Origin of the sequence: Ureibacillus chungkukjangi (genome assembly GCF_044795995.1) — a bacterium.
GTDB classification, from domain to species: domain Bacteria; phylum Bacillota; class Bacilli; order Bacillales_A; family Planococcaceae; genus Ureibacillus; species Ureibacillus chungkukjangi.
The window spans coordinates 3,301,643-3,359,313 of record NZ_CP085009.1 but is presented as its reverse complement, the minus strand read 5'-3'; the positions used below and the strand labels follow the sequence as shown (position 1 = coordinate 3,359,313).

At 36.9% G+C, this 57,671-nt stretch carries 53 protein-coding genes and 2 riboswitches (2 of these 55 running past the window's edge); of the genes, 35 read left to right on the top strand and 18 right to left on the bottom strand.

Annotated features, from left to right (window positions below; all coding sequences use genetic code 11):
* On the top strand, positions 1 to 887 hold the 3' portion of the coding sequence (locus LG296_RS16700; protein ID WP_107935287.1) for a PLP-dependent aminotransferase family protein. 307 nt of this gene lie to the left of the window's left edge; the window shows 887 of its 1,194 coding nt (coding positions 308-1,194); the start codon falls outside the window, past its left edge; the stop codon is at positions 885 to 887.
* Positions 888 to 1,045: 158 nt separating this feature from the next.
* Here LG296_RS16700 and dapA read toward each other — a convergent pair whose 3' ends face one another.
* Positions 1,046 to 1,930 (bottom strand): 4-hydroxy-tetrahydrodipicolinate synthase, encoded by an 885-nt coding sequence (gene dapA / locus LG296_RS16695; protein WP_107935286.1) that lies wholly within the window; start codon positions 1,928 to 1,930, stop codon positions 1,046 to 1,048.
* Positions 1,931 to 2,130: 200 nt separating this feature from the next.
* Positions 2,131 to 2,311: riboswitch (Lysine riboswitch) on the bottom strand.
* A gap of 293 nt (positions 2,312 to 2,604) precedes the next feature.
* Between dapA and LG296_RS16690 the strand changes: the two genes are divergently transcribed.
* Together LG296_RS16690 and LG296_RS16685 are read left to right on the top strand one after the other, a co-directional pair.
* Positions 2,605 to 2,811 carry an alpha/beta-type small acid-soluble spore protein gene (locus tag LG296_RS16690; protein ID WP_107935285.1) on the top strand — a complete coding sequence of 69 codons (207 nt, stop codon included), beginning with the start codon at positions 2,605 to 2,607 and terminating at the stop codon, positions 2,809 to 2,811.
* A 216-nt stretch (positions 2,812 to 3,027) separates the two neighbouring features.
* Positions 3,028 to 5,370, top strand: a complete 2,343-nt coding sequence (locus tag LG296_RS16685) for a bifunctional 2',3'-cyclic-nucleotide 2'-phosphodiesterase/3'-nucleotidase (RefSeq protein WP_107935284.1) — start codon at positions 3,028 to 3,030, stop codon at positions 5,368 to 5,370.
* 56 nt (positions 5,371 to 5,426) lie between these two features.
* Here the strand turns inward: LG296_RS16685 and LG296_RS16680 are convergent, their stop codons facing one another.
* A complete protein-coding gene (locus tag LG296_RS16680) occupies positions 5,427 to 5,762 on the bottom strand; it encodes a hypothetical protein (protein ID WP_107935283.1) in 336 nt (111 codons plus the stop codon).
* 108 nt (positions 5,763 to 5,870) lie between these two features.
* Positions 5,871 to 6,152 (bottom strand): hypothetical protein, encoded by a 282-nt coding sequence (locus LG296_RS16675; protein ID WP_107935282.1) that lies wholly within the window; start codon positions 6,150 to 6,152, stop codon positions 5,871 to 5,873.
* Positions 6,153 to 6,299: 147 nt separating this feature from the next.
* Here LG296_RS16675 and LG296_RS16670 point away from each other — a divergent pair, with 147 nt between their 5' ends.
* The 3 genes from LG296_RS16670 (at position 6,300) to LG296_RS16660 (ending at position 11,255) form a co-directional block, all read left to right on the top strand.
* Positions 6,300 to 7,475 (top strand): DHH family phosphoesterase, encoded by a 1,176-nt coding sequence (locus LG296_RS16670; RefSeq protein ID WP_107935281.1) that lies wholly within the window; start codon positions 6,300 to 6,302, stop codon positions 7,473 to 7,475.
* 192 nt (positions 7,476 to 7,667) lie between these two features.
* Entirely contained in the window at positions 7,668 to 10,073 is a 2,406-nt protein-coding gene (locus LG296_RS16665; protein WP_181418050.1) for an EAL domain-containing protein, read from the top strand.
* Positions 10,074 to 10,196: 123 nt separating this feature from the next.
* Positions 10,197 to 11,255, top strand: coding sequence for an LLM class flavin-dependent oxidoreductase (locus tag LG296_RS16660; RefSeq protein WP_107935279.1), 1,059 nt, complete (start codon positions 10,197 to 10,199; stop codon positions 11,253 to 11,255).
* 63 nt (positions 11,256 to 11,318) lie between these two features.
* Here the strand turns inward: LG296_RS16660 and LG296_RS16655 are convergent, their stop codons facing one another.
* Positions 11,319 to 11,975, bottom strand: coding sequence for a hypothetical protein (locus LG296_RS16655; RefSeq protein ID WP_107935278.1), 657 nt, complete (start codon positions 11,973 to 11,975; stop codon positions 11,319 to 11,321).
* A 198-nt stretch (positions 11,976 to 12,173) separates the two neighbouring features.
* Between LG296_RS16655 and LG296_RS16650 the strand changes: the two genes are divergently transcribed.
* Together LG296_RS16650 and LG296_RS16645 are read left to right on the top strand one after the other, a co-directional pair.
* Positions 12,174 to 12,944 (top strand): DUF4097 family beta strand repeat-containing protein, encoded by a 771-nt coding sequence (locus tag LG296_RS16650; RefSeq protein ID WP_107935277.1) that lies wholly within the window; start codon positions 12,174 to 12,176, stop codon positions 12,942 to 12,944.
* A 33-nt stretch (positions 12,945 to 12,977) separates the two neighbouring features.
* A complete protein-coding gene (locus LG296_RS16645; protein ID WP_107935276.1) occupies positions 12,978 to 13,517 on the top strand; it encodes a GNAT family N-acetyltransferase in 540 nt (179 codons plus the stop codon).
* A gap of 52 nt (positions 13,518 to 13,569) precedes the next feature.
* Here the strand turns inward: LG296_RS16645 and LG296_RS16640 are convergent, their stop codons facing one another.
* Entirely contained in the window at positions 13,570 to 13,746 is a 177-nt protein-coding gene (locus LG296_RS16640) for a DUF1540 domain-containing protein (protein WP_107935275.1), read from the bottom strand.
* A 226-nt stretch (positions 13,747 to 13,972) separates the two neighbouring features.
* Here LG296_RS16640 and LG296_RS16635 point away from each other — a divergent pair, with 226 nt between their 5' ends.
* Together LG296_RS16635 and LG296_RS16630 are read left to right on the top strand one after the other, a co-directional pair.
* Positions 13,973 to 16,339, top strand: a complete 2,367-nt coding sequence (locus LG296_RS16635; RefSeq protein WP_107935274.1) for a polyprenyl synthetase family protein — start codon at positions 13,973 to 13,975, stop codon at positions 16,337 to 16,339.
* 142 nt (positions 16,340 to 16,481) lie between these two features.
* On the top strand, positions 16,482 to 17,867 hold the full coding sequence (locus LG296_RS16630) for an aspartate ammonia-lyase (RefSeq protein WP_107935273.1): 1,386 nt from the start codon (positions 16,482 to 16,484) through the stop codon (positions 17,865 to 17,867).
* Positions 17,868 to 18,181: 314 nt separating this feature from the next.
* On the opposite strand, the gene LG296_RS16625 is transcribed toward LG296_RS16630, so the two are convergent.
* From LG296_RS16625 to LG296_RS16610, 4 genes are all read right to left on the bottom strand, one after another.
* Positions 18,182 to 19,099 (bottom strand): DMT family transporter, encoded by a 918-nt coding sequence (locus tag LG296_RS16625; protein ID WP_328588996.1) that lies wholly within the window; start codon positions 19,097 to 19,099, stop codon positions 18,182 to 18,184.
* 122 nt (positions 19,100 to 19,221) lie between these two features.
* Positions 19,222 to 19,791, bottom strand: a complete 570-nt coding sequence (locus tag LG296_RS16620) for a manganese catalase family protein (protein ID WP_107935271.1) — start codon at positions 19,789 to 19,791, stop codon at positions 19,222 to 19,224.
* Positions 19,792 to 20,083: 292 nt separating this feature from the next.
* Entirely contained in the window at positions 20,084 to 20,347 is a 264-nt protein-coding gene (locus tag LG296_RS16615) for a spore coat protein CotJB (protein ID WP_107935270.1), read from the bottom strand.
* Positions 20,340 to 20,564: a spore coat associated protein CotJA gene (locus LG296_RS16610; protein WP_107935269.1), complete on the bottom strand. Its 225-nt coding sequence runs from the start codon at positions 20,562 to 20,564 to the stop codon at positions 20,340 to 20,342. The genes LG296_RS16615 and LG296_RS16610 overlap by 8 nt, the downstream gene beginning before the upstream one ends.
* A gap of 335 nt (positions 20,565 to 20,899) precedes the next feature.
* Here LG296_RS16610 and LG296_RS16605 point away from each other — a divergent pair, with 335 nt between their 5' ends.
* The 3 genes from LG296_RS16605 (at position 20,900) to LG296_RS16595 (ending at position 25,720) form a co-directional block, all read left to right on the top strand.
* The gene (locus LG296_RS16605; protein WP_282433276.1) at positions 20,900 to 22,810 is read left to right on the top strand and encodes a PrkA family serine protein kinase; all 1,911 of its coding nucleotides are present in this window, start codon (positions 20,900 to 20,902) and stop codon (positions 22,808 to 22,810) included.
* Between the two features lie 238 nt (positions 22,811 to 23,048).
* Positions 23,049 to 24,218, top strand: a complete 1,170-nt coding sequence (gene yhbH, locus LG296_RS16600; protein ID WP_107935268.1) for a sporulation protein YhbH — start codon at positions 23,049 to 23,051, stop codon at positions 24,216 to 24,218.
* 101 nt (positions 24,219 to 24,319) lie between these two features.
* Positions 24,320 to 25,720 carry a SpoVR family protein gene (locus tag LG296_RS16595; RefSeq protein ID WP_282433275.1) on the top strand — a complete coding sequence of 467 codons (1,401 nt, stop codon included), beginning with the start codon at positions 24,320 to 24,322 and terminating at the stop codon, positions 25,718 to 25,720.
* Positions 25,721 to 25,799: 79 nt separating this feature from the next.
* On the opposite strand, the gene LG296_RS16590 is transcribed toward LG296_RS16595, so the two are convergent.
* A complete protein-coding gene (locus LG296_RS16590; protein ID WP_107935266.1) occupies positions 25,800 to 27,422 on the bottom strand; it encodes a catalase in 1,623 nt (540 codons plus the stop codon).
* 211 nt (positions 27,423 to 27,633) lie between these two features.
* Here LG296_RS16590 and LG296_RS16585 point away from each other — a divergent pair, with 211 nt between their 5' ends.
* On the top strand, positions 27,634 to 28,458 hold the full coding sequence (locus LG296_RS16585; protein ID WP_107935265.1) for a manganese catalase family protein: 825 nt from the start codon (positions 27,634 to 27,636) through the stop codon (positions 28,456 to 28,458).
* A gap of 56 nt (positions 28,459 to 28,514) precedes the next feature.
* Here the strand turns inward: LG296_RS16585 and LG296_RS16580 are convergent, their stop codons facing one another.
* Positions 28,515 to 30,203: a ribonuclease J gene (locus LG296_RS16580; RefSeq protein WP_404427232.1), complete on the bottom strand. Its 1,689-nt coding sequence runs from the start codon at positions 30,201 to 30,203 to the stop codon at positions 28,515 to 28,517.
* 256 nt (positions 30,204 to 30,459) lie between these two features.
* Here LG296_RS16580 and LG296_RS16575 point away from each other — a divergent pair, with 256 nt between their 5' ends.
* The 3 genes from LG296_RS16575 (at position 30,460) to LG296_RS16565 (ending at position 32,973) form a co-directional block, all read left to right on the top strand.
* Positions 30,460 to 31,155, top strand: coding sequence for a hypothetical protein (locus LG296_RS16575; protein WP_107935263.1), 696 nt, complete (start codon positions 30,460 to 30,462; stop codon positions 31,153 to 31,155).
* A gap of 99 nt (positions 31,156 to 31,254) precedes the next feature.
* Positions 31,255 to 31,965: an MBL fold metallo-hydrolase gene (locus tag LG296_RS16570; protein WP_107935262.1), complete on the top strand. Its 711-nt coding sequence runs from the start codon at positions 31,255 to 31,257 to the stop codon at positions 31,963 to 31,965.
* A 126-nt stretch (positions 31,966 to 32,091) separates the two neighbouring features.
* Complete coding sequence (locus LG296_RS16565; RefSeq protein ID WP_107935261.1) at positions 32,092 to 32,973, top strand: DMT family transporter; 882 nt, start codon at positions 32,092 to 32,094, stop codon at positions 32,971 to 32,973.
* Between the two features lie 46 nt (positions 32,974 to 33,019).
* Here the strand turns inward: LG296_RS16565 and LG296_RS16560 are convergent, their stop codons facing one another.
* The 4 genes from LG296_RS16560 to LG296_RS16545 form a co-directional block, all read right to left on the bottom strand.
* Entirely contained in the window at positions 33,020 to 33,337 is a 318-nt protein-coding gene (locus LG296_RS16560; RefSeq protein WP_404427995.1) for a YitT family protein, read from the bottom strand.
* A 70-nt stretch (positions 33,338 to 33,407) separates the two neighbouring features.
* A protein-coding gene (locus LG296_RS16555; RefSeq protein WP_235867716.1) for an IS3 family transposase occupies positions 33,408 to 34,738 on the bottom strand; the annotation gives its coding sequence in 2 pieces (ribosomal slippage) (positions 33,408 to 34,357 and positions 34,357 to 34,738; 1,332 coding nt in all).
* A gap of 65 nt (positions 34,739 to 34,803) precedes the next feature.
* Positions 34,804 to 35,061 (bottom strand): YitT family protein, encoded by a 258-nt coding sequence (locus LG296_RS16550; RefSeq protein WP_404427231.1) that lies wholly within the window; start codon positions 35,059 to 35,061, stop codon positions 34,804 to 34,806.
* 184 nt (positions 35,062 to 35,245) lie between these two features.
* Positions 35,246 to 35,839, bottom strand: coding sequence for a metallophosphoesterase (locus LG296_RS16545; protein ID WP_107935259.1), 594 nt, complete (start codon positions 35,837 to 35,839; stop codon positions 35,246 to 35,248).
* A gap of 191 nt (positions 35,840 to 36,030) precedes the next feature.
* Between LG296_RS16545 and LG296_RS16540 the strand changes: the two genes are divergently transcribed.
* The 14 genes from LG296_RS16540 (at position 36,031) to LG296_RS16475 (ending at position 53,049) form a co-directional block, all read left to right on the top strand.
* Complete coding sequence (locus LG296_RS16540; RefSeq protein WP_107935258.1) at positions 36,031 to 36,513, top strand: gamma-type small acid-soluble spore protein; 483 nt, start codon at positions 36,031 to 36,033, stop codon at positions 36,511 to 36,513.
* A 102-nt stretch (positions 36,514 to 36,615) separates the two neighbouring features.
* Positions 36,616 to 36,807, top strand: coding sequence for a gamma-type small acid-soluble spore protein (locus LG296_RS16535; protein ID WP_107935257.1), 192 nt, complete (start codon positions 36,616 to 36,618; stop codon positions 36,805 to 36,807).
* Positions 36,808 to 36,924: 117 nt separating this feature from the next.
* The gene (locus LG296_RS16530; protein ID WP_107935256.1) at positions 36,925 to 37,920 is read left to right on the top strand and encodes a glutathione S-transferase family protein; all 996 of its coding nucleotides are present in this window, start codon (positions 36,925 to 36,927) and stop codon (positions 37,918 to 37,920) included.
* Between the two features lie 28 nt (positions 37,921 to 37,948).
* Positions 37,949 to 38,452: a GNAT family N-acetyltransferase gene (locus LG296_RS16525; protein ID WP_107935255.1), complete on the top strand. Its 504-nt coding sequence runs from the start codon at positions 37,949 to 37,951 to the stop codon at positions 38,450 to 38,452.
* An 80-nt stretch (positions 38,453 to 38,532) separates the two neighbouring features.
* Entirely contained in the window at positions 38,533 to 38,775 is a 243-nt protein-coding gene (locus tag LG296_RS16520; RefSeq protein WP_107935254.1) for a hypothetical protein, read from the top strand.
* 318 nt (positions 38,776 to 39,093) lie between these two features.
* On the top strand, positions 39,094 to 40,242 hold the full coding sequence (locus LG296_RS16515; RefSeq protein WP_107935253.1) for an acyl-CoA dehydrogenase family protein: 1,149 nt from the start codon (positions 39,094 to 39,096) through the stop codon (positions 40,240 to 40,242).
* A gap of 67 nt (positions 40,243 to 40,309) precedes the next feature.
* A complete protein-coding gene (locus tag LG296_RS16510) occupies positions 40,310 to 41,806 on the top strand; it encodes a class I adenylate-forming enzyme family protein (protein ID WP_404427230.1) in 1,497 nt (498 codons plus the stop codon).
* Between the two features lie 17 nt (positions 41,807 to 41,823).
* Positions 41,824 to 43,005, top strand: a complete 1,182-nt coding sequence (locus LG296_RS16505; RefSeq protein ID WP_107935251.1) for an acetyl-CoA C-acetyltransferase — start codon at positions 41,824 to 41,826, stop codon at positions 43,003 to 43,005.
* 398 nt (positions 43,006 to 43,403) lie between these two features.
* On the top strand, positions 43,404 to 44,624 hold the full coding sequence (locus tag LG296_RS16500; protein WP_107935250.1) for an ATP-grasp domain-containing protein: 1,221 nt from the start codon (positions 43,404 to 43,406) through the stop codon (positions 44,622 to 44,624).
* Positions 44,621 to 45,331 (top strand): aspartate/glutamate racemase family protein, encoded by a 711-nt coding sequence (locus tag LG296_RS16495; protein ID WP_107935249.1) that lies wholly within the window; start codon positions 44,621 to 44,623, stop codon positions 45,329 to 45,331. Before LG296_RS16500 ends, LG296_RS16495 begins: the two co-directional genes overlap by 4 nt.
* Before the next feature lie 941 nt (positions 45,332 to 46,272).
* A complete protein-coding gene (locus LG296_RS16490; RefSeq protein ID WP_107935248.1) occupies positions 46,273 to 47,421 on the top strand; it encodes a DEAD/DEAH box helicase in 1,149 nt (382 codons plus the stop codon).
* Position 47,422: 1 nt separating this feature from the next.
* The gene (locus LG296_RS16485) at positions 47,423 to 48,652 is read left to right on the top strand and encodes an aminopeptidase (RefSeq protein WP_107935247.1); all 1,230 of its coding nucleotides are present in this window, start codon (positions 47,423 to 47,425) and stop codon (positions 48,650 to 48,652) included.
* A 150-nt stretch (positions 48,653 to 48,802) separates the two neighbouring features.
* Positions 48,803 to 49,975, top strand: a complete 1,173-nt coding sequence (locus tag LG296_RS16480; RefSeq protein WP_107935246.1) for an exonuclease SbcCD subunit D — start codon at positions 48,803 to 48,805, stop codon at positions 49,973 to 49,975.
* Positions 49,972 to 53,049 (top strand): AAA family ATPase, encoded by a 3,078-nt coding sequence (locus LG296_RS16475; RefSeq protein ID WP_107935245.1) that lies wholly within the window; start codon positions 49,972 to 49,974, stop codon positions 53,047 to 53,049. The genes LG296_RS16480 and LG296_RS16475 overlap by 4 nt, the downstream gene beginning before the upstream one ends.
* Before the next feature lie 16 nt (positions 53,050 to 53,065).
* Here the strand turns inward: LG296_RS16475 and LG296_RS16470 are convergent, their stop codons facing one another.
* Together LG296_RS16470 and LG296_RS16465 are read right to left on the bottom strand one after the other, a co-directional pair.
* The gene (locus tag LG296_RS16470) at positions 53,066 to 53,194 is read right to left on the bottom strand and encodes a hypothetical protein (RefSeq protein ID WP_235867646.1); all 129 of its coding nucleotides are present in this window, start codon (positions 53,192 to 53,194) and stop codon (positions 53,066 to 53,068) included.
* Between the two features lie 49 nt (positions 53,195 to 53,243).
* Positions 53,244 to 53,573 carry a DUF4870 domain-containing protein gene (locus LG296_RS16465; protein ID WP_107935244.1) on the bottom strand — a complete coding sequence of 110 codons (330 nt, stop codon included), beginning with the start codon at positions 53,571 to 53,573 and terminating at the stop codon, positions 53,244 to 53,246.
* Between the two features lie 125 nt (positions 53,574 to 53,698).
* Positions 53,699 to 53,806: riboswitch (TPP riboswitch) on the top strand.
* A 123-nt stretch (positions 53,807 to 53,929) separates the two neighbouring features.
* Between LG296_RS16465 and thiT the strand changes: the two genes are divergently transcribed.
* Both thiT and map read left to right on the top strand, forming a co-directional pair.
* A complete protein-coding gene (gene thiT / locus LG296_RS16460) occupies positions 53,930 to 54,487 on the top strand; it encodes an energy-coupled thiamine transporter ThiT (RefSeq protein ID WP_107935243.1) in 558 nt (185 codons plus the stop codon).
* Between the two features lie 357 nt (positions 54,488 to 54,844).
* Entirely contained in the window at positions 54,845 to 55,597 is a 753-nt protein-coding gene (map, locus tag LG296_RS16455; RefSeq protein ID WP_107935242.1) for a type I methionyl aminopeptidase, read from the top strand.
* A gap of 23 nt (positions 55,598 to 55,620) precedes the next feature.
* On the opposite strand, the gene LG296_RS16450 is transcribed toward map, so the two are convergent.
* Positions 55,621 to 56,352, bottom strand: coding sequence for a hypothetical protein (locus LG296_RS16450; RefSeq protein WP_107935241.1), 732 nt, complete (start codon positions 56,350 to 56,352; stop codon positions 55,621 to 55,623).
* Positions 56,353 to 56,464: 112 nt separating this feature from the next.
* On the opposite strand from LG296_RS16450, the gene LG296_RS16445 reads away from it, so the two are divergent.
* The gene (locus LG296_RS16445; protein ID WP_107935240.1) at positions 56,465 to 57,205 is read left to right on the top strand and encodes a polyphosphate kinase 2 family protein; all 741 of its coding nucleotides are present in this window, start codon (positions 56,465 to 56,467) and stop codon (positions 57,203 to 57,205) included.
* Positions 57,206 to 57,322: 117 nt separating this feature from the next.
* A protein-coding gene (locus tag LG296_RS16440) for a GNAT family N-acetyltransferase (RefSeq protein ID WP_181418049.1) crosses the window boundary here: on the top strand, positions 57,323 to 57,671 show its 5' portion. The gene runs 248 nt beyond the window's last position; 349 of the gene's 597 nt are visible here — the first part of the coding sequence; the start codon lies at positions 57,323 to 57,325; its stop codon lies off the right edge, out of view.

Sequence of the window (57,671 nt, the reverse complement as noted above, 5' to 3'; positions counted from 1 at the left end):
GAATCCATTTGTTAGCAGATGCTTTTCTTGAGCCAGGGGATGTAGTGCTAGTAGAGTCACCTACATTTTTAGGGGTATTTTCTACATTCAATAAGTACTTTGTAAAATCAGTGCCTGTTGAAATGGATGAGCATGGTTTAGTAATGGAAGATTTAGAAGCAAAGATAAAAGAACATAATCCAAAGATGATTTACACGATTCCTACTTTCCAAAATCCAACAGGTCGCACTTTACCTTTAGAGCGTCGTAAAAAAGTTGCGGAATTAGCTTCACAATTTAATGTGATTGTTTTAGAGGACGACCCTTATTGTGATCTGAGATATTCAGGAGAAGTGTTACCGGCTATTAAGACGTTCGACCAAACAGGTCACGTTGTACTGTTAAATAGCTTTGCTAAAATCATTTCTCCAGGATTACGTGTGGGGACAGTATTAGCAGAGGCAGAAATCATTCAAAAGCTAACTGTAGCAAAACAAGGTGCAGATACACATACTGCAACTTTAACGCAGGCCATTTGTGCAGAATTCCTTGAGCAAGGTCTATTACCAGACCATTTGAAAAAAATAAATGCAATGTATGCTGAAAAATTACATACAATGATTACGAGTATTGAAAAGTACTTCCCAGAAGGAACGAAATTCACAAAGCCAGAAGGTGGGCTATTTATATGGGTAGAGCTCCCAGGTGAACCGGATGTGCTCGCCTTATTTGAAAGAGCTACATCAGAATCCAAAGTCGCCTTTGTTCCAGGAATTCACTTCTGTAAAAATCCAGATGACGGTATCAAGCACCTACGCTTAAACTTCTCATCCAGTACTCCTGAAAAAATTGAAGAAGGTATTAAAAAGCTAGGGGAGTTATTTACAAAGGATTTTGAGGAAAGATAACCCAAAGAGGTTTTTAGTACTGCCAATATCAAACCAGACAAAGAAAGCATTGAGTTATTCTTTGTCTGGTTTTTGCTATATATTAAGGAAATTTTGTAGTAATCAAATTGAATTTGTCATGAAAAAACAGGATTATTAAGGATCCTGTTTAAAATATATTACATATTCACTTCTTCGAAAGAATTTAATATTGCTTGTAATGAAGCTAATTCTTCGTTGTTTAATGGAATCATTGGTAAACGTACGCCACCGACTTGAATCCCGTTAGAATTTAATGCTGCTTTTACTGAAGTTGGGTTTGGTGTTGCAAATAGAGCTTTCATGATTGGTAACAGTTTACGGTGGTCACTTGCAGCTCCAGCTAAGTTGCCATTTTGGAATTTTTGAATCATCTGTTGCATTTCATTTCCGATAATGTGTGCCGCTACAGATATTACACCAGTACCACCAATCGATAGGGTAGGTAAAGTTAAGCCGTCATCACCACTATATAAAGAAAAGTTTTCTGGTGTTTTCTCAATTATTTCAGCCATCGCATCCAGATTACCACTTGCTTCTTTAATCGCTACAATATTATGAATAGCTGATAGTCTAATTACCGTTTCAGGAGTTAAATTTACAGCACTACGGCCAGGAATATTATAAAGTACAATTGGCAAAGATGTGCTTGCAGCAATTGCTTTAAAATGCTGGTACATTCCTTCCTGTGAAGGCTTGTTGTAGTATGGTGTTACTAGCATGATGCCATCAACACCTGCATTTTCTGCTTGTTTTGTTAAAATAATTGAATCTCTCGTATTATAAGAGCCAGTGCCTGCAATAATAGGTACTCGACCGTCTACTACCTTTACTGTAAATCTAAATAGATCAAGTTTTTCTTGTTCACTTAAAGTAGGAGATTCTCCTGTTGTACCCGAGACAACTAGTCCATCACTACCATTAGCGATTAAATAGTTAATTAAGTTTTTTGTAGCATTCCAATCAATTTCACCGGACGCATCAAATGGCGTCACCATAGCAGTTAAAATTTTTCCGAAATTCATTACTTCTCCACATCCTTTTATTTTTTAGCAGAAAAGAAAGACATAAGCTTCTTTTCTCCTTTTGAGGCAACTAATGTTTTCGAAATTTCGATAACCATTAGCTTTCTAAGAAAATAGAGGGAGAAGGGCGTTAAGATAAGTAAACGCAAAAAAGCAACAACGAGGGTTCGTTGTTGCGAAGAAATAAAGTTCATTTCCTTGCGTAAGATAGCCCTCCATATAGAAATCTATATGACAGTTCTGCATTTCTTCAATAACAGAACCAGCTCGTGAGATAATGAGATTCTCAAAAGCTTCGGCAAATTCCCCTTTCCACAATCGTCTTTGGATCTCATAATCCTCTTACTGTGTACTGATGGTTTTTGCTCCTCTATCCTTACTTCAAAAGTTCTTGAAATAAGTGATTATTTAATTAATTAACATGATACGCTTTTATTAAACCAAATGCAATACATTTTGTGTAAGTTTTTAGAATTTTTAGCTTATACTACTTTCTGAATCCAATAAAATAAAGTATGTAGAAAGCAGTTTTTCATTATATAGAGTAAAGGAATCAAAGCTATTTTCTTTTTGTTATTTTAATACAAGGGAAAATGATACTATGTAGGAATGTTTAGCAACGTATTTAAGGACACCTCCTAGACCATTCTAAATTTACGAAGGAGGTGAGAGATATGGCTTCTGAAAGAAGTTCAAACAAATTACTCTTCCCGGGTGCTGAGGCAGCAATGAATCAAATGAAATTTGAAATTGCTCAAGAGTTTGGTGTAAACCTTGGACCAGAAGATGCTGCACGTGCCAATGGATCAGTTGGCGGTGAGATTACAAAACGCCTTGTTCAAATGGCGGAAGCACAATTAAAAGGACGTTCAGGTCAATAAAATTAAAATAAATCAATACAAGTGACTGAGGGCTGATACAAAAATTATTTTTTGTGTCAGCCTTTAAATTTATACATATTTAAATGGAGAATATATTAAATATATGTAAAAAAACTCCCTTTTTTCAAAAAAATATAAAAATTGCTATATTTATATTTTGTTTTTTGATAAAATTCTATTGATTTAGAATTTTGTTAATTAGGAGATGAGTTTTTAATGTGGAAGAAAGTTTCCGCCTCTGCTTTAGCCTTATCACTTGCAGTCTCAGGATTTGCAAATGTAAAGGAAGTAGACGCAGCAAAAGTTGATCAAGTAACAAGAGGAGAATACGTAAAAGCTGTAATTGATTCAATGGGAATTGAATTAGGAACAGGAAAAACAGTGAAATTTAATGATGTTCCTGCATCATTAAAACCTTACGTTGAAAAAGCAATTGAATTAAAACTCATCGATGGAAAAACAGCAAAAAGATTCGCGCCAAATGCAAACATCACTCGTGAAGAAGCAGTTGTCGGTCTAGTAACGGTTATAAAAGATAACAAAACATACTCAGAGGATATCTTAAAGCAGTACAAAGATATCAATTCTGCTAAAAAAGAAAACCTTGATGAGCTAGCAAAAGCTGTTTCATTAGGCTTATTAAGTGGGTACACAGACAAAACCCTAAAGCTTAAAAATGTATTAGCAGATAGACATTTAGATTTAATCCTGGAGCGGTTCTTAAAAGAATATAAAACAACTGCATCATTACGGATTTTAGGTACATCAGATATTCATACAAACATTATGAATTATGACTATTACAAAGATACAGAGTCTAATAGTTTAGGACTTGTAAAAGTAGCAACACTAATTAAAAAAGCTCGTGAAGAAAACAGTAATTCATTATTATTCGATAATGGGGATGCGATTCAAGGTACTCCACTTGGGTCTTATAAACAAGCTGTAGACAAACTTGTAGAAGGTGAAGATCATCCTTCTGTAGCAGCGATGGAGTATTTAGATTATGATGCAGCAACACTAGGAAACCATGAATTTAACTATGGTTTAGATTTCTTTGATGAAGTTGAAGATGATGCTGACTTCCCATATGTAAATGCAAACATTCGAAATGCATCAAGCGGCGAATTTATGTATACTCCATTTGTCATTATTGAAAAAGAAGTAGTAGATTCAAAGGGGAATACTTCAACTGTTAAAGTTGGGGTAACAGGAATTGTACCTCCACAAATTTTAAATTGGGACAAGTCTCATTTAGAAGGGAAAGTAACTGTTGATGATTCTGTACAAGCAGTAGAGAAGCTTATTCCTGAAATGCAAAAAGACGGAGCAGATGTTATTGTTGTTCTTTCGCATTCGGGCTTAGGTGACGCGACACATACTGTTGGTGAAGAGGATATATCTTACCTTCTAACAAAGGTTGAAGGTGTAGATGCGATAATTTCTGGACATGCTCACGGAGTATTCCCAGGTTCAGTTGACGCTTCTTTAACAAATGTTGATATTGAAAAAGGTACTATGAATGGTGTGCCTATCATTATGCCTGGTAAATACGGAAGCCACTTAGGTGTTATTGACCTAACTCTAGAGCAAAAAGGTGAAGAGTGGGACGTAGTAACTGGTACAGGAGAAGTACGTGCAATCGCTAAAGACTCTTCGGATGTAGATGCAGGTTTAGCAGCTGCTGTAAAAGAAGCACATGAAGGAACAATTGAATATGTTCGTCAACCAGTAGGAAAAACAAGTGCAGATATTCATAGTTATTTCTCACAAGTATTAGATGATCCTTCAATTCAAATTGTAACGAATGCACAAACTATTTATGTAGAAAATAAAATTAAAGGTACTGAATTTGATAGCCATCCAGTTCTTTCTGCGGGAGCACCATTTAAAGCAGGTACACGCAGCGACCCTGAGTACTATACGTATGTACCAACGGGTGAATTGGCTATCAAAAACGTAGCTGACCTTTACCTATACGATAATACATTAGCAATTCTGAAAGTAACTGGAGCTGATGTTAAAGAGTGGTTAGAAATGTCAGCAGGTCAATTTAACCAAATCGATGCAAGCAGTTCTAAAGAACAACAATTAATCAATACCGATTTCCGTTCATATAACTATGACGTTATTGATGGAGTTACTTATGAAATTGACGTAACAAAACCAGCTAAATACGATCCGAACGGTAATTTAGTAAATGAAGGTTCATCACGTATTGTAAATTTACAATATAACGGTCAACCAATTGATTTAAAACAAGAATTCATTGTAGCAACAAACAACTATCGTGCAAACGGTACATTCCCTGGGGTGCGTAATGCATCTTATGTAGAAGTATATCCAGATGAGAATCGTCAAGCGATTATCGATTATATTATTGCTAACGAAACAATCGATCCATCGGCAGATAATAACTGGAAATTTGCTGCACTTCCAACAACTGCAAATGTTGTTTTCGAATCATCGAAAAAGGCTGTAAACTCAATTCCAGAAGGAAGCACTATTAAATATTTAGGTGATGGTACTGATGGATTTGGTAAGTATTCAATTAATTAATCATTATTTTCTTCAATGCTCCACATAAGGGAAACCTGTGTGGAGTTTTCTTTTGTTTAAGGTTGACGTCCTTTTAAGTCTTCGATTTCTTTCATTAAATATTGAATTTGTTTTTCTAATTCATTAATTCTATCATCGTTAGCACTAGTACCGGTTCCCTGTGGTTCGTCATCAATGATGATATCTCGTTGGAACTTCTGTAGGGCTAGAAAGGAAGCTGCTGTGGACATAATCCCGCCAACAGTCTGAATCACTCCAGCTAGTGTGCTGAGCTTAGCAATGAATTCTTCCTCACTCATGACTGAATTAGCATTGTCCACATTAGTTTGCAGTTGATATTGAGATTGAATTTGATTTCGATTTTGACCTTGGCTTTGATTTCTGTTTACCATGCTATGCTCCTCCTTTCCCCTCAGCTCCTCATTGTATAGTATGAAAAAAATGAAAAAGGGTAAGTGACAGTTGGTAAACAAATCAATTTTTCATTTAATATTAATTTTCTACTTATGTAAAATAAATGAAATGGCAGTTGTACATAAGGATTTAATGCTTGAAAAGAGTGTTTTGAAAATAAAAGAAACACTTTTAGCTAAAAATAAGCGAATAGGTTTATAGACAGTTGCGATAACCATTAGTAATAATAGGTAAAAATATATCGACGTTACATTGGGCTGAATTGAAATAGAATCTAATAATGCAACTACAATGGAAAAACAAAAAATGCCTAGAAGAATTACCTGTGTAATTTTAGTTTCCTTTATACGTGTTTGAGGTTTACTCATTGGTGTCATCCCTTTAGTTGAAATTTGAACAATATAATTTTTTACCTAAAGATAGAAATATATACTCTATAAAAATTTAAGAGAGGAAGATTTTGAAAGGACTTAATTTATTCAATAAAAACCATACTACCGCTTGAGGTGAAAGAAATGTACAAACTATTAACCCATAATGATTTAGATGGAGTAGGCTGTGGTATTTTAGCTAAACTAGCATTTGGACCGGATGTTAAAGTTCGCTATAATTCCGTTGCTTCCTTGAATCGAGAAATTGAATTTTTTCTTGAAAATGATTCAACTGAAACATATTTATTTATAACGGACCTATCGCCAAATGAGGAAAATGTAAATAGATTAAATGAATATTACGAAAAACATGGGAATATCCAATTGATTGATCACCATAAATCAGCATTGCACTTAGATGATTGTAAGTGGGGCTATGTAGTAGTAGAAGATACTTTAGGAAATTTAACTTCTGCTACCTCATTGTTTTATGAGTATTTGGTCTCCATGAACTTTTTGGAGGCAAATACGGCGTTATCGGAATTTGTTGAGCTGGTAAGGCAATATGATACTTGGGAATGGGAGAAGAACGAGAATCAAAAAGCTCATTCACTAAACTCGCTTTTTTACTTAGTTTCTATAGATGACTTTGAAGAAACAATGATTGAACGTCTCTCATCAGCTGAGCACTTTGATTTTGATGCGTTTGAAAAAAGATTGCTGAATATGGAAGAAGATAAAATTGAACGATATATTCGTCGAAAGAAAAGAGAAATTGTCCAAGCAAAAGTTAGAAATCATTATGCTGGTGTTGTTTATGCAGAATCGTATCATTCCGAGCTAGGAAATGAATTAGGAAAAGAATATGCTCATCTAGATTATATAGTGATACTCAATATGGGAGGAAAAAGAATCTCCTACAGGACAATCCACGACCATGTAGACGTATCTGAAATTGCGGGACATTATGGTGGGGGAGGGCATCAGAAGGCATCGGGCAGTATATTAACTGACGAAGCCTATAAACACTATGTTCTAGATACTTTTCCTCTTGAATCGATACAGGAGGATGCTAAAAGAAATCGCTACAACGTAAAGAATTCTACTTTTGGTTCCCTATATAAAAATCGAAAAAATGATATTTTATTTATTTTCCCTAAAAAAGAGCTGTGGATTGTCGAAAAGAATAATACAGAAGTAAAGCAAAGCTTTTCCAATTTTGAAGCAGCCGAGTCATTTGTTAAGCGGAATTTTGAAGCGGCGTTAGTAAAAGATGACTTATTTGTTGATTATCTAATTCAAGAAGTAAAGAAAAAATAATGGCTTGAACCTGAAGGAAGGAGATTGTTTTTCTCCTTCTTTTTGATTTTGGGACTTTTGTAGTTTTTATTTTCAAAATAAAACGAATACTTATTGATTAGAATGGGGGAAGTTGGATGTGACTTTCGTATTGCTGATAAGTTATTATTAAGTATGAAAAATATAAAATACTATTTAGTGAGTGAGGAAGATATGGAAAAAAATATAAAGGGGATTCTCGATAAGCGAGAACAATTGTATCAGCTTTTTAGCCTGCAAAAAGATAATATTATTGTGACGGACCAGGCAGGAATTATTACATATATAAATAGAAATACTGAAAAGTTGTTTGATGTAATGGCTAAGGATGTACTTAATACATCGATTACAAAGTTAGTTTGCGATTTTTCCACTAGTACTGTAAGAAACCATTGCAATCGGCCTGTATTTACAGGGATAAATGAAGTAAAGCTGGAGGTACAGTCGCAACACATAACCGTAGAACAAGAGCAATTAGAAATATTACTTATAACAGAGGTCACAGATAATCATAGAAAAAACATATCCGACGCCAAGAAAATTGATTTTATAGATAAAATTAAAAACCTTCAAAATGGTATTTTTACAATGGCTAAAGATGAAAACGGGCAATTTGTTTATACGATGTCTATTGGAAAGTTATTGGAAGATATCGGAGCATATGATGAGAGATTGAGAAATCATACTCCCTTTGAAGTTTTTCCTAAAGATATTGCGTTTATAAAGCATTCTCATTATGAAAAAGCATTTCAAGGAGAACGTGTAAACTATGAAATCGATATAAAAGGAAAGTATGTTTATGTAGATGTAGTGCCTATTAAGAATGGAAATGAAGTTACTGAAATCGTAGGCACAGTACTTGATATTTCTGAATTAAAATCTACTCAAGAAGAGCTCCTATTAAATCAGGAGCAATACGAATCCTTAGTAAAGCTTAGCCAGGATTTTCTTGTAGTTTTCAATAAAAACGCAAGGATAGTTAATATGAACCCGAAGGCACTGGCACTTTTTGAGCTTTCAGAGCAGGAAAGTACATATGAAAATATTGAAAAAATCTTATTACACACGTGTGCAAACTCTATTAATGGTTATCTAGAAGAGGCTTTGGCAGGAAATATACAAAATTTCGAAATTGATTTCCGAGATAAAAATTTAAATCAAATTTATCTAAATGTTATGATATTGCCAGTCATCATAGATAATCAGATTCAAGGGGTTTATATGATTGGGAAGGATATCTCTGAGCAAAAAAAGGTTCAAGATATGAATGCATATTTAGCTCACCATGATGAGCTAACCATGCTGCCAAATAGAAGATGGATGGCCTCAAAAACAAGAGAAGCCTTACAGCAAATCAATAGTAAAAGTGATGAAATGCTTGCAATATTATTAATTGATTTAGACCGATTTAAATCGATTAACGATACACTTGGGCATCAAATTGGTGACCAGCTTTTAAGTGAAATGGGTAAACGAATATTAGCGAGCATCAACATCGAAAAACACTTTGCTTGCCGTATGGGAGGGGATGAATTTTTGATTCTATGCTCAGGCATCACGGCTGAAGAAGAAGTGATTACGATAGCTGAAAAATTTCTAGAGCAATTAGTAAATCCCTTTTATATTGAAGAATACGAATTATTAATCACTGCAAGTATTGGGATCTCCCTGTACCCAACAGGTGGCATGGATGCAATTGATTTAATGAAGAATGCTGATATTGCTTTATATAAAGCAAAGGATTTAGGGCGTAATATGTATCAAATTTATGATCCATCGATGAATAAGAGAAGTTATCAATCATTCCTTATGGAGAGAGATTTACGTAAGGCGATTATGAATGATGAATTCATTGTTCATTTACAGCCTCGTGTAGATGCAATAACGCAAAAAACAGTAAGTGCGGAGGCGTTAATTCGATGGATGCATCCAGAGTTAGGACTAGTTTCTCCTGGAGAGTTCATTCCTCTTGCTGAAGAGACGGGTTTAATTATCCCAATGGGGAAATGGATGAAGCGAAAGGTTTGTGAAAAATTAGTTGAGTGGAGAGAAGCGGGTATTCCACTTGTTCCAATCAGTGTCAATATTAGCTCACAACGTTTCCTACAAAAAGAATTTGCATCTGAAATTCGTGATTTACTTAGAGAATTTCAACTAGAAGGTAAATGGCTTGAAATTGAAATTACTGAAAACTCCATTATGAAAAATGAAGAAACAGTATTTAAAACAATCCGTGAATTAAAGGATTTAGGTGTAAAAATTTATATCGATGATTTTGGGACAGGCTATTCCTCCTTCAATTATTTGAAAACCTTCCAGCTAGATGGTGTTAAAATTGATCGCTCCTTTATCCAGAACATTTCATCAGAATCAGAAAACGCAAGTATTACAACTGCAATGATTAAAATGGCCCAGCATTTGAAGCTAGAGGTAATAGCAGAGGGTGTTGAAACAAAAGAAGAGTTAGAATATTTACTTGAGCAAAATTGCCACTATATTCAAGGATTCTATTTTGGTAGACCATGTGCTACAGAAGAATTCGAGAAGAGGTTTTTAAAAGGCGCGTTAGTTGTAAAATAAATACACGAAAATTGAAACATCTTCCACTATTCATGTATCATTAATTTCGAGAATAATTATAGAATATGGTATTTCCATAGTAATAGGTAATTATTACAGGAAATAAGGAGTGGAGTGTAGAAGATGGAAATTGGGCTAACTACCTTTGTAGAAACAACACCAGATGTAAAAACAGGTAAAACAATTAGTCATGCAGAACGTATTCGCGAAGTAATAGAGGAAATCGTGTTAGCTGATGAGGTAGGACTGGATGTCTATGGAGTTGGGGAGCATCATCGAAAAGACTATGCATGCTCTGCTCCGGCTGTCTTACTCGCAGCAGCTGCTTCACGTACAAAAAACATTCGATTATCGAGTGCTGTTACTGTTTTGTCTTCTGATGATCCAGTTCGTGTTTTTCAAGAGTTTTCAACAGTAGATGCTATTTCAAATGGTCGTGCTGAAATTATGGCAGGGCGTGGATCTTTTATAGAATCATTCCCATTGTTTGGCTACGACCTTAAGGATTATGATGAGCTCTATGAAGAAAAGCTAGAGTTATTATTACAGTTAACTAAAAATGAAATCATCAACTGGAAAGGGAAGCACCGAGCAGATATCTCAAATCGTGGAGTATATCCTCGACCTGTCCAAGAGACTTTACCTGTATGGATTGCTAGTGGTGGTACCCCTCAATCAGTAGCGCGTGCAGGTTACTTAGGCTTACCTTTAGCCTTAGCCATCATTGGTGGAAGTCCATTACAATTTGCTCCACTTGTTAACCTATACTATAGAGCCGCAAAGGAAGCGGGTCATGATCCATCTAAACTTACGGTTGCATCCCACTCCCATGGTTTTTTAGCAGATACAACAGAGGAAGCAATCGAAAAATTCTTCCCGCCAACACAGCAAGCCATGAACGTTTTAGGACGAGAACGCGGATGGGGACAATATACTCGTGAATCCTTTGACCATGCTCGTAGCATAGAGGGGGCCCTTTATACAGGCGATGTTAATACTGTAGCTGAGAAAATTATCCTACTACGTAAAAAAGTGGGTATTACACGCTTCATGCTCCATTGCCCAGTCGGCTCAATGCCCCACGCAGACGTGATGAAATCCATCGAACTATTAGGAAAAGAAGTTGCTCCAATCGTTCGTGAAGAAATCCAACGGTGGGAAGCAGCAGGCAAACCACAATAAGTTTAAGAAGCTGCTAAGAGGAAAACCTCAAGCAGCTTTTTTCATTGGGGTGACCTAATCCTATTATTTCTCGGTTAAATTATATTGAAACAGCCACTTTTCTGTGTCCATTAGTTCCTCTTGAGGGACGTTGGTGCCGTTTCCTAGAAAGACTATGGTATCATTGACACCGACAACCATTACTTCTAATTCAGAATCTTTGTCATTTTTCTTATAGACATCGCCAATAATAGGTAGTAAATCGTTAAAGTTATTTGCTTCATCAGTGAATTCATTGTTGTCAACGGTAGGTCGATCGCGATATTCGATTGGATTACTTTTTTCATTTCGGCCAGGCACCATCAGTAGATATTCGTTATGCTTGATGCCATTTGAATCATTAGTGATTACACCTTTGTTTTCAACAGAAGAAACGACCTCAATGGAATTTAATGTGTAGTAATCTAATATATCTGGATTAGGATTAGTGATTAATACATAATCATCAACCTCTGCCTTTCGTTCTTTAGACAATGTATAAACCTTTTTGTTGAAAATAAAGCTATCCTGTTCTTTTGGCTGGTACTTTTCAATTTCTGCCGCACTTGATAAGACTTGAGTTAAATCACGAAGTCTAATGAGATGAACTGATTTCTTGTACATCGGCTTTACAGCATAGACCTTATGCAACTCATTTTCAAAATACACAAACTGTCCCTTTCTAACTTGAAAGAGTTTCATGAACAACTCTCCTTAAATTTTATCTGTATTTCCAATTAGCATGTTCAAATTAGCTATAAATATAATGACGAAATGAATAGTGTAGTGGAAGCTACGTCTCTAGACTTAGAGTAATTTACATTAAAGGGTCATTATATTTAACTTATATACCCTGTATCATTGGTTTTAAGTAAACATTATGGAAAGGAACGTGTTAAAGTGGAAAAAAAGAAAGTTTTTATATGGGTAGCTTTAATTGCCATTATTGCAGTAATTGTCTTCAATCTTTTTAGTAATGGTAAGCAAGAAGACATTATAATTGATAAAGAGTTCTCTAATGTTGAGATTGAAAGTGACAATGCGGAAGTTCGTTTAATGTCTATAAATGATAATGATGCCTCAATAGAATTAGAGAATAATGAAAAAAATCGTTATACTTTAGATGTAAAAGTAAAAGGAAAAACGTTAGAAATTGACGTAAATCGAAAAGGTTTTAGATGGTTTTCTTTTGATTTCTTTTCTAAATCTCCTGTAGTCATTGTTGGTTTACCAAAAAATGAATACGGAACAATTAAAATAGAAACAGATAATGGAGCGATCAAGGTATCAGAAATTGAATTAAAAGAACTATTGGCTGATACGGATAATGGAGAAATCGATATAAAAGAAGTAGAAAGTGGAAAAATTGCTGTAGAAACAGATAATGGAGATGTCCTAATAGAAAACAGCTCAGGAGTTATCAATGGTCAAACCAATAATGGGGACGTTACAGTGATGAATGATAGTATCGATGCGCCAATGGATTTGGAAACAGACAATGGTGAAATCCTTGTGAAAACAAAAGGCGAATCTAAAAATTTACAATATAATGTGAAGACTGATAACGGAAAAGTTAATATTTATGGTCAATCTACAACTGATAAGGTTATTGGCGATGGTAAAATTATCATTCAGTTAGAATCAGATAATGGCAATATTACGATAGAATAACAGGTTATTGTTCTTGGTAGGAGGGCACTAAAAATGTGTGAAATCGAGATAAGAAGACCAAAAATCGATGAGCAAAATCAAATTTATGAATTTTTCAATTTAGTAATCACCCACACTTATCAAAAAGAAGGTTTATCAGAGTTAAAAGATGAGCTGAATGATGAAATAGAAACGAAGAAAAAATTCTTAGCAGATGATTTTGCGAGCAAAGGTGGAAAACGATTTTTCTTATTTGCTTATGATGAAAATCAAATTATTGGTTCGATAGCATATGGCGAGCCTAACTCAATTCTTGTTGAAGTAACTAAAGGGCAGCTCAGACACATACCTGAAGTAGGCTCTATGCTAGTTCACCCTCACTATCAAAATCAAGGAATTGGAAATATGCTGCTCCAAGCAATTTACCAAGCTTTAAGAAATAAGGGGATTTCGGAATTTTGCTTTGACAGTGGCTATCAACAAGCACAAATCATTTGGACTAAGAAGTTTGGTACCCCACTCGTGTTTCTCGAAAATTATTGGGGTGAAAACAGTCATCATATGATTTGGAGAAAAAATTTAGCAGATGTTTGAATAACATAAAAAGAGGCTCAAGTATAAGTTTGAGCCTCTCCTTGTATTTCGTTTAAGAAATAATATCATCATCTTCTTTTTTCTCAAATGTCTTGCAATCTGTTTCTTCACTTTTTGATGCTTCATCAGTGTTACGACTAGTAACAACATAGATACTCGCTGCATCACATTTATTACCCGAAGCCCAATATGTACAGCTATCTACTTCACAAAGAACATCTGTAGCCATTATAAACACCTCCCTTAAATCTAATATTTACCAATTAATTTCTTTTGATACAATGATGTTGGAATTTCATCCATTTTATTAGTTGTTTATACATAAGGGTATTTAGATGCCTTGACTAGAATATTATTTAATTACATATATATAATGATTTATCAGAGCAAGTCAGCAGTAGAAAGGGAAGTGCTTCACTTCTACCTAAAAAAGAGTAAAAGGCAAGGGTGAAAAAATGAAAGAAGTGATAAATGCTGATCAAAGCTATCAGCAAGTGGAAGAACAAGCAAGACACTATTTTCAGCTGCTGAATGAGCAGGTGACTAAAAAGAGTTATATCCCGAAATTAGTTGATGATTTTCAAAAGTGGAAAGTCAATCACATCCATCATCCTTCCTTTTTTTCATTTTTTTCTTCGAAACAGAAAAAGCCGAGTTCAAAAGAAACGATGCATTATATTAAATGGCTAGATTATACAAATAAATTAGAGGATTATTTAAAACGAAGTATCTCCTATATTTATTTACGTGATTTGGGTAAGACACTTGAAGATCAAGACACACAGTCTAAGATTGATCAGGTAGTTGGAGATTTAAAGGGAAGTCTTATCGATTCGACAAAGAATGAAAAAAAGGAATTGTTTGGCTTTGACTGGATTATTCAAAAGGGGAAGAAGGAACAAATCCTTTTAACAGTGGATTGGATGCTAAGTAAATTAAATACAGTATCTGCAAATATTCCAGAAGAGTTAGATGCAGCGAATGCCCAGCGAAAGCTTATAAAAATTATTGCAGGAGTATTGATGCATACGATCGATGCGATGGAGGAGGATATTTCTCCGAGCGAACGAAGAGAGAAGCTCGATAAAGCAATACGTCTAGGCTACTGCTATGGTTTAACATATCCCTTTATCGATGATCTGCTTGATTCTGATTTATTGTCTAAAATAGAGAAGGAACAGTTCTCCCAGCTCATTCGTACTTCACTATTAACAGGTAAGGTTCCGCCATTAGGCAGTGAATGGAGTGAGGCTACACTACAATTTTTAGCTTATATTCATACAGAGCTAAAAGAAGCGTTTGAATATATTCAAACTCAGCAATCCTCAAGCAAGTTTTTCGAGCAAGCTTATGTATTTTTTCATTCTCAAGAAATAGATCGACAAAAGGAACTGTCCAACAAAACCTATACCAATGAGGAGCTGTTTGTTCCGATTATCTTAAAATCCTCATCTTCAAGATTAGTGGCACGTTCAGTTATACAAGAAACTGAAGATGACGATGGATTTGAACAACGAACATTTTTATATGGAATTTACAACCAATTAGCAGATGACTTTGCGGATATGTTTGATGATTTAAAGGTAGGTGCTGTAACGCCATATACGTATTACATTCAGCATCAGCAGCATCGTAATGATTTGATTAATCCCTTTGAGATGTATTGGGCAGTTATTTCAAATTTGATTCATAATGTCTATCATTCGCATAGTGAGACCCGTGAAGTAATTTTAAATAGAGCTATTAATGGACTGAAACGATTTAAAGAAAAGCATGGTAAGAAAAAGTATGAAGAGGTTATGAAGCAATTTGCATCTGGCTTTCCTGAGTTCAATGCCATTCTACAAAAAATGGTTGAAAAAGGCGATGATGTAGACTTCTTCGATAAGCTACTACGAGATCATATGGTAGACCATTTCAAAATCCAACGAGCTGAAAAAGAAGCATTTAAAGAGAAAATACAGATAGTGAAAGAAATGGTTAATCAAGAGCTTTTAATCACCCCAGATTTAGATGCAGAGTTTCAACAGGATCTTGTTTTGGAGGCGGCAAATTATAGTTTGACAGGTGAGGGGAAAAGGCTAAGACCCATTATGGCTTGGTTTGTCGGAGTTGAAATGTATGGTTTAGAAGAGGTGAGTCTACTTCCTCTTTTTAAGTCTTTAGAATACATGCATACGGCCTCTCTAATTTTTGATGATTTGCCTTCACAGGATAATGCCTCCTATAGACGAGGTCGACCAACTGTTCATGAAATGTATAATGTTGCAATAGGGGAACTGACGGGTTTATTCCTAACGCAAAAGGCCATTGAACAGCAGACCTTACTAGAAAAGTTCGATTCAAAAACTGTACTTGAATTAGTTCGCTACTCTGCGCAAGTTACTGCTAATATTTGTAAGGGGCAAGTCATGGATTTGGAATCAAAGGGCAGAAGATTTTCTAAGGATGAGCTTGAAACCATGTGTTTTTATAAGACAGCTCTAGGCTTTGAAGCAGCTCTTGTAATGCCAGCGATTTTAGCAAAAGCAAATGAAAAAGAAATGAATGCTTTAAAGAAATTTTCTCGCCATGCAGGAATTGCCTTTCAAATAAAGGATGACCTATTGGATAGTGAAGGGAATTTTGAGAATCTAGGTAAATCAGCAAGAATGGATTTAGAAAATGAAACCTCAACCTTTGTGACGATTCTAGGAATAGAGGGTGCTAAAAATGAAATGTGGGAGCATTATTGTTTAGCGATTGAAGCGCTAGAGTCAATTCCGCAGAATGCGTCCTTTTTAAAGCTCTTTTTAAATAATATTGTACATCGTGATCGATAGAGTGAGTGGTCATGAATACTATCAATTTAGCTCGAGAAGAAATTTTCTCGGGCTTTTTTATGTGATTTGTAGGTTGTCGTTTAGTACAACAAGTCAATGGCAACCATGTAGTTAAAACAATGACTAAGGTTTGGGAGGCAATATGAATACTTCAAAACAATTCCGTATAGAGCATGATTCAATTGGTGAGGTAAAGGTTCCAAAAAATATGTATTATGGTGCTCAAACTCAGAGAGCCTTGGATAATTTTCAGATAAGCGGGACAAGGCTACAGCATTCGATCATAAAGGCACAGGGAATTATTAAAGCTTCAGCAGCAATGGCGAATATGAAAAATGGGCAGTTAGATGAGGAAATGGGAAGGGCGATAATTCAAGCAGCTGAAGAAGTAACAATAGGCAAATGGGACAATCATTTTGTAGTAGACGTCTATCAAGCTGGTGCAGGTACTTCTCAAAATATGAATGTCAATGAAGTCATTGCAAATCGAGCTTCTGAAATTTTAGGAGGATCTATCGAGTCAAAGCTTGTTCATCCAAATGATCATGTCAATATGTCCCAATCGACCAATGATACATTTCACTCTGCCTTTAATATGGCAGCTGCAGAAGGGTTAGTTAATAATCTCATCCCTGCAATTACAAAGCTAGTAGAAGCGTTAAAAAAGAAGTCTGAAGAATTAATGCCGATTGTTAAGTCTGGACGAACACATTTGCATGATGCAATTCCGATTCGTTTAGGTCAGGAGTTTTCTGGTTATGCCGAAACAATCGCACATACTCTAAAGCAGCTGGAGGGAAATTTAGATACATTATATGAAATCGGACTTGGCGGGCAAGCGATTGGAACGGAATTTAACCTCCATCCCAAATATATCCCTAATGTAATGGATGAGGTTTGTAAGAGAACAAAATTACCATTCCGTTCCCCACAAAATATGTTTGCCTTTACACAAAATCCTAGAGCAGCTATTCGTACAATGCTGACACTGAAAGAATTAGCTGTGCACCTTATTAAGATTACAAGTGATTTACGTTTACTCAGTTCAGGACCGAGAACAGGTTTTGCAGAAATTTCATTACCATCAGTACAGCCTGGTTCTACGATAATGCCTGGAAAAGTAAATCCTGCCATTTTAGAAATGGTGCATATGGTGAGCTGTCAAATCATTGGCTATGAAGCCGCAATGGCTACAGCAGGAATTGCTGGTCAGCTGGAGATTAATGTCATGATGCCTGTGATGGCTTTTACTTTAATTCATTCAATTGATTTACTAACAAATGCCATAACAACTCTTGTAACAAAGTGCATTGATGGAATTGAAGGAAATGTAGAAAAATGCAGAGAGCATATGGAGAATAGTCTTGCTTTAGTAACTGGGTTAAGCTCTTCTATGGGCTATGATTTGGCATCTCAAATTGGCATGCAGGCAGATGAAGAAAATAAATCATTAGAGCAGGTATTAAAGGAGAAGGGACTATTAACAAAGGAAACAATGTCGGCAATCGATCCAAATAGTATGGTGTGATTGGGGGAAGAGTTCGGGCTCTGCTGCTGTTCGAGTGTGGGGAGGGAGCGGGAGTGGAAATAACGGAGGAATTTCCTTTTAAGTCGAAAAATATCCATATTTTCTTTAAAATAAAGGAAGTTTTTTCGGTTATATTGACCAAATTCTTTTATTTTGGCTTATTTTGAGGAGATAACAGGAAAAACTCCTCTTATTTCGGCTCTAAAGCCACCATTCCATACATTAGCGGAAAATGCTCCGTTTATTAAAAAAAGTATGGCGATTCCGTTATGCAGAATCGCCACTTTTTTTCACCTCAAACGGAGAACCTATATTTATAGAGTAGGCTTAATTTCCTTTTGAATAGTCTGTTGATTTTTACCATAGAAGTTAACGAGGATAACACTAGAAATGGCAATAATTCCACCTATGATTGAAATGGACTTCGGAAGCTCACTTAACCAAATCCATGCCACGATAATCGCAATTACTGGTTCCAGATATAGAACTGTGGAGATGGAGCTTGCTTTTGATTGGGATAATGCATAAGCCCACGTTAAATAAGCGATGGCCGTTGGGAAAACCCCGATATAGATTGCCGTTATGTTCACTTCAACGGGTACTGTTTGAATTGCTTCTAGTAAACCAGGTGCAAAAATAAGAAATGGTATCGTACCTGCCCAAGTAAAATAGGCTGTTAACTCGACAGCTGAATATTTTTTAAACAAAGGCTTTTGATAAACGAAAAAGATTGAGGTTGCGATAGCCGCAAGTATAGTTAAAAATACACCGGGAGCAATACCGAAAGTTGTATCACCAGAACCGATAGCAATTAACGAGATCCCAGCAAATCCAAAGGCTAGTCCAATCCATCCCATTTTACTAAGTTGTTCCTTTAGGATAAGAATTGCAAAGATTGTTGTGAAAATAGGTCCAGAACCGATTAACATTCCGGATGTACCAGCACTGATTGTTAACTGTCCAAAGGTTGCACAAATATGATAGCCACTAATGCCGACAATTCCTAAGAGTACAATTTTCCAAATATCTTGTTTCTCTGGTAAACGGAATTTCATATTAGGTATACGGGCAATAATAGCAAAAATTAATGAAGCTACTACAAAACGAAATAACAGTAGATGTCCTGCTGAAAAGCCACCCTGCAGACTAAAGCTATTCGCTGCAAAGGTTGAACCCCAGATGAGAACAGTAAAGAGCCCTAATAATAAAGCTTTTGAATTCAACTTGTTCACCAATCTTTCTATTAGAATCAATAGAAACTATCTTCTCATGATATTAGATAGATTAGCAAGAACAAATTAAAAGGTTTACTAGCCAAAAAAACCCTCCTGCATTTTGCAAGAGGGAGGAAGGATTAGAAGAATTTCTTTTGATTTTGTTCGTCTTTCAAGATTTCAACCGCTTCTCTAAATCTCATGGAATGTACAACTTCTCTTTCTCGCAAGAACCTTAATCCGTCGTTGATATCCGGATCATCTGAAATATCGATTAACCATTGATAAGTTGCGCGAGCTTTTTCTTCGGCTGCAATATCTTCATAAAGATCGGCAATAGGATCACCTTTTGCTTGGATATAAGATGCGGTCCACGGAACACCAGCGGCATTGTGATAAAATAATGCTTTATCATGATTGACATAATGGTCGCCAATTCCGGCAGCCACCATCTGTTCTGGCGTCGCATCCTTAGTTAGTTTATAAATCATTGTAGCAATCATTTCCAGATGAGAGAATTCTTCCATAGCGATATCGTTCAGTAAACCAATTACCTTATCCGGAATTGTATAACGCTGGTTCATATATCGAAGAGCGGCTGCTAATTCCCCATCAGCCCCACCATATTGTTCAATTAAAAACTTCGCAAGCATGGGATTACACGTGCTGACCCTAACAGGATATTGCAATTTCTTTTCATAATAAAACATTCTTTTTTCCTCCCCCCACATTCCTTCAAATTAAGTGCCGACAGCGCCACATGGACGTGGCGCTTTTGTCGGCCAGTTTATTTCACGGCTGAGCGAGCCCGTTCAGGCCCACACGATGTGGGTCACTCAGCCTTTGCGAGCGTGTGTAGCGCTTTTAGGCTGATTTCCTCATGATGTCTAGTTGCGAACGCTAGCTCTTCGACAACTTCGATGGCTTCTGCAATGACAAAGAGCGTCCTTACAGAAACCCCCTCCAGTTGTTGTCAGAGCTGAACGAGCGTTCTCCACTTTTCTATACTTGCCATGGCCAGGGTGAGTCGTCGATATTCCATGGATAATTCGAGTAGCTTCGTCCAAAATTCATTAATGGATGAAATTTCTTTTCGAATTCTACTTTTAATTGCATGCTCAGTTTGGCGGTTTCGTTAAATTGTTGAATAGCATCAAAGTCATGATTATGGGTATCTAAATAGAGGTTTAATTCCACTAGTACAAAATCTAACGCCTGAATTTCTTCTAGACATTGATAATACTCTGGTGGCATTTGTTTAGCCATGCGGATTGCCTCCTTTTTGTGGATCTGGATATGGGCTATATAGCTGAGGCCAAAGAGTACCGGCCATTAGTGCTTCTTGTGGTGTGAATTGTGGAAGTCCTGGTGGTTGAAAATTCATATACAGTTGCGGAGGGGTACTGTAACTTTTTACGCGTATTGGTTTACAAGGATCAAAAGGGCCAACGAAGGGTTTCCAATACTTAAACTGAGTAAACATAAGATCCTCCTTTCAATATCGCAGACAAGATTGGTAATCCTTCTTATCTACAAAGGACAACTAAGGCTTATTTGTTGAACAATGCTATCGATAAGCCTAGTATCTAACAACCTATATGTATGAGTACCATGATTAAAATATTCCGAAAACTATACAACTAATGAGGAGGATTAATTTTTGATACTGCATATGCTTTTCGTGGAGCGAAGTTCTTATATTTTCTAAGGTTCAAAAGACTTTTCCTATTTAATATCCTAGAACCAATAAAATTATAATAAAAAGTATTCGGTATCATTGAAGGACTCGCTTCATACATTTATAAAAACCCACCCTGAATGGAGGTAATAATCATCGATATTTTAAGCAGGGTTAGAAGTTATAAAGAAGAAGTGGATAGTCTGAAATGGGAAGGTACATTTGAAGAATACCTAGGTATTATTAAAGAAAGACCAGAAGTTGCTCAAACTGCTCATTCACGTGTCTACAATATGATTAAGAGTTCTGGAGTAGAGGAAAGAGACGGTAAGAAAATGTACCAATTCTTTGGAAAAGAAATTTTCGGCCTTGAAACAGCATTAGAAAGATTAGTGGAGGAATACTTCCACCCAGCAGCTAGAAGATTAGACGTACGTAAGAGGATTTTATTATTAATGGGACCTGTAAGTGGAGGGAAGTCTACAATTGTTACCTTACTTAAGCGTGGATTAGAGCATTATTCTCGGACAGATGAGGGTGCAGTATATGCCATAAAAGGCTGTCCAATGCATGAAGACCCCCTTCATCTAATTCCCCAGCACCTAAGAGAAGACTTCTTTAAAGAGTATGGAATTCGTATTGAGGGAAGCTTATCTCCATTAAATACAATGCGCCTTGAGCAAGAATATGGTGGTCATGTTGAAGATGTCTTGATTGAACGTATCTTTTTCTCAGAGGATAAACGTGTTGGGATTGGTACATTTACACCTTCGGATCCAAAATCACAGGACATTGCTGATTTAACAGGTAGTATTGATTTCTCGACAATTGCTGAATATGGATCAGAATCAGATCCACGTGCTTATCGATTTGATGGGGAGTTAAATAAGGCAAACCGTGGAATGATGGAGTTCCAGGAAATGCTGAAGCTTGATGAAAAGTTCTTATGGCATTTACTATCCTTAACGCAAGAAGGAAACTTCAAAGCGGGCCGTTTTGCGCTCATTAGTGCAGACGAGCTAATCGTCGCCCATACAAACGAAACCGAGTACCGTACATTCATTTCAAACAAAAAGAATGAGGCATTACATTCACGTATTATCGTGATGCCGATTCCTTATAACTTAAAGGTAAGTGAAGAGGAGCGTATTTACGCAAAAATGATTAGTGAGAGTGATATGGCACATGTTCATATTGCGCCACACGCACTCCGAGCTGCTGCTATCTTCTCTGTTTTAACAAGACTGGAAATTCCGAAAAAGCAAGGCATTGACCTTGTTAAGAAAATGCGACTTTATGATGGAGAAAGTGTTGAAGGCTTTAATTCGGTAGATGTGGAGGAATTGAAAAAAGAGCATCAAAACGAAGGTATGAATGGTATTGATCCTCGTTATGTCATTAATCGAATTTCCTCAGCGATTATTCGTAAAGAAGTCCCATCTATCAATGCGTTAGACGTTTTACGTTCATTAAAAGAGGGGCTGGATCAGCACGCATCGATATCAGAAGAAGATCGCGAAAAGTACATGAATTACATTGCCATTGCAAGGAAAGAGTACGATGAAATTGCGAAGAACGAAGTACAAAAAGCCTTTGTTTATTCTTATGAAGAGTCTGCAAAGCATTTAATGAATAACTATCTTGATAATGTTGAAGCCTTCTGTAACAAAAATAAGCTTCGTGATCCGATTACAGGAGAAGAAATGAATCCGGATGAAAAACTGATGCGATCTATTGAGGAACAAATCGGAATTTCTGAAAATGCGAAACGTGCCTTCCGTGAAGAGATTTTAATCAGGCTTTCTGCATTTGCTCGTAAAGGAAAACGATTTGACTATAATTCTCATGAAAGATTAAGAGAAGCCATCCAGAAAAAGCTGTTTGCAGATTTAAAGGATGTAGTGAAAATTACGACTTCCTCTACAACACCTGATGAGTCACAGCTTAAAAAGATAAATGAGGTTGTTGCAAGATTGATTGATAAGCATGGGTATGACTCCAACTCAGCCAACGAATTATTAAGATATGTAGGAAGTTTACTAAATAGATAGTTAATAGAAGGAATATATTGAAAGGAGTGTCCATAAAATTTAGGACACTCATTTTTTTATCTTTAATTAGAATTGGTCGTAAGAAGAGATAAATATTGGGTTATTAGAATAATTTGTATTAAAGAAGAATTTATTGAGTAAAGCAGTGTAATTTGTCAGAAAATTCGCATATTATAAGAAAAGTGATTTTCCTTTGTAATTGGATAATGAAACTTTATCAAAGATGGGTGAGGATAACATGAGTGAAAATCAGAATCGAAACTTTGTCGTCTCTCAGGAAAATTGGTCACTCCATCGTAAAGGGTACCAAGATCAACAACGGCATATGGATAAGGTAAAGGATGCAATTAAAAACAATTTGCCAGACCTGATTAGTGAAGAAAGTATAATCATGTCAAATGGTAAAGAGGTTATTAAAATACCAATTCGTTCATTAGATGAGTATAAGATTCGTTATAACTATGGTAAATCAAAGCATGTTGGTCAAGGACAAGGCGATAGCCAAGTTGGTGATGTGGTTGCCCGTGATGGAAAGCCAGGAAATCAGCAAGCACAGGGTCAAGGAAAGAAAGCTGGGGATCAGCCTGGTGATGATTACTATGAAGCAGAGGTAAACCTGGAAGACGTTCAAAGTATGTTATTCAAAGAATTAGAGCTGCCTAATTTACAAAGAAAAGAAACAGCAGATATTTCTACAGAAAAGATTGAGTTTAATGATATCCGTAAAAAAGGGCTAATGGGTAATATTGATAAGAAAAGAACGATTTTAACGGCTATTAAAAGAAATGCCATGAAAGGGAAGGCTGAAATTGCCCCTATTCATAATGATGATCTACGTTTTAAAACCTGGGATGAAGTACAGAAGCCTGAAACCAAAGCCGTTGTGCTAGCCATGATGGATACGAGTGGTTCTATGGGGAATTTTGAAAAATTCTGTGCAAGAAGCTTTTTCTTCTGGATGACTAGGTTTTTACGTACAAAGTACAAAACTGTTGAAATTGAATTTATCGCGCATCATACAGAAGCAAAAGTGGTAACGGAAGAAGAGTTTTTCACAAAGGGAGAAAGTGGAGGAACAATTTGTTCATCAGCTTATTCCAAGGCCTTAGAGCTTATCGAGCAAAAATATAATCCGGTTCGTTACAATATTTACCCCGTACATTTCTCAGATGGCGAGAACTTTTCAACAGATAATGAGAAATGCTTAAGACTGGTAAATGAACTTATTGAGCTGTCTAGTATGTTCGGATATGGTGAGGTTAACCCAAATAATCGGTATTCCTCATTGATGTCAACGTTTAAGAAAATTGATAATCCAAAGTTCCGTCATTATGTCTTAAGGCAGAAGAAGGATGTGTACGATACACTGAAAAGCTTCTTCCAAAAGCGTGATGAGACGACTGTTTAAGGAATAGTATTTGTAGCATGTTTGACACCGAAATCAGTATACGAAAAACATCGATATTCACTTTTGGTGAAAATCGTGTTTTTCTATTGGGGGGAGAAAAGGTGGAAAAAGAACTTCATAAAGCGATTGAGGATATAAATGAAATTGCCATAGGGTTTGGCTTAGATTTCTTTCCAATGCATTATGAAATTTGCCCAGCAGAAATTATTTATACTATTGGTGCATATGGAATGCCGACTCGTTTTTCGCACTGGAGCTTCGGAAAGCAATTTCATAAGATGAAGCTGCAATATGATTTAGGCTTGAGCCAAATTTATGAATTGGTTATTAACTCAAATCCTTGCTATGCATTCTTACTCGATACGAATACATTAACGCAAAATAAGCTCATTATCGCTCATGTTTTAGCACACTGTGATTTTTTCAAAAATAATGTGCGCTTCTCTAATACAAGAAGAGATATGGTTGAAAGTATGACGGCAACGGCAGATCGAATTGCTAGCTATGAGCGTCTCTATGGAAAAGAAGAAGTTGAACAATTTTTAGATGCAATTTTAGCTATTCAAGAACATATTGATCCTTCCTTAGTAAGACCGAAATTGCTAGAATACGAGGATGAATTAGATGAGAACGAAATTGTTGTAGCAAAAACTCCTTATGATGACCTATGGGATTTAGACAAAAAAGAGGCACCAAGGTCGCCAGTTCGCTATAAAAAGAAAAAGTTCCCACCGAAGCCTGAAAAGGATATTCTTCTTTTCATAGAAATGCATAGTCGTGAGCTTGAAGAGTGGCAACGTGATATTTTAACGATGATGCGTGAGGAAATGTTATATTTCTGGCCACAGCTTGAAACGAAAATAATGAATGAGGGCTGGGCATCTTATTGGCACCAACGTATTATGAGAGAATTAAATCTTACAACAGATGAAACGATTGAATATGCAAAACTAAATGCGGGCGTTGTGCAGCCATCTAAGACGTCCATTAATCCATATTATTTAGGGTTGAAAATTTTTGAGGATATCGAAAGACGGTACGATAACCCTACACCTGAAATGATTAAAATGGGGGTGAAACCTGGCTCGGGAAGGGAAAAAATCTTTGAAGTACGTGAAATCGAATCTGATATTTCCTTTATCCGAAATTATTTAACTAAAGAGCTAGTCGACCAAGAGGATATGTACTTGTTCGAAAAAAAGGGTACTGATTACAAGATTACTGATAAGGATTATCGAAATGTACGAGATCAGCTTATATCTATGCGTGTAAATGGCGGCTTCCCATATATTGTTGTTGATAATGGGGACTACCTCCGAAACGGTGAGATGTACTTAAAGCATGGTTTTGAGGGGATGGAATTAGATCCGCATTACTTAGAACAAGTATTACCTTATATCTATCAGCTATGGGGACGCCCAGTCCATATAGAAACCTATGTGGAAAACAAACCAGTGCTTTATACGTACGATGGGAAAAGGAATTATAGAAAGGCATTATAATAACAAAAGTCAGTTAAGATTCGACGAACACATATAAAAAGCCCGTGAATTTGTTTATTCACGGGCTTTTGACTATGCATTAATAAGGATCTGCTTCGTGTCCTTTGTTTACAGCGTCATCCACTGCTTTATCTGCATTTTTAGCACCAAGTGGATGTGGACTAAAGTTTGGATCTTCTTTTTTCATTTCTTCTGTTTTTGCAACGATGCCTTCACGTAAGCGGCGGCCATATTCTTCGTCGGCTTGTTCTGCAAGGGCAATCATTTTATCTTGAATATCCTTTGGACAAATAACTAAATCGTTCACCAAGTTGCTTAGGAGCTCGTCCTTCTCCCATTGCTCGAAGTTGCGATAAGTTTCGCCGGCTTGTTTTGTATTATCGTTACGGTCAATCGATTCACGGACTAAGTTGCCTTCCACTTGAGGCGTATGCTCTTTTCCAGCCTGCTCAGCTTCTTTTAAACCACCCATACTAGAAGGTTCATAGTTAATATGAGGATTTTGACCAGGAGCTTTATCGTTATAATAACGTAATTGGCCACCCTCTTGGTTTGTTGCAACACGTTTTTTGGCAGCGTTGATTGGCAATTGTAGATAGTTCGCTCCTACGCGGTAACGTTGCGTATCTGAGTAAGAGAATGTACGACCTTGTAGCATTTTATCGTCAGAGAAATCTAATCCATCAACAAGTACCCCAGTACCAAACGCAACCTGTTCTACTTCGTTAAAGAAGTTTTCAGGATTTTTATTTAATACCATGCGTCCAACTGGCAGCCATGGGAACTGATCATTTGGCCATAATTTTGTATCATCCAGTGGGTCAAAATCTAGCTCAGGATGTGGGCCATCCTCCATAATTTGAACGAGTAGCTCCCATTCAGGATAATCGCCTTTTTCAATTGCTTCATATAAATCCTGTGTAGCATGGTTGAAGTTTTTACCTTGAATCTCTTCAGCTTCTTTGGTAGTTAAGTTTTTGATACCTTGCTTGGGCTCCCAGTGGTATTTTACTAGAACGGCTTTACCTTCTTGGTTTACCCATTTATAGGTGTTAACTCCAGAACCCTGCATCATTCGATAGTTTGCAGGAATACCCCATGGCGAGTAAACAAATGTAACCATATGGAAAGACTCAGGAGAATTTGCACAGAAGTCAAAGAAACGACGAGCATCCTGAATATTTGTTACTGGGTCTGGGCGGAAGGCATGAATCATATCTGGGAACTTCATAGCATCACGGATAAAGAAGATTTTTAAGTTGTTACCAACTAAATCCCAGTTTCCGTCTTCTGTATAAAATTTTACAGCGAACCCGCGTGGATCACGTAGTGTCTCAGGAGAGTGCAAACCATGTACTACTGATGAGAAACGAACGAATACTGGAGTTTGTTTTCCTTTTTCCTGGAATAATTTTGCTCGAGTATATTTTGAAGCAGGGTCATCGCCAACTGTACCGTATGCTTCAAAGTATCCATGTGCACCAGAACCACGAGCATGCACAATACGCTCAGGTACTTTTTCACGATCGAAATGACTAATCTTTTCGATGAAATCATAATTTTCTAAAGTAGCAGGACCACGATTTCCTACTGTACGGATATTTTGATTATTTGTGATCGGATGGCCTTGTCTGTTGGTTAATGTTGCATCATCTTCATAATTTGTGTCAAATTTCCCTTTGTTTGAAGGGTCTTTTTCCATGGGTATCATCCTTTCGATTCACTATCTGGATTAAGTTAAATTTATCCCTATAAATTTAGAAATAACCGCTACTATAATTCCCCATATAAATTAAAAGTATTCTTAAGAAATAATATTTTTTGTGTTTAAAAAGTGAACTTTGGTGATAATGATTATTAGCTTCGATTAATGTTTTTCGAAGTAAAATTTAATCATACTCAGGAGGTTATCAATGTTTCGACATCAAAAAGAACTGCAGTTTGAAGTGAAGGTTGAACGTCCAGATGCACTATTAGCAAGACAGGTTCAAGAATTGCTTGGCGGGCAATTTGGTGAAATGAGTGTTATGATGCAATACCTTTTCCAAGGCTTTAACTGCCGTGGGGAAGAGAAGTACAAGGATATGTTAATGGATATCGGTACTGAAGAAATTGGACATGTTGAAATGCTGTGTAACCTTATTAGTCAATTGCTAGATGGTATCTCCCCAGCAGAACAAATTGAGGCTGCAAAGGACCCGATGATTGCTGCAATCCTTGGTGGTACAAATCCTCAGCATTTAATAGTGAGTGGTTTAGGAGCTACACCTAGAGATTCAAATGGGGTTCCTTGGAATTCGGGATATATCGTTGCGAGTGGGAATTTACTTGCAGATTTCCGTTCTAATTTACATGCCGAATCTCAAGGACGATTACAGGTATCACGTGTATATGAAATGACAACTGACGAAAGCGTGCGTGCGGTTTTCCGTAAGATGTTAGCACGAGATCGCTACCACCAATACCAATGGATGGCAGCCATTTCAGAATTAGAGGAAAAGCATGGTATTGTGGCGCCAGCATCATTCCCACCAGAGGCGGAATTAGAGGCACAACCTCATGCTTATGAGTTCTGGAACTTATCTGAAGGGACACAATCTAGTGATGGACGCTGGGCTAAAGGAGCCGCGCAGGATGGTTCAGGTGAATTTGTTTACTTAGAAGATCCTAAAGCTCTTGGTCAAATTCCTAATCCGAATCTTCCTCACTTTTCTACACATAATGATATAAATGAATAAATAAATACGAAAGGCCAATAGTTACGTAATAAATACGGAACAATTGGCCCTTTTTATTAAATAGCAATAATAATTGGAAGAATCATTGGCTTTTTCTTTGTTTTTTCAAATAAGAAAATGCCCAATTCTTTTTTTATAGCTCGCTTCATACCCATAATATTAGGATCTTTAAATGGGTCTATCGTTCTTTTTACAACTTCAGTAATATTTTGTAATAACCCTTCAGAGTCCCTTGCATAGACAAATCCTCGAGAAATACAATCCGGATCTGAGATTCTCTTACCGTCTGATTTACTAATTGTAACAACGATAACTAGCATACCTTCTTCAGAAAGATGCTTACGGTCACGAAGAACAATTTCAACAATTTCATCGTCACCAACATTATCTACGTAAGTATCTCCAGCTGTTACTTTACGAGTTTGACGAGCTTCACCGTCACGAATATCAACCACATCACCATTTTTGATAATGAAGGTATTATTACGCTCAACCCCTACAGCCTCTGCAAGTAATCGGTGTATATGAAGCATACGGTATTCGCCATGAATTGGGATAAAGTATTTTGGCTTCATCAATGTAAGCATAAGCTTTAAATCTTCTTGATAACCATGTCCTGATACATGCATTCCCGTGATGCTTGAAGAACCATAAATAACCTTTGCTCCTAATTGGAACAGATTATCAACAATTCTCGAAACTCCTTTTTCATTGCCAGGAATAGGTGAAGCTGCAAAAATCACCGTGTCATCAGGTAACACACGAACATCTCGATTATTATTGGTGGATAGTTTTGATAGGGCGGCTAATGGTTCACCTTGGCTTCCTGTACATAGAACTACTACGCGATCAGGAGGATATTGTTTCACATCCCTAGCATCAATAAGCATCCAATCAGGAATTTCAACATATCCTCGTTCCTTAGCCACCTTCACAACATTCACCATACTACGGCCTAATAAGGCTAATTTTCGGTTTGTTTTAATCGTTGCATGAACGATTTGTTGTACACGGTTCACGTTTGAAGCAAAGGTCGAAATAATTATTTTTCCTGTAGCGTTTAAGAAGGCTTCCTCGATATGTGAGCCGACCTTACTTTCAGATGGTGTTGAGCCTGGTCGCTCTGCATTTGTACTTTCAGAAATAAGAGTAAGTACGCCTTCTTCACCAATCTTCGCCATTTTATGAATATCAGAATATTGGTCGTTAACAGGTGTTAAATCAAATTTAAAGTCACCAGTATGAACAACCTTTCCTTCAGGGGTATCGAAAACAATTCCTAAACAGTCCGGAATACTATGACTTGTTCTGAAGAAACTAGCTTTAATCTCACCAAAATCTAATTTGGATTCTGAGTGAATTTCAACCAAAGTAGATTCACGTAAAATTTTATGCTCCCGTAGCTTTAGCTCGATTAAACCAAGCGTAAACCTGGTTGCGTAGATTGGGATATTTAATTTTTTCAGGAAGTAGGGAATCCCACCAATGTGATCCTCATGACCGTGTGTTACAACTAGTCCACGAATTTTATGTTTGTTTTCTTGTAAATAGGAAACATCAGGAATGATTAAATTAATTCCTAGTAGCGACTCATCTGCAAATTTAGCACCACAGTCAACGATAACTAAATCCTTCTCAGATTCAATAACATACATATTTTTGCCGATTTCATTAATACCACCTAAAGCAAAAATAGAAAGTGTACTTTTACTAACAGACAAAATGACCCCTCTTTTCAACAACATTTACTAAATATAAGTATAGGTAGTTGCAAGTTGAACTATACGAAAAGTTATAAAGCACAGATTTGAATTTGAAGAAAATATAAATTCTATATAAAAACTATTAAAAATGAGAATGAAAAGAGAACTTCTCGAATAATATTTTATAACTACTAGAAACTTATATAAGTAGTTTTGAGAGACGAACCATCGTTTCACTTGTTTAGGTAATAGAGCTTTGTTTTTTTGACTACAAAACTATTTAAAAGGGGTGAGTAGGTTGTTTCAATTATTTTTATTATTATTAGAAGTTGTCTATCTTTTTTTAGCATTTAAATCAGGAAGTACACTATATTTAATCGTTGCAATAGTTTTAGGTGCGTGGTGGCTTTATGAGTTGAATAAGGATGTAAAAAAACGGAGTGAAGCATTATTAAATGAAACGGTTCAAAAAGTTGAACAGCACCCTCATACTCGCTATATTATTTCTCCTGATTATTTGAGTGCCTTAATGCTTGATGAATACTCCAATACTTTAAGAATTTTAGAAAGAGAACATACTGATGATGATTTTGATAAGAAGGAGTTCGATTTTGATGAGCTCTATGAAATAGCAATTGTCGAGGATGGAACTAATGTTGCTCTTACATCAAAGGGCGGTGTCCATGGTTGGTCCCTAATAGATGGGGGAGCAAAGGTAGATGTCCATGTAAATGAGATGGACGAATTACCTGAGAAGAAAGAAAAAGCAAAGGAGGTTAAAAAGCTCATACTTAAAATAGTGGTAGATGATTTATCAGACCCTATTGCGGAATATGTCTTTTTAGATAATGAACAAGAAATTCCAAAAGAGCTAGATGAGTATAAGGACATTTTTAAGGAATGCTCGAAATGGTATCAAAAAATTAGTGTAATTATTAAAAGACATGAGCATGAACGCAAAATCCAAGACGTTGCCATTAAAGGGTGGACTTAAAAAATATGAATAGGTACTTTAAACGGATTACAAATAATTTACAATATTTGTAGTCCGTTTCTTTTATAATATCTATATATACGGTTAAGGAGGAAGAGTTTGAGAATTACGAAATTTAATAATTTGTACCAGTTAACCCTGTGGCCAAAGTTCTTTCCTGTAAATTGTTATATTGTTGAAGAAGAAAAACATTTAGTATTAATCGATGCAGGAATGCCTGCAAGTTTTTCGGGAATTGTAAAATTGATTAAAGAGTTAAATAAGCCACTCGAAAAGATTGTTTTAACACATGCCCATGGCGATCATATTGGTTCGTTAAAACATATTAAGAGAATTTTCCCTGAAGCACAAGTTGCGATTTCTATCCGAGATAGTCGATTATTACAAGGAGATACATCGTTAGATGAAGGAGAACCACAAACACCCATAAAAGGCGGAGTACCAAAAGACTTAAAGTTAACGCCGGAAATCTATTTGAAAGAGGGGGATATGGTTAGTTCCCTTGAAGTAATAGAAACACCTGGTCATACACCGGGTTCAATTTCTCTTTGGAATAACAAAGATCAATCTGTCATCGTAGGAGATGCTTTTCAAACCCAAGGGAAAGTTGCTGTAAGTGGTCAACTTGTACCGCTATTTCCATTTCCAGCATTTGGAACATGGAATAAAGAGCAATCCTTTAATAGTGCCAAGAAAATTCAACAGCTATCACCAAAGCTTCTTGCAACAGGCCATGGAAAGGTAATATTAAATCCTAAAGAGATAATAACAAAAGCAGTTTCAATGGCAGAAGCGAACATTTTTAAATGAAAAAAGCTATGTTGAATTTACAATTTTGTACAGCTATTCGAACTAATAACTGTTTACTATTAAAGATTTATAATTTTCTAATTATCATATATTATTATACTAGCATACATAATATGGGAGGCAGTAATGCGAAAGTATATTGGTGAAATTATGCTGTGTATTACAGCAATTATTTGGGGAAGTGGCTTTGTAGTAAGTGCAATTGCTCTTGAGCATTACACGCCCTTTCAGATTCTAGCAGGTAGATTTTTAATAGGATTTCTTGTGTTAAGTTTAATTTTTTATAAAAAATTAAAGGTGTTAAATAAGGGGATTATTCTAAAAGGCTTGGTGTTAGGATTCTTTCTATATTTAGCCTTTGCATTACAAACAGTAGGGCTACAGTATACAACTCCTTCAAAAAATGCCTTTTTAACAGCTATTAATGTAGTTATTGTTCCTTTTATTGCCTTTTTCGCCTATAAAAGAAAAATCGATAAATTTGAATTAACTGGAGCTATTTTAGCAATTGTAGGTATTGGTTTTTTATCCCTTCAATTTTCAACTGATATAAATGTAGGGGATATTTTAACACTTGCTTGTGCAGTGGCCTTTGCCTATCAAATTTTTTATACTGCCAAATATGTAAAGGATGAAGATCCAATCACACTGACGATCGTACAAATGTTTTTTGCGGCAATTTTTTCGTGGATTGTTGTAATTTTCAAGGGAGAGGTAAGCTTTTCGTTTGAAGTTGAGGCTGTATCATCCATTTTATATTTAGCTATTTTCTCAACAACGCTAGCGTATCTATTCCAAACGATTGCACAAAAGTTTACAAATGAAACAAAAACAGCAATTATCCTTTCAACTGAAGCCTTATGGGGAATGATTTTCTCGGTAATTCTTTTAAGTGAATTTTTAACAACAAGAATGGTCGTTGGTGCTGTTTTAATTCTTTGTGCCATTATGATTTCAGAAACTAAATTATCCTTTTTAAAAAGGAAGAGTGTTGAAAAATTAACATGAACAAGAGCCGCCTTAAGGTTTAAGGCGGCTTTTGCTTTTAAAGAAATTATGTATGGCGCTTTGTTAGTACACTGGTCGTTATACCTACACAAAGAATGGTGACAATTGATAAAAGTAAGGTTTTCTGTGAAATGAAGATTCCACCTAAACAAACAACGGCTGCGTCTATGACGAAAATGACAATACCTACATTAATGAGTAATTTGTCTGAGATGAATTGAGCTAATAAGTCTGTGCCACCAGTACTTGTTTCAAAGCGCAGCATAAGGCCGATACCAATCCCAACAAAAATGCCACCTATTACGGAGCTAATCATAGGATCAATGTGGAGCAAGGTCCGCAACGGCTTAAAAAGGTCAATCATCACAGAGGAAATAAGTAACCCGTGTAAGCTATAAAGTGTACCCTTTGTAAAGGACATTTTGAAAAAGAGCCTAGGCAACTTGTTGAAGCTGCTGTCTGTATTTTGCAGGCGGCAGCTTTTTTAAATTCCATTGCCCACGATAATGATTGTAATAGGTCATGTAACTTTTGATTTCACGTTTTACTTCTTCAAGCGTTTCACAATTGCTAAAGTTTGTTTCATCTTTTAAATGCCCAAAGAATGATTCTTGAGGCGCATTATCCCAACAGTTTCCTCGCCGTGACATAGACTGACCTAAACCCATTTTCTTCACCAATGCCTGGTAAATCGGGCTTGTATAATGGAAACCCTGATCGGAATGGATAAAGGCATCTTCTGCTAAATGCGAATGTTTTTTTAATTTCTTCAACGTATTCAGAGCGATGTCCAAGTGTAAAGAAGATGACACTTCATAAGCTAGAATTTCGTTCGTTTCAGCGTCCTTAATCGTTGATAAATATGCACGTTTGCCGTTTCGATATGGCAAATATGTGATGTCTGTCAATAACACTTTACCCACTATACCTTGTTTAAATTTGCGTTTTAATTCGTTCGCATAAATGCGGTGTTCTTTCGTCGCTTTGACCATTCTTCGATAAGGATTTGCCTTGCGAATTGGACAGATGATGTTAAATTTCTTCATAATGCGGCGAATCCGCTTTAAGTTATAGGTGATGCTATATTGGCTTTGAAGCGTCATTTTAATTTGGCGTGCTCCCTTTTTACGTCCTCGGAAATGATACGCCTTTAAAATGATGTCTTTCACCACTTCATCTGCTTCATCTTGTTTGGCGCGATTTTGCGCTGATTTTTCATCAAAATGATGATAGAACCCTGAACGAGACACACCCATTACCTTACATAGATAGCTCACCATACGCTTTAGTTTATACTTTTGAAGCGTCTGGTGGATTAATTCAAATTTTAGTTTCGTTTCGATTGTAATTTCTTCTTCAACATCTGCCTTTCGAGTAGATCGAGCTTTTTTAGTAGTTCATTTTCTGCACGTAATAACTGGTTTTTCGCTTCTAAACGGGCGATTTTTTCTTCTGGGGTTAATTTCCGTTCAGAAGGTCGGCCGGAATTCATTTTACGAGTATCTTGTAAACCTACAATGCCAGAATTACGATAGGCTGCACGCCAGCGTTTCCCCGCTGTTTTAATACGATCCATTCCAATTAAGTCCACACTTAAGCCAGCTTCCTCGAAGATATCTCTAGGTAGCTTCCCCTGTTCATTTTCTGCAATAAAATGACGTTTGAATTCGTCGGTATAGGTAATCGCTTTCTCGCTGACTGACTTTACATAAGGGTTTCTTTTTAGCAGTTCTTGTTCTTTTTTCGTTAATAATCTTTTCGTCATTCTAATTCCGCTCCAACATCTTTTTTCTCATTATAAACAAAAGTACCCTACAAGAAGGACTTTTTTTAAAGTGTCCATCTTATAGGGTACATTTTACTATTAAAGAAATAGGGTTTATATTTAAACCAAGCAAGGACAAAAATCGGAATACTTAACACAATAATCATTAACCCAATTTTGAGCTTGAACAAATAATAAATAATTAATGAAAGCCCAATGATTCCACCGTCTAAAATTTCATAGGGGGTTAAAAAAACATTGATACCCAAGGACAAAAAGATACTTCCTACAATGATTGCTAAGCCTTTCTTAACAAATAGCATGCAATTCTCCTCACAATACTGGACATGCACCATTTTATGAAAGCATCAAGCAGAAAATAACGATTTAAGAGGGTAGTTATAAATAAAATGGAAGAGCAGAGAAATTGAAAGAAAAGAATTCATTAGAAAAAACAATAATAAAAACACCTAATGTAAATAGGTGCTCTCTTATTTAACCTTCTATCTATTGAGTTATCTTCATAAAAGTAACGGAACGATTATCACTATCGTATAAAACCCATTCTCTATTGTCTACAACAGAACCGACATTAACCCAATAAGCATCATTTGATAATGAAATAGCTTGTCCAAAATGGATGGGCTCATGGAGTTTTTTGACGTCCATATAAATACCGCTTCGATGACTATGACCAAAGAAAACAAGAGAGGTGTCAATTTCTAGCATAGACATATTAACGGGCTCCCAATGTGTGCCCCACTCAATTTGATGACCGTGTATTAATGTGGCACCTTCTATTACTATTTTTTCAGGTAATGCGGCAAAACTTTTGATACCAGTAACGTTAGTTATCCGTTCCTCTTGATTTCCCCGAATTGACGGAAATGTTAAGAGATCTTCAAATTCCTCTTCAATGATTGCTGCCGCATTTAATGGGGCATTAGAAATGGTTAAGGCTTTTTTCTTGCCAATCGTACATTCAAATAGATCTCCTAATCCGATTATTTTGGAATCGGGTGCAATTTCTTGTATATGTTGTAATACAGCTTTTGTGTCTTCAATACTTGAGTGCAAATCCCCCAATAGAGCATATCTCATTTCTTCACCTTCACACATGGAAATTTATTACTTTAATTTTAATGTAGTTTTATAAAAAAGAAAATACCCAGGTGATTAGTGATACTTACGATAGATACGAATTTATACTAAAAGAAATAAAATTATTGCACTCATAATATCGTCTTTACTTTGACATGATAAAGGCATAACATTTTGGAGGTGTTTTTGACATGGAAAAGAATAATGGTAAACGTTTCACATCTGCTGGTACTGATATTGAGGAAGTAAAGCGACAAAATGCACAGGGTTCTTCAGGGGCACAAGCTTTTGGTACTAACCCACAAAAGGTAAGAGAAGAAATTGCACAAGAGGCGGGTCCTTTTAACAAGCCTTTTTCGCAAAGTCCAGCCCCCCAGTCTTTTGGAGGGAAAACAGCATCAGGTACAGATATCCAGAAGGTTCGAGAGGAGATCGCACAGGAGGCGGGTCCATTTGGTAGTGGCCAATTCTCTTCAGCATCATCCCAATCATTTGGAGGAAAAACAGCTTCTGGCACTGACATTCAAAAGGTAAAAGAAGAAATTGCTCAGGAAGCAGGGCCATTTAATGTTCCTTCTCAGCAGCCTTCAGCAGGCAAAACAGTTACTGGTACAGATATTGCAGAAGTAAAACGCCAGAACCAACAAGCTGAACAAGGTAAGAATAAATTTTAAAAAATGATTTTATAAAGCGCCTCTATATTAGGGGCGTTTTTCTTAGATTTTTTTCTAATTTGTACAAAATATATTCTTTTATACATGGGAAGGAGCCTAATCATGCAAAGTGAACAGAACCAATACACAGTTTCTGGAACAGATATCGAAGAGGTAAAAAGAAAAAATGCCGCATCTGGTATGTCCTATAAAGAAGTAATGGAATACCTTGCAAGTACTGGTGGTAAAAATACGAAAATGTTTAGTGATACAAATATAGATGAAGTAAAAAAACAAACTCAACATCCACATTAAGGTTAAAGGTGACCTTAGCAGTATAAGGTCACCGATTAATTGAAATCAAATAAATTGTAATCAGAATATTTACATATTAAAATTTGTAGACAAAGAAGAAAGAATAGGTGATACATAATGGGCAATCTAAAAAAAGAAAAACCGTTAGAAGTAGACCAAAGCGGTAAATTCAATCGTCAAAAAAATCGTTTTACAACACCGTTTGGAAATAATCCAGGAGAATTACCAATAGAGGCAGGGCGTTATCGTCTGTTATGGTCACCTGTGTGTCCGTGGGCACATCGCTCTGTGATTGTCCGTAGAGTGCTTGGTTTAGAAGAGGTTATCAGTTTAGGAACAGCTAGTCCAATGCGTCCAAATATCCCGCGTGTAGACTGGGAGTTTTCTTTAGATGAGGGAAATAAAGATCCTGTATTAGAGGTTCAATATATAAGTGAAGTGTATTTGAATGCAGACCCTGGCTACGAGGGCCGTCCTACAGTTCCAGCTATGGTAGACATCAAAGAGAAAAAGGTTGTAAATAATGATTATTTCCGTTTAACGAATTATTTCGAAACAGTATGGTCACCGTTGCATAAAGAAAATGCACCAATATTGTATCCTGAAAGCATACGTGAAGAAATCGATGCCTTAAATGATGTGATTTTTCATGAAGTAAATAATGGAGTTTATAAATGTGGATTTGCCCGTTCTCAAGAAGCTTATGAAGAGTCATATGATACGTTATTCAATCAATTAGATGAGCTGGAAAAACGTTTAGCGACTAGCCGTTTTTTACATGGGGATTATATTACAGATTCGGATGTTCGACTTTATGCCACATTGGTTCGTTTTGATGTAGCCTATTATGCTGCCTTTAAAGCAAATCGCAATCGAATTGTAGATTTCCCGAATTTGTGGGGGTATTTAAGAGACTTATACCAAACGCCAGGCTTTGGAGATACAACAGACTTTAATGCAATTAAAGTTCACTATCACCTATCGAATCATATCGCGAGCGATGACCAAAAAAGTCTTAATATATTACCAAAGGGTCCTGATATGTCGATTATTAATACACCACATAACCGTGAAGAGTTAAGTGGAAAACAGGAGAAATTCCTGATTGTTTAATATTAAATCCAAATAAAAGGAGAATGAAATGTTAATAAGGGATGCAGTAAAGGGAGAGCTCCAAAAGATTAAGGAATTACGATTACAGTCATATGAAGAGCATGCAGAAAAAATACCAGAGGCACATTGGGATGCTTTAAAACAATCGATTCTTTCTGATGAAGGGGAGCAAGCAGGAATCGAACGAATGGTAGCTGAACTAGATGGAGAGTTAGTTGGAACAGTTGCACTGTTTTCTCCAGAAATCGAAGCATATAAAGGACTAGTTGAAGGGCAGTTAAATCATCCGGAGCTAAGAATGCTTGCTGTTTCTCCAAAAGCAAGAGGAAAAGGTGTTGCAAAAGCGTTAGTTCAGGAGTGTATGAAACGTTCTAAGAACAACGGCTACAAATCAATGGGATTACATACAGCAGATTTCATGGAATCAGCAGTGAACCTATATACGAGCCTTGGATTTAAACGAGTTCCAGAGAATGATTTTATTCCATTAGATGATGGAATTATTGTAAAGGCGTTTAATATTGAGTTTTAAGGAATTGTAATGCTAATCCATTTTTTAGTGAAGAATAATTTGATAATCGATTCACACACTAAAGCAAAAGGAGTGTGTGAATGATGAACAAGGATTGGGAGTCATTAATCGAGTCGAAAAAGGAGTTTGCAGATTTACCAGCCAAGGATAAACCAGATATGGTGGATTCAGATAATATTAGTTTGTTTGACCTACATGAGGATATGCAAACCGTTGATTCAATTCCAATAGAAGAGCTAAATAAGCGAGTTAAAGCAGAGGATGACGAGCTGATTACAGAAGTGTTCAGAAAAGAATCCCCTGACGAAAAAAGACATAATTAGGCTAATGCCTAATTATAATAATAGTGCTATTCAAGTGATGGATGCTTGGATAGCTTTTTTATTATTTAGATTTAGAAGTAAGGTGCTTAATGAAATTAAAAATCGGTTGCGGTTCGGACAATGGCAGAGGAGCAAAAGAGTTTAAAGTCTGGGAGGGGCGATATCACGCAACGTAAAAACCATATTTTTTCTACTTGAAGCTTGAAAATTCTATTAAAAACAAAAAAACCAACAGTATTTTATTGATAATTATGTTTGTGATTGTTAAAATCTAGTTATATTTTCAGAAAATTCTAAGTTCTGGATGGAGGATTTTTTATGTTAGGGGATATCTTTACAGATGAGCATGAAATGTTTCGAGTTGCTTTACGGAAAATGCTAGAAAAGGATGCGTATCCTTTCTTTGACGAATGGGAGTTACATAAAGAAGTGCCTAGGGATTTTTGGAGGAAGTTAGGGGGAAACGGCTTCCTATGTCCAATGGTTAGTGAATCCTATGGTGGTTTAGGTCTCGATTTTGGTTACTCTATGATTCTAGGAGAAGAGCTAGAACGTGTTGGTGCTGGACCGGCGAGTGGAATCGTGCTGCATTCAGATATCGTTGTACCATATATCGAAGAGTATGGAACAGAAGAGCAAAAACAAAAGTGGCTACCTAAAAGTGTAAGTGGCGAGTATATTTCTGCAATAGCTATGACTGAGCCTGGCGCTGGGTCTGATTTAGCAGGTATTCGGACAACTGCTCGTAAAGAGGGCGATTATTATATTCTGAACGGTGAGAAAACCTTTATTACGAATGGCATCAATGCAGATTATGTTGTAGTAGTTTGTAAAACAGACCCAAATGCAAAACCAGCTCATCGCGGAATCAGTTTAATTGTAGTGGAAAGTGGGACTCCTGGTTTTAAAAGAGGGAAGAAACTAAACAAAATTGGGATGCATTCCTCTGATACAGGTGAACTGATTTTTGAAGATGCGAAAGTGCCTGCAGCAAATCTACTTGGTGAGGAAGGTAGAGGCTTTTACTATTTAATGGAGAAGCTGCAGCAGGAAAGGCTACTGGTTGCAATCGAGGTACAGATAGAAGCAGAAGAAATGTTCCGAATTACAAAAGAGTATGTCAAAACTAGAAAAGCTTTTAACCATACCATTGCAGACTTTCAAAATACTCAATTTAAATTAGCAGAGATGGCTACTGAAATAGATATTGGTCGAAATTATATTAATAATCTTGTTGCAAAACATATTGCTGGTGAAAAAATTGTCAAAGAAGTATCGATGGCTAAGTGGTGGATTAGCGAAATGGCTAAGCGTGTAGCTACAGACTGTCTTCAGCTTCATGGAGGCTATGGCTATATGGAAGAGTATGAGATTGCTAGACGATTCAGGGATATTCCTGTTGCGGCAATTTACGCAGGAACAACAGAAATCATGAAGGGGATTATTGCAAAAGAGATTTTAAAATAAATGGAGTTTTAATTAAGTAGTTTTTCAAGGGGATTAGATTATAACACCATAAATAAGGGGGATGTGTATGTTTATATTAAATGTTTTAAAGCAGCATGCAACGAGAACACCAGACGCACTAGCAATCGCTTTTGAGGACAATGAGTGGTCATATCGTGAGCTTTATAATAATGCACAAAAAATTGCAGCGTACTTACAGCAACAGGGCTATCAAAAAGGGGATATTGTTGCTCAATTTATGCTGAACTCTGATTTATTTATGGCTGTTTACTATGGCGTACAATTGGCGGGACTTACGATAATGCCAGTAAACACAAAGCTTGCTTCACCAGAAGTAGAGTATATTTTCTCCCATTCTGAAGCTAAGCTATTATTCTTTGATGAAAAAATTGAACAAACAATAGCCGATTCTACTCACAGCTTCATAGAAAAAATCAATGTAGCAAAAATTCGTGACATCCTTAATCAGGATACAGCTGAATTCAAGCCGTTGTCATTAGAACCAAATGATACAGCGGTAGTTATGTATACATCTGGTACAACAGGAAAACCAAAAGGGGTGCAGTTATCCCATAGAAATGTATATGAGACAGCAGAAATTTGGTCTGAATCAATGAAAATGACAAATAATGATCGTATGTATATTTGTACGCCGCTGTTCCATTGTGCGGGAAGTCATGTATTTGCGGTACCAACCATGTACCAAGGTGGGGCAATTGTTATTGAAGAAGCTTTTTCGCCTGATCGTACCTTGAAAAATATCGTTCAGACAAGGGCTACTATATTCTTTGGAGTGCCTGCCATGTATACGCTTCTATTAAATAAACCTGAGATTAAGAGCTATAACTTTGAGCATTTAAGAATGTTTGTTTATGGTGCAGCGCCAATGCCATATGAATTAGTAAAGCGCTTAAAAGATACATTCCCAAAGGTAAAGGTTCAAAATTGCTACGGGCAGACAGAGAATTCACCTGCTGCATCCTCTTTAACAGATCAGGACGCTTTAAAGAAAATCGGATCAGTTGGAAGACCTTTGCCACGTACGGAAATCAAATTAGTAGATGCTTCAGGAGAGGAAGTACCTCTAGGTGAAGTAGGAGAAATTTGTGTAAAGGGACCACAAGTAATGAAGGGATATCTACGTAATCCTGAAGAAACTTCGAGGACGATTCAAAATGGTTGGTTGTACTCAGGCGACTTAGGAAAATTCGATGATGAAGGCTTTTTATATATCGTTGATCGAAAGAAGGATATGATCATTCGAGGCGGCGAGAATATTTATCCGATAGAGGTTGAGGAAGTGTTATATCAAATACCGCAAGTATTAGAGGCAGCAGTTGTTGGGATTCCTCACGAGGTATATGGAGAAGTCCCGAAAGCCTTTGTAGTGGCTAAAGAAAATCAAGCGCTAACAGAAGAAGAGGTTCTAACATATTGCGGAACACAATTAGCAAAATATAAGATTCCTATGGAAGTAGAGTTTTTGAAGGAATTGCCGCGTAATGCCTCTGGTAAGGTGTTAAAGCATACACTTCGACCTCAGGTAAGTGAGACGGCGCAATAATTTAAGGGGGATAAGAAGTGGAGAATGTATATATAGTAGATGGGGCACGAACTGCTTTTACAGCATTCGGCGGTTCATTTGCAGCAGTGGATGCAGTGGAGCTTGGCACACAAACAGCGATTGAAGCATTAAAGAGAGCGAATGTAGCGCCAGAGCAAGTGGATCATGTAGTTTATGGGGGTGTAATTGCAAGTAATGTAAATGCAGCTTATTTAGCACGTCATATCGGGTTAAAGGCAGGTGTACCAAAGGAAGTCCCTGCTTTAACTTTAAATCGACTATGTGGCTCTGGTATGCAATCTATCGTAACAGCAGCACAGCAGATTTTACTTGGAGAAGCAGATGTCGTGCTAGCAGGTGGGGCTGAAAATATGTCTCAATCGCCATACTCGAATTTTGATCAACGTTTTAATGGAGCTAAAATGGGAAATCTGCAATTCATTGATATGCTGCAGGCTACTTTAACTGATCAATATACTGGATCTGGTATGGGGATGACAGCAGAAAAATTAGCGGAAGTTTATGATATCTCTCGTCAAGAACAGGATGAATTTGCTGTACAATCCCATCATAGAGCAGCTCAAGCTCAAGAAGCTGGATACTTTAAAGAAGAAATTGTCCCTGTTTCAGTTAAAACACGAAAAGGTGAAATCACAATTGAAGTGGATGAGCATATAAAAGAAACTAGTAATGTTGAAGGCTTAGCCAAATTACGACCAGCCTTTAAAAAGGATGGCTCTGTAACTGCTGGAAATGCTTCAGGGATTAATGATGGGGCTGCTTCAGCAGTAATCGCAAGCGAAAAATTCGTGCAGGAAAATAATCTGAAACCAATTGCTAGAATCGTTTCATGGGGAGTAGCTGGAGTAGACCCTACAATAATGGGAATAGGGCCGGTGCCTGCCATAAAGCAAGCATTACAAAAAGCAGATCTAACAATTGATGATATGGATTTAGTTGAGGTAAACGAAGCATTCGCTGCACAGTACCTAGCTGTTGAAAAGGAGCTGGGTCTAAACCGAGAAATAACAAACGTAAACGGTGGAGCGATTGCATTAGGACATCCTGTTGGTGCAAGTGGTACACGAATCGCATTAGCAAGCAGCTACGAATTAAAGCGTCGTGGGGGAAAATACGCAGTAGCAAGCCTTTGCATCGGCGGAGGTCAAGGTATTGCACTAGTAATCGAATCAGTATAATAAAGTGATTAATAGACTTAGAAGCTTCCGTAAATGGAACTTTTAAGTCTTTTTTAACGTATAAACTTATATAAATTCAAGTTGAAAAGCTAGCGAATTGGGTAAAATATAGAGGACATTATTTTTAAAGAAGTGTTTTACGACAATGCCCAATATCTAAGAAGTGCAGAAAATTATCAAATTGTTCAATTTAGGATTCTTTTTTTCATATTTTACAGGAATATTAAGAAGAGATTTTTAGGTAAGGATGCATATTAACATATTAGAAAAATGTGTTAAACTAACATTTAGACTGATAAAATTAACATAATTTTTCAAGCTTAATTTGAATGTACGATTATAATTTGTGTACATAGAATCTCTTAAATACTATAACAATTAAAGTGAGATGAAAGATAATGGAACAACCATTTTTACCGATATTATTAGGCTCTGATATGAACGCGTACGGCATGGCTCGTGCATTTTACGAAGCTTATGGCTTAAAACCACTTGTACTTGGTCGCTCACATTTAACAGCCACTCAAGATAGCCGTATTTTAAATTTCCAAGCAATAGCAAATTTGAACGAGCAGGAGGTTTTCGTACCTGCACTAGAAAAAATCGCAAAACAATATCCAGATAAAAAATTATTACTATTAGCTTGTGGGGATGACTATGCAAAGCTAATTATTAAAAATAAACCAGAACTTGAAAAGTACTTCACAGTGCCTTATATTGACGAAACTTTAATGGATCAAATTCTATTAAAGGAAAACTTCTATAAAATGTGTGAGAAGTATGACTTCAAATATCCTGGGACAACAACAGTGACTGCTGAAAACTACCACGATTTCACACCGCCATTTGAATATCCAATCATCTTAAAGGCATCAAACTCAGTTGCTTATTGGGCTTGTAGCTTCCCAGGTAAAAAGAAAGTGTTTGTAGCCAATGATGAAGCTGAAAAAACAGCTATTTTAAAAGCGATTTACGCATCTAGTTATCAGGATACGATGATTGTTCAGGAATTTATCCCGGGTGACGATTCCTATATGCGTGTTCTAAATGCCTATGTTGGCCAAGACGGTAAAGTGAAGTTAATGTGTCTAGGAAATCCAATCCTTGAAGAGCATTCACCTGATGGTATTGGTAGCTACGCGGCAATCATTACAACTTATGATGAAAAGCTGATGGATAAAGTGCGTCACTTCTTGGAGGATATCGGCTACACTGGCTTTGCCAACTTCGATATGAAATACGATGCGCGTGATGGAGAGTACAAGCTATTCGAAATCAATCTTCGCAACGGTCGTTCTAGCTATTTTGTAACTGCAGCTGGCTATAACTTAATGAAATACGTAGCAGATGATCGTATGTTGAACATTAAACAAGAATTAACTTATGCAGATAATAAGCATCTGTGGATGATTATTCCAAAAGGCGTTTTATTTAAATATGCTTCAAATGGAAAAATGAAAATCGAAGCAAAAAGCTTAATCCGTCAAGGAAAATGGACAAACTCATTATTCTATAATGAGGACATGAATCCGAAGCGTTGGGTTAAAATAACTCTAAATAATTTAAATTACTATCGTAAATATAAAAAATATTTTAATAAAAAAGGTTTGGAAGAATGAGAAAAACATTAGGTATTATCGGTGGTGTCGGTCCGTTAGCGACAATGTTTATCGGCGAGATGATTGTCCGCCGAACGAGTGCCACCAAAGATCAGGAACATGTCCATACAATCATAGATAATGATACTTCGATTCCAGATCGTACAGCTTATATCCTAGACCAAACTAAGGAAAATCCAGTACCTTATTTAGTAAAGGATGCAGTAAAATTGGCAGATGCCGGCGCGGACTTGATTTGTATTCCCTGCAATACTGCCCATACCTTTTATGAGGATTTACAATCAGCTTCTCCAGTTCCCGTGCTTCATATGATTCGTGAAACTGCCAAAAGAGCTGCTTCTACTGGAGCAAAACGAGTTGGCGTTCTAGCGACAGATGGAACTCTTGCTTCTGGTGTGTATCAACAAGCGCTAATCGAGCAAGATATCGAACCTGTTGTTCCAGATATGGTCATTCAGCATCAAGTAATGTCTGTTATATATGATTATGTAAAGGCTGGAAAAGAAGTTTCTGAGCATCAATGGCACGTGATTGAACAAGCCATGTTGCAATTAGATTGCGACAAAATTATCTTGGGCTGTACAGAGCTTTCAATTGTAAATAAAGACTTGAAATTAGATAACCGATATATAGATTCGCTAATGGTTTTAGCTGAAAGTGCAATCCTTGCATGCGGCTATGAACTAATAACACCAGTGAAAATCTAAGCCTGCCTTTCTTTAGGCAGGTTTTTTTTCGGTAGGAAAGAGCTTTCAAAGTAACTGAAGTCATTCACTATGAGAATTGGCGATGATAAGTTGGATGAAGGTAGAGCCGCGTGGCGGATTGCGACGTTGCAGGTTGAGATGGAGTCGGTAAGGTAGTAAAAAAAGGCGGATTGAGACGTTGTGAGTGGAGATGGGGTTAGAAAGGTAGCAAAGAGAAGCGGGTTGCGACGTTGTGAGTGGAGACCGGGTTAGAAAGGTAGCAAAGTGAACTAGATTGCGACGTTGTGAGTGGAGACCTGGTTTGAAAGGTAGCAAAGAGAAGCGGATTACGACGTTGTGAGTGGAGGCCGGGTTAGAAAGGTAGCAAAGAGAACCGGGTTGCGACGTTGTGAGTGGAGACCTGGTTTGAAAGGTAGCAAAGAGAAGCGGATTACGACAATCCTAGTGAAAATCGGTTCGATAAAGTAGCAAAGCGAACAGGATTGCGACGTTGTGAGTGGAAACCGGTTCGCAAAGGTAGCAAAGAGAAGCGGATTGCGACGATCCGAGTGGAAACCGGTTTGCAAAGGTAGCAAAGCGAACAGGATTGCGACGATCCAAGTGGAAAGCGCTCCGCAAAGGTAGCAAAGCGAGCCGGATTGCGACGATCCGAGTGGAAACCGGTTTGCAAAGGTAGCAAAGCGAACAGGATTGCGACGATCCGAGTGAAAACCGGTTCGCAAGGTAGCAAAGCGAGCCGGATTACGACGATCCGAGTGAAAAACCGTTCCATAATGTAGCAAAGCCATCCATATTCAGCCGTTCCAAGCATAAATCTACACCATAACGTCGTAAACCATTCAAAATCCATCACACAGCATAGAAAAATCGTGTCAAAATCGAGTAAAGTATTCAATCTATGGTACACTATACGCAAGTAACTAAAGGTAGGTAAAATAATCATGTCCGTAATCAATTTATTAAACGAAACATTACAAAACAAATGGAAATATGAAACAACAATGAAGGTTCAGGACGAAATGATTCCGGCGATGCTCGAAGGTAAAGACATCGTAGCTGAATCTCCAACTGGATCAGGTAAAACATTGGCATATGTACTACCAATATTAAATAAAGTAGATGGTAGTAAAAAACAAACGCAGGCTCTAATTGTAGCTCCTTCACAAGAGCTTGCAATGCAAATTGTTGAGGTTATTCGTGAATGGACTGCTGGTACAGACATCACAGTGCAGCAACTAATCGGTGGAGCTAACTCTGCTCGTCAAATTGAAAAACTAAAGAAAAAACCTACAATCGTAGTTGGAACTCCTGGACGTTTAAACGAACTAGCAAGAGCGAACAAATTTAAGCTTAAAGAAGTTCAAATCGTTGTTCTAGATGAGTGTGACCAATTATTAAGTCGTGAATACCGAGTAACTGTTAAATCGTTTATTGAAGATGCTGCGTTTGGAAGACAAGTCGTAGTTGTTTCTGCAACAATAACAGAAGAAATCAAACTTGTAGCAAGCCGTTTGATGTTCGAGCCAATCCTTATCGAGATTAAGCCAGAAGACATGGTGCAAGTAGGAACGGTAGAGCATTCATTTATCAAGGTTGATGAACGTGATAAAACAGATATGCTGCGTCGAGTTGCGAATATTGAAGGCTTACGTGGATTAGCATTCGTCAATAACATCGACCAGGTTCTGATGAAAGAGACGAAATTAAAATACCGTGATGCAAAGGTTGTAACACTGCATTCCGATATGAAAAAGGAAGAGCGTAAAAAGGCGTTAGATGCTTTCAGAAAAGGTGACGCTCGTATTTTAATTGCCACTGATATCGCCGCTCGCGGATTAGATATCGAAGGGCTGACACATGTAATTCATGTGGATGTACCACGTACGATTGAACAATATACACACCGTTCAGGTAGAACTGGACGTGCTGGTGCAGATGGTGAGGTACTTACTTTACTTTCATTTAGAGATGAAAAAGATTATAAAAAGCTAACACGCGACATGAAAGTAAAAGCAGTTCAAAAGGTTTGGCACAAAGGTAGTATAGTGGAAGGTAACTCAAAAACGGTTACACAAAAGAGAGGGAACTAGGATGACTTTTGAGGAGAAATTAGAGCAGTACGCGGAACTAGCTGTTAAGGTTGGCGTTAATATTCAAAAGGGCCAATATTTATTAATCAATACGTCTACAGATACACTTGAGTATACTCGTATCGTAGTGAAAAAAGCGTATGAGGCTGGGGCAGGTAGAGTGCAGGTGAACTTAACTGATCCAGAAATTACACGTTCTTTTTATGAGCTTGGTGCAGAAGAGGAATTTAGTAAGTTTCCGAAATGGACTGTTGCCCAAAGACAAGAACTAATCGAACGCAAAGGTGCGTTATTATGGATTGATGCAGAAGATCCTGACCTACTTGCTGGGATTCCATCTTCACGTATCTCTGCCCAGGAAAAAGCCTCAGGTACTGCATTAGTTCGCTACCGTAAAGCGATTATGAACGATGAAATTGCTTGGTCTATCATTGCTGTTCCTTCTAAAAAATGGGCTGCAAAGGTATTCCCAGAACTACCTGAATCAGAGCAAATGGAAGCTTTATGGGAAGCGATTTTCAAAACGGTTCGTATTGGTGAAGGGAATGCAGTTGAAAATTGGCTAAAACACATTGATACATTGCAAGATCGTGCAGCCCTACTTAACAATATGAAAATTTCAAAACTGCATTATAAGGCTCCAGGTACTGACTTAACAATCGAGCTTCCTGAAAAACACTTATGGATTTCGGGAAGCAGTAAAACGCCAGAAGGTACAACTTTTATTGCCAATATGCCAACAGAAGAAGTATTTACATTGCCTGCAAAATACGGGGTGAATGGTGTTGTAAGCAGTACAAAGCCTTTAGCATATCAAGGGAATATTATCGATAATTTCTCTTTAACTTTTGAAAAAGGAAAAATTGTTGAAGCGAAAGCTGAAGTAGGGAATGATTTGTTACAAGAGCTAATCACACAAGATGTAGGATCATCCTTCTTAGGAGAAGTAGCCCTCGTTCCACACAAATCGCCAATTTCAGAATCAGGCATTTTATATTACAATACACTTTTTGATGAAAATGCATCTAACCATTTAGCAATCGGTGAAGCATATCCAACCTGCTACGAAGGTGGTCAACAGCTAGAAGAAGGCCAATTAGAAGCACTTGGCATCAACGTATCCATTACACATGTCGACTTCATGATTGGTAGTGGTGAAATGGACATCGATGGAATTCTACCTGATGGAACAGAACAGCCAATTTTCCGAAAAGGGAATTGGGCATTTTAATGGTCGTTCAACGTAATGTTGTTTAACCGCCCAAAAATTACATCATAATTCCGACTGATTTTTACGAATGTTTGTTCGTAGAAATCAGTCTTTTTTTATCGAAAGATGGTATAATAGAAAAAAACATTTCAAATGGAGGACTGAGTGTAAATGAAACTATTTCATACCGCTGATTGGCATTTAGGGAAGCTTGTACAAGGTGTATATATGACGGACGACCAACGCTATGTATTGGAGCAATTTTTACAAGCCATTGATGAAGAACAACCAGATGCAGTCATTATTGCAGGGGATTTATATGACCGTGCACTTCCTCCAGTAGAAGCTGTTGATTTATTGGACGAGATATTAGCTGAAATTGTGTTAAAGAGAAAAGTACCCGTGTTAAGTATCGCAGGAAACCATGACAGCCCTACAAGACTCCAGTTTGGTAGTAAGCTAATGAAAGAAACAGGGCTGCACATTGCTGGAGAAATAACGAATCTAGAACCTATTATTCTAAATGATGAATTTGGAGAAGTGCATTTTCATTTAGTTCCCTTTGCTGAGCCATCAACGGTGAAAAGTATATATGAGGACAATTCTATTAATACACATGACGATGCAATGAAAAAGGTAATCGAAAAGATTGAAGAAAAAATGGACAAGTCTAAGCGACATGTCTTCGTTGGACACGCCTTTGTAACGCCATATGGTGAGAAACTCGATAATACAAGTGACTCGGAGCGTCCTTTAGCAATAGGGGGATCGGAATGTGTAAGTGCGGAATACTTTAACCCCTTCCATTACACTGCTCTTGGACATTTGCATAAGGCGCATTATGTGTTAAATGAAACAATCCGTTATTCAGGCTCGCCTTTAAAGTATTCCTCTTCTGAAGCAAACCATGAAAAGGGTTATCTAATTGTGGATTTAGACAAGGATGGACAAGTATCTATCGAAAAACGAAAATTTAATCCGCGAAGAGAGTTACGTATTGTCGAAGGCTCAATTCAAGAGATTTTGAGAACTCCTGTCAGCGAGGATTATGTTTTTGTACGGTTGACTGATTTAACTCCTGTTGTAGGGGCTATGGAGCAAATTCGAACAGTCTATCCAAACGCTATGCATGTAGAGCGTAAAGCACTACCAAGAGAAACATTTGAAGGTGAAACGGAAGCTGTTAGAAGAGAACAGCTTGACGATTTTAGCCTATTTAAGGCATTCCATAAGGAAATTTTGGGGCAAGAGCCAAGTGAAATTGCCGAGCAGCTGTTTGAAGAGGTATTACAAGAAATGCTAAGTGAAGAACGTGAAACAACGAAAGAGGTGGTAGTGAAATGAAGCCAATTAAACTAACGATGAAGGCTTTCGGGCCATATAAAAGTGAAGAAGTAATTGATTTCAATGAGCTAAAAGACAACCGCTTATTTGTGATTTCAGGTTCAACAGGAGCAGGAAAAACAACAATATTTGATGGCATCTGCTTTGCCTTATATGGTTTTGGTAGTGGACAAGACCGTAAAGAAACAAAAACGCTACGAAGCGATTTTGCAGAGGATGCAGTTCATACCGCAGTTGAACTACTGTTTGAAATCCATGGAAAGACCTACCGGGTTTTACGTCAGCTCTCTCATGTGAAGGAAGGTCGAAAAACAGCTACAGGAGAAAAGTACGAGCTGTTTGAAATTCAAGAGGACGGACAGGAATTGCCATCCGTTGAAAGACAAAGAGTAACAGATATTAACCAGAAAATTGAAGAGCTGATTGGGTTATCCTATGACCAATTCAATCAAATCGTCATGCTCCCACAAGGGGAATTTCGTAAGCTATTAACCTCTCAATCTGATAATAAAGAAGAGATTTTACGCAAAATTTTTAAAACAAATCGCTATGGTGAAATGACTCAAAAACTGGACGAGAAGAAACGAAAGGCAGAGACAGAATTAGATCGAGCACGTACGTTAAAAAATAGCTATATTTCTCAAATCGAGGGTGCTCTGCCAAAACGGGATTCTCTATTGTTTGCTGTTCTTGCACAAGAGTCAAATGTCTATCAAATTCAAGAGGCACTTGATGAAGAAGTTAAGTACTATAAAGTAAAAATAAAAGAAGACAAAAAGCTCTATGAAGAAGCAAAAAAGAAGCATGATGATCAACATAACAGATTTGTGCAAGATAAAGCTATCAATGACCGAATTGATAACTTCGAAAATAGAAAACAAAAGCTTCAAGAGCTAGAACAGCAAAAACCTACTTACGAACAGATGAAAAATGAGTATGAAGCTGCCATACGAGCAAGTAAAATTCAGCCTTTAAATCAACAGTGCCATGCTTTACACAAAGAAAAGGTAGAAAAGCAAAACCAATTAGCAAATGTTACGGAAAAATTAGAGCAGGCTAAAAAAGATTTGGAAAAGGCCAATAAAACATTTGAGGAAGAGTATACGAAAGAACAAGAACGTGAAAGTGCTTCCGAACACTTAAATAATCTTCAAAAATTATTACCTCGTTATGAACAAATCGAAGTATTAAGTAAAAGAGTTCAATCCTTGCAGGTGTCTGAAAAGGAAGCACGAAATTCTTTAGTTACGATCGAGCAGCAGCTGAATGTGGAAAAGGAAAAAGTTGTTCAGCTTAATCAACTAATCGAACAACTTGAAGAAAAGACAGAAAATTATAATGAGCTATTAGAACAACAAAGCTACTTAAAACAAGTGATTAATCTTTTCTCAAATTTTAATCAGTTAAAGCACGAATTACAGGGCTTACAGCTGAATGTAAATACTGTGGAGAAGGAATATCAGTCTGCAAAACAGATTTACGAGGTAGAAGAAGGAAAATGGCTAACGAATCAGGCATCGCGACTAGCAGCTAGTTTAGTTCCAGGCTCGCCTTGTCCGGTTTGTGGAAGTATTGAGCACGGGCAGATTAGTAGTCAGCATACAGAAATGGTTGATGAAACAACTATTAAAAAGCTAAAGGCAAATTTAGCAGAGGTTGAGCAAACGAAATATAGAGCTGAAGCGAAAATGAATAGCCAAATAGCGCAAGTCACACAGTGTGAACAAGAGCTTGAAAGATTAAATGCACCTATTGAGAAAGAACAGCAAATTATACACCAATTTAATGAGCTGAATTTAAAAATTGAGCAATTAAAAAATGATGAAGCAAAGCTAGTTTCCTATAAAAAAAATCTTAAACAATTGAAATCAGTGGTGGAGCAATTAGAAGGAAGACAAAAGCAGCTTGAGGCTAACCATTATCAAACGAAAGAACAGCTTTTAAAGGAAAGTACAGTTTTAACAGAACAACAAAAGGAAATTCCGAGTGAATTACAGCATATTTCACAATTACAAAAGGCAATTGCTGATGCACAGCTCCATAAGCAGACTCTATTTACTCAATGGGAAAGAGTACAAAAGCATTTACATGAAGTTGAGAAGTATGTTGCAACAACAGAAGAGGTGGTAAAACAAACAACACAGCAAATTACTGACCTAGAAGCAAAGCTAGTTCGTGCAAAAGATGAGTTTAAGCAATCGTTGGTAGATGCAGGCTTTGAAAACTACAAGCATTTTGAGTCATCTATTCGCGATGATTTCCAAGTCAATCATCTGCAAAATCAATATATGGAGTTTTCTAAGGCTCTTCATACAATTACAACGCAAGTACAACAAGATAGTGAAGAATTAGAAGGAAAAGAAAAAGTAGATTTAACACTTATTGAAGAGGCATTAAATGCGCTAAAGTTAGAATACGAAAATGCACTTCATATACTGAATCGCTCGGTACAATATGAAGGTCATGCCATTGATTTCTCTGAGAAGCTAGACCACGTAGCAGATAAAATCTATCAGCTTGAGGAGATTTCAAGTCAAATTATTGATTTACACAACCTATTACGCGGTCAAAATAGTAAGAAAATCTCCTTTGAACGCTATGTACAAATGGGGTATTTAGAGCAAATTACAGAGGCTGCCAATATCCGCTTGAAAAATCTATCAAATGGACAATACTATTTACAATGCTCAGATAGACAGGAATCTCATGGTCGCCAAAGCGGTTTAAGCCTAGATGTCTATGACACTTACACAGGGCAGTCACGTGATGTGAAATCATTATCTGGTGGGGAGAAATTTAACGCATCATTATGTCTAGCTTTAGGGATGGCTGATGTTATTCAAAGCTTCCAGGGTAATGTGAAAATCGATACGATGTTTATCGATGAAGGGTTCGGCTCATTAGATGAAGAATCACTAATGAAAGCAATTGATACACTGATCGATCTTCAGAAATCTGGGAGAATAATTGGTGTAATCTCTCACGTATCCGAATTGAAAGCAGCAATGCCTGCAATTTTACAGGTGGAAAAATTAAAAGAAGGCTATAGTAAAACTTCCTTCCTACTTAAGTAAAAAAACGGCGGAGACCTTAATAGTCTCTGCCGTTTATTCTATAGCCAGTCCTAGATGCTTTTTTCTTATCCATCGCTTTTTTAACGATTGGATAGACAATCGGTGCTACCTTCATAATTGTTTTAATGGTTTTTCCCAATTTCATAGAAATGCACTCCTTCATCTTTATATTAATAATACCCTTAGAAGTGACTTTAGAAACCTACTCTGAAAACTCGATAGGCCTGAACTAAATTCCATATGATAACGCCAATAGTGATGGCAAAGTAAATCCCCATCAAAACAAACATTTTCACAATGAATCCATTCATATTATCGTAATCCATAGAGAATACACCTATAAATCCAAAAAACACTAAAAGTAGCGAAAGGACAGTAGGAATGGAATGTGACAGCAATGCACGCTTTGCATGATACTTTACCCTTTTATCCTTAATGACGAAGTAAACGATAATTGGCAGCAAAAAAGGAGCGAACAATAGGCTAACATAACACAGTGCCGATATCATTTTATTATTTTCCATATTTCACCTCAAAAAAATTATATATGGAAGTGATTGACAACAAAAGGGATTCGTATTCATATTCTAGTTGAAAAAAACATATAGTTTGATACAATTAGTAATGTTCTAACAATTAAACAAAATTTATTTACCACAAGGGGAGCTGATGAAGTCAGCTGAGATTGTGCACTTATTGCACTAACTCTATGAACCTGTAAGTTAGTACTTGCGTAGGGATGTGGATAGAAACCGACTCCAAATGGCGTTTAGGCTCTGTCCTGATGCCATTTTTATTTTGGAGAAATCAAACCTTTGTATTTTACGATTTCTATCCTTCTCTTAGGTTCCACATTGGATAAGAAGAGAGGAGACTTGTTATGAACAATAAAAAACTATTAATGCTCGTTGAGATTGCAATATTTGCGGGCATCGGTCTAGTATTAGACCAAATTTCCTTTAGATTATGGCCACAAGGTGGTTCCATAAGCTTTGTAATGCTACCGATTCTGATTATGGCTATACGGTGGGGATTATTAGCCGGAATGACAACCGGTCTAATAATTGGGTTATTACAAATGACGTTCTTCCCGTTTATTGTACACTGGGTACAAGGGCTACTAGATTACTTAGTAGCATTCACAGTTGTCGGATTAGCTGGTGTATTCCGTAAACAAATTTTACAAGCAGCCAAGGATATCAATAAGAAAAGTATAGCTTGGTATATTACATTAGGAATAGTAGCGGGTGGCTTATTACGTTACGCAGCTCATGCTCTTGCTGGTGCAGTCTTCTTCAGCGAGTACGCAGGCGACCAAAATGTATGGCTTTACACACTAATCTACAACGGCACATACATGATCCCAGCAATCATCCTTACTGCAATAGTAGGTATACTCATCTTCACAGCAGCACCACGACTATTACAAACGAAATAAAGTACAAAGACGACCAGCGAGTTTTTTTGGTCGTCTTTTTTAATTGGATTAGATGGCTGAACTGCATCGTGAAGTGAAAATGAGAGAGTGGTGCATTTCATAAAGAGAATGAAACGCATTACGAAGAATTATAAGCACAAAACACGTTTCATACGCATATTAAAATGCATTCCTAATCCCTAGTTCCCTAGAGCTACTTATTCATCCCACAAACTTCGCACGTGTCACTCAATTCACATTTCATCAAATTCTTTGTTATTAAAAAAGCCCCCTTCACCAAGTTTACATGCCCAATAAATTGTTAGGATTGTGGTATATTATATAGAGATATGTAAATAGGAAGAAGGAACATTTCAAATGATAGTACAAACTAAAGAAGAGCTAGAAGCATTAAAAAAGATTGGGCGCATCTGTGCTGAAATCCGCGATGCTATGAGAGCTGCGACAAAACCTGGTATTACTACAAAGGAATTAGACGAAATCGGTGGCCATATGTTTGAAGAAGCGGGTGCAATTTCGGGGCCAAAAGGGGAATATGACTTCCCAGGCTATACTTGTATCAGTGTAAACCACGAAGTAGCCCACGGGATTCCAGGCTCTCGAGTGATTAATGAAGGCGACATTGTTAATATTGATGTATCGGGCTCATTGGATGGATACTTTGCTGATACAGGAATTTCTTTTGTTGTCGGTGATGGATATCCTGAAAAAGAAAAACTTTGTAATGTTGCAAAGTCAGCATTTGACCGTGCTATGACAAAGGTTAAAGCTGGTTCGAAGCTAAACCAAATTGGTAAAGCAGTTGAACGCGAAGCAAAAGACAATGGGTTAACGGTAATTATGAACCTGACTGGACATGGCGTTGGGCGTGCTCTACACGAAAAACCAGACCATGTTTTAAACTATTTTGATGCTTGGGATACAACAATTTTGAAAGAGGGAATGGTATTGGCAGTAGAGCCGTTCATTTCAGCAAAAGCAGAGCATATTGTAGAAGCTGGAGACGGTTGGACATTTATTACTCCAGATCAATCACTTGTTGCGCAAATTGAACATACAATTGTTGTAACAAAAGACAAACCAATTCTTCTTACACAAATTGAAGACTAAAAAAAGAATCCTGGCACTTGAAGCTATTTCAAGTGTTCAGGATTCTTTTTAATTAGGAAAACACCTACTATCATCACACCAGCCAAGAATAATGCTGCTGTTGTTACTAATAGCTCATCAAATCCATTTTGTACGGCAATTCCTATATAGCACCATACAAAAACGATTGGGTAGGCGACGTCAAAGTGATGATATCTTAAATGGAGTGCAATAGCCGTTCCAACAGTCATCACGATAACCGCCCAAAGTGCATTGCTAATTCCAAAGCCAGACCATTGATAGTCCACTAAAAGGTAGCAACAATGTAAAATCAATAAGAAGGTTGACCAACTAAAGTAAATGGAAATGGGTATTCTTAATGTAAACCATTCTTTTTTCAATGGATACGAAAAATAAAGTCCGAATAACATAATAACCTGTATCAGTAAAATCACAGTTGATAAAACAAAGTATTCACTATGCCAGCTCCAAAGAGAGCCAATATGAATAAACACTATGACAATGAACAATATCGTTTGTAATTTCGTTATAAAGAGATCAGTCCGTTGTAACTTGATATAGTTATAAATCCAAAGGAAAAGAAATATGAAAATAATAATCCATATGTAGTAAACATAATTTGCGGGTGCAAATAATAACGGCAAACGATTTATGATTTCAATAGTTGAATGCCCGTTTAATTGTAGCCAAAATGCATTGATTGTAAAGAGTGTGGCTACAATGACCGAAGTAAATAATAATATTAGGCGACTCATTCATTCCGCTCCCTTCTATAAAATTATATACATTAACAAAGCTTTGAACAACATTTTCCAATAACATAACTTATTATAAAATATTTAAATAAGACGATTAGGAGTGTTAGTCATGAAAAGATTAGAAGCGCTAGACTTAGAATTAGCTATCGGTAAAAAAGAATACAAAAAGGAATTAGAAAAGCTTCAATATGAAATGTTAAATATTCAACAATTTCTCTTTAATAATAAAATAGGGCTAATAATTGCCTTCGAAGGCATGGATGCTGCCGGCAAAGGTGGAGCTATTAAAAGACTAACACAAAATCTTGATCCGCGCGGGGTTCTAGTACATCCCATTTCGGCACCAAAGCCTCATGAAAAAAGATACCACTACTTACATCGATTTTGGCGTAAATTACCTCAATATGGCCAAATCGGAATATTCGATCGTTCATGGTACGGCAGAGTCTTAGTAGAAAGAATTGAGGGGTTTGCAAATAACGAGGAATGGGAAAGGGCCTATGATGAAATTATTCATTTTGAAAAGACGTTAACTGATGATCAATACATTGTCTTAAAGTTTTGGATTCATATCGATAAAGATCAACAATTAGCCCGTTTCAAAGAACGTCAAACCAATCCGATGAAAGCATGGAAGCTAACAGATGAAGACTGGCGTAATCGGGAAAAGTTTGATGAGTATGTAGCTTGTGCAAACGAAATGTTCGAAAAAACGGATAACATAAATGCGCCATGGGTTTTAATTTCAGGAAATAATAAGCAATATGCTCGCATAAATGTATTAAAGGAAACAATTAGTCGCGTAAAGGCAATAGCGGAACAAAGAGGACTAACAATTCCCTTTTATTAAATTTAAAAGAAGGATTTAACAAAAACAGCTTGAATTAAAGAAATAGATGATGTGCAAAATAATGGAAGCGTGATTAACTGTAAGATACTTCAAGAAAGGCTTGAGGGTACTTTTGTCATGGTGAAAAAGTTTTTTAATTTATTACATAAAAAGGGTGATAAGTTGGTAAAGATTGAGGGGGATCGCTTATTATTACGGACCTTTGTGGAGTCGGATGCTAAAAGCTTGGCTGAGCTCATGAGGAGAAATAAATTTTTTTGGTCCGTTCATGAGCCGCTTCATGAAGAAGAATTCTACACGGAAGAGGCACAATTTAAAAAAATATTAGAAAGTATCCATTTATTACGTGCAAATCGTGAATTTTCTTTTGGAATCTATCCTAAAGGAAGCAATGTATTGATTGGACATATTTCCTTGTATGCTATTAAAAGGCTTCCATACAACAGTGCCTTTATCGGTTATTCGA

Bases quoted from the DNA above. Each gene is read 5' to 3' on its own strand.
- LG296_RS16610 (WP_107935269.1), bottom strand. From the start codon at position 20,564: ATGTTTACTCAGTTTAAGTATTGGAAACCCTTCGTTGGCCCTTTTGAT.
- LG296_RS16495 (WP_107935249.1), top strand. From the start codon at position 44,621: ATGAGAAAAACATTAGGTATTATCGGTGGTGTCGGTCCGTTAGCGACA.
- LG296_RS16550 (WP_404427231.1), bottom strand. From the start codon at position 35,061: ATGCTATTTGTTAAGAAAGGCTTAGCAATCATTGTAGGAAGTATCTTT.
- LG296_RS16580 (WP_404427232.1), bottom strand. From the start codon at position 30,203: ATGTTGTTGAAAAGAGGGGTCATTTTGTCTGTTAGTAAAAGTACACTT.
- LG296_RS16565 (WP_107935261.1), top strand. From the start codon at position 32,092: ATGCGAAAGTATATTGGTGAAATTATGCTGTGTATTACAGCAATTATT.
- LG296_RS16655 (WP_107935278.1), bottom strand. From the start codon at position 11,975: ATGAAACTCTTTCAAGTTAGAAAGGGACAGTTTGTGTATTTTGAAAAT.
- LG296_RS16530 (WP_107935256.1), top strand. From the start codon at position 36,925: ATGGGCAATCTAAAAAAAGAAAAACCGTTAGAAGTAGACCAAAGCGGT.
- map (WP_107935242.1), top strand. From the start codon at position 54,845: ATGATAGTACAAACTAAAGAAGAGCTAGAAGCATTAAAAAAGATTGGG.
- LG296_RS16660 (WP_107935279.1), top strand. From the start codon at position 10,197: ATGGAAATTGGGCTAACTACCTTTGTAGAAACAACACCAGATGTAAAA.
- LG296_RS16475 (WP_107935245.1), top strand. From the start codon at position 49,972: ATGAAGCCAATTAAACTAACGATGAAGGCTTTCGGGCCATATAAAAGT.
- LG296_RS16490 (WP_107935248.1), top strand. From the start codon at position 46,273: ATGTCCGTAATCAATTTATTAAACGAAACATTACAAAACAAATGGAAA.
- LG296_RS16560 (WP_404427995.1), bottom strand. From the start codon at position 33,337: ATGATTGACCTTTTTAAGCCGTTGCGGACCTTGCTCCACATTGATCCT.
- LG296_RS16585 (WP_107935265.1), top strand. From the start codon at position 27,634: ATGTTTCGACATCAAAAAGAACTGCAGTTTGAAGTGAAGGTTGAACGT.
- LG296_RS16645 (WP_107935276.1), top strand. From the start codon at position 12,978: ATGTGTGAAATCGAGATAAGAAGACCAAAAATCGATGAGCAAAATCAA.
- LG296_RS16615 (WP_107935270.1), bottom strand. From the start codon at position 20,347: ATGGCTAAACAAATGCCACCAGAGTATTATCAATGTCTAGAAGAAATT.
- LG296_RS16445 (WP_107935240.1), top strand. From the start codon at position 56,465: ATGAAAAGATTAGAAGCGCTAGACTTAGAATTAGCTATCGGTAAAAAA.
- LG296_RS16500 (WP_107935250.1), top strand. From the start codon at position 43,404: ATGGAACAACCATTTTTACCGATATTATTAGGCTCTGATATGAACGCG.
- LG296_RS16690 (WP_107935285.1), top strand. From the start codon at position 2,605: ATGGCTTCTGAAAGAAGTTCAAACAAATTACTCTTCCCGGGTGCTGAG.
- LG296_RS16685 (WP_107935284.1), top strand. From the start codon at position 3,028: ATGTGGAAGAAAGTTTCCGCCTCTGCTTTAGCCTTATCACTTGCAGTC.
- LG296_RS16665 (WP_181418050.1), top strand. From the start codon at position 7,668: ATGGAAAAAAATATAAAGGGGATTCTCGATAAGCGAGAACAATTGTAT.
- LG296_RS16620 (WP_107935271.1), bottom strand. From the start codon at position 19,791: ATGTTTTATTATGAAAAGAAATTGCAATATCCTGTTAGGGTCAGCACG.
- LG296_RS16635 (WP_107935274.1), top strand. From the start codon at position 13,973: ATGAAAGAAGTGATAAATGCTGATCAAAGCTATCAGCAAGTGGAAGAA.
- LG296_RS16520 (WP_107935254.1), top strand. From the start codon at position 38,533: ATGATGAACAAGGATTGGGAGTCATTAATCGAGTCGAAAAAGGAGTTT.
- LG296_RS16535 (WP_107935257.1), top strand. From the start codon at position 36,616: ATGCAAAGTGAACAGAACCAATACACAGTTTCTGGAACAGATATCGAA.
- thiT (WP_107935243.1), top strand. From the start codon at position 53,930: ATGAACAATAAAAAACTATTAATGCTCGTTGAGATTGCAATATTTGCG.
- LG296_RS16675 (WP_107935282.1), bottom strand. From the start codon at position 6,152: ATGAGTAAACCTCAAACACGTATAAAGGAAACTAAAATTACACAGGTA.
- LG296_RS16470 (WP_235867646.1), bottom strand. From the start codon at position 53,194: ATGAAATTGGGAAAAACCATTAAAACAATTATGAAGGTAGCACCGATT.
- LG296_RS16450 (WP_107935241.1), bottom strand. From the start codon at position 56,352: ATGAGTCGCCTAATATTATTATTTACTTCGGTCATTGTAGCCACACTC.
- LG296_RS16630 (WP_107935273.1), top strand. From the start codon at position 16,482: ATGAATACTTCAAAACAATTCCGTATAGAGCATGATTCAATTGGTGAG.
- LG296_RS16680 (WP_107935283.1), bottom strand. From the start codon at position 5,762: ATGGTAAACAGAAATCAAAGCCAAGGTCAAAATCGAAATCAAATTCAA.
- LG296_RS16525 (WP_107935255.1), top strand. From the start codon at position 37,949: ATGTTAATAAGGGATGCAGTAAAGGGAGAGCTCCAAAAGATTAAGGAA.
- LG296_RS16640 (WP_107935275.1), bottom strand. From the start codon at position 13,746: ATGGCTACAGATGTTCTTTGTGAAGTAGATAGCTGTACATATTGGGCT.
- LG296_RS16510 (WP_404427230.1), top strand. From the start codon at position 40,310: ATGTTTATATTAAATGTTTTAAAGCAGCATGCAACGAGAACACCAGAC.
- LG296_RS16545 (WP_107935259.1), bottom strand. From the start codon at position 35,839: ATGAGATATGCTCTATTGGGGGATTTGCACTCAAGTATTGAAGACACA.
- LG296_RS16515 (WP_107935253.1), top strand. From the start codon at position 39,094: ATGTTAGGGGATATCTTTACAGATGAGCATGAAATGTTTCGAGTTGCT.
- LG296_RS16670 (WP_107935281.1), top strand. From the start codon at position 6,300: ATGTACAAACTATTAACCCATAATGATTTAGATGGAGTAGGCTGTGGT.
- LG296_RS16465 (WP_107935244.1), bottom strand. From the start codon at position 53,573: ATGGAAAATAATAAAATGATATCGGCACTGTGTTATGTTAGCCTATTG.
- yhbH (WP_107935268.1), top strand. From the start codon at position 23,049: ATGAGTGAAAATCAGAATCGAAACTTTGTCGTCTCTCAGGAAAATTGG.
- LG296_RS16480 (WP_107935246.1), top strand. From the start codon at position 48,803: ATGAAACTATTTCATACCGCTGATTGGCATTTAGGGAAGCTTGTACAA.
- LG296_RS16540 (WP_107935258.1), top strand. From the start codon at position 36,031: ATGGAAAAGAATAATGGTAAACGTTTCACATCTGCTGGTACTGATATT.
- LG296_RS16605 (WP_282433276.1), top strand. From the start codon at position 20,900: ATGGAGGTAATAATCATCGATATTTTAAGCAGGGTTAGAAGTTATAAA.
- LG296_RS16485 (WP_107935247.1), top strand. From the start codon at position 47,423: ATGACTTTTGAGGAGAAATTAGAGCAGTACGCGGAACTAGCTGTTAAG.
- LG296_RS16590 (WP_107935266.1), bottom strand. From the start codon at position 27,422: ATGGAAAAAGACCCTTCAAACAAAGGGAAATTTGACACAAATTATGAA.
- dapA (WP_107935286.1), bottom strand. From the start codon at position 1,930: ATGAATTTCGGAAAAATTTTAACTGCTATGGTGACGCCATTTGATGCG.